Origin of the sequence: Sphingobium lactosutens DS20 (assembly GCF_000445105.1) — a bacterium.
Taxonomy (GTDB): domain Bacteria; phylum Pseudomonadota; class Alphaproteobacteria; order Sphingomonadales; family Sphingomonadaceae; genus Sphingobium; species Sphingobium lactosutens.
The window spans coordinates 1-56,598 of the sequence record NZ_ATDP01000107.1; the positions used below are offsets into that span (position 1 = coordinate 1).

55 protein-coding genes and 3 pseudogenes are annotated in these 56,598 nt (G+C 58.6%); 35 read left to right on the top strand and 23 right to left on the bottom strand.

The features are described from left to right. Positions 1–351: GcrA family cell cycle regulator (locus tag RLDS_RS50210; RefSeq protein WP_021228010.1), on the top strand; the 351-nt coding region annotated here is incomplete at its 5' end. An 84-nt stretch (positions 352–435) separates the two neighbouring features. Here the strand turns inward: RLDS_RS50210 and RLDS_RS50215 are convergent. Continuing rightward, a complete protein-coding gene (locus tag RLDS_RS50215; protein ID WP_021228011.1) occupies positions 436–1,275 on the bottom strand; it encodes an outer membrane protein in 840 nt (279 codons plus the stop codon). Positions 1,276–1,431: 156 nt separating this feature from the next. On the opposite strand from RLDS_RS50215, the gene parE reads away from it, so the two are divergent. Continuing rightward, positions 1,432–3,408 carry a DNA topoisomerase IV subunit B gene (gene parE, locus RLDS_RS50220; RefSeq protein ID WP_021228012.1) on the top strand — a complete coding sequence of 659 codons (1,977 nt, stop codon included), beginning with the start codon at positions 1,432–1,434 and terminating at the stop codon, positions 3,406–3,408. Next, positions 3,405–4,853 carry a serine hydrolase gene (locus RLDS_RS50225; RefSeq protein WP_021228013.1) on the top strand — a complete coding sequence of 483 codons (1,449 nt, stop codon included), beginning with the start codon at positions 3,405–3,407 and terminating at the stop codon, positions 4,851–4,853. Before parE ends, RLDS_RS50225 begins: the two co-directional genes overlap by 4 nt. Before the next feature lie 4 nt (positions 4,854–4,857). Here the strand turns inward: RLDS_RS50225 and RLDS_RS50230 are convergent, their stop codons facing one another. Next, positions 4,858–5,751, bottom strand: a complete 894-nt coding sequence (locus RLDS_RS50230) for a LysR family transcriptional regulator (RefSeq protein ID WP_021228014.1) — start codon at positions 5,749–5,751, stop codon at positions 4,858–4,860. 100 nt (positions 5,752–5,851) lie between these two features. Here RLDS_RS50230 and RLDS_RS50235 point away from each other — a divergent pair, with 100 nt between their 5' ends. Both RLDS_RS50235 and RLDS_RS50240 read left to right on the top strand, forming a co-directional pair. Then, complete coding sequence (locus RLDS_RS50235; protein WP_021228015.1) at positions 5,852–6,631, top strand: SDR family NAD(P)-dependent oxidoreductase; 780 nt, start codon at positions 5,852–5,854, stop codon at positions 6,629–6,631. 80 nt (positions 6,632–6,711) lie between these two features. Continuing rightward, the gene (locus RLDS_RS50240) at positions 6,712–7,425 is read left to right on the top strand and encodes a 2OG-Fe dioxygenase family protein (RefSeq protein WP_021228016.1); all 714 of its coding nucleotides are present in this window, start codon (positions 6,712–6,714) and stop codon (positions 7,423–7,425) included. Positions 7,426–7,432: 7 nt separating this feature from the next. Here the strand turns inward: RLDS_RS50240 and gor are convergent, their stop codons facing one another. Further along, positions 7,433–8,779 carry a glutathione-disulfide reductase gene (gor, locus tag RLDS_RS50245; protein ID WP_021228017.1) on the bottom strand — a complete coding sequence of 449 codons (1,347 nt, stop codon included), beginning with the start codon at positions 8,777–8,779 and terminating at the stop codon, positions 7,433–7,435. A 184-nt stretch (positions 8,780–8,963) separates the two neighbouring features. After that, entirely contained in the window at positions 8,964–10,481 is a 1,518-nt protein-coding gene (gene pgi, locus RLDS_RS50250; RefSeq protein ID WP_021228018.1) for a glucose-6-phosphate isomerase, read from the bottom strand. 180 nt (positions 10,482–10,661) lie between these two features. Between pgi and lepB the strand changes: the two genes are divergently transcribed. The 3 genes from lepB (at position 10,662) to era (ending at position 13,233) form a co-directional block, all read left to right on the top strand. Beyond that, positions 10,662–11,486, top strand: a complete 825-nt coding sequence (gene lepB / locus RLDS_RS50255; RefSeq protein ID WP_021228019.1) for a signal peptidase I — start codon at positions 10,662–10,664, stop codon at positions 11,484–11,486. Beyond that, a complete protein-coding gene (rnc, locus tag RLDS_RS50260) occupies positions 11,483–12,166 on the top strand; it encodes a ribonuclease III (protein WP_021228020.1) in 684 nt (227 codons plus the stop codon). Before lepB ends, rnc begins: the two co-directional genes overlap by 4 nt. A 158-nt stretch (positions 12,167–12,324) precedes the next feature. Next, complete coding sequence (era, locus tag RLDS_RS50265; RefSeq protein WP_021228021.1) at positions 12,325–13,233, top strand: GTPase Era; 909 nt, start codon at positions 12,325–12,327, stop codon at positions 13,231–13,233. A 139-nt stretch (positions 13,234–13,372) separates the two neighbouring features. On the opposite strand, the gene RLDS_RS50270 is transcribed toward era, so the two are convergent. The 3 genes and pseudogenes from RLDS_RS50270 to RLDS_RS50280 form a co-directional block, all read right to left on the bottom strand. After that, entirely contained in the window at positions 13,373–13,939 is a 567-nt protein-coding gene (locus RLDS_RS50270) for a hypothetical protein (RefSeq protein WP_236616918.1), read from the bottom strand. A 418-nt stretch (positions 13,940–14,357) separates the two neighbouring features. Beyond that, the gene (gene topA / locus RLDS_RS50275; protein WP_021228023.1) at positions 14,358–16,925 is read right to left on the bottom strand and encodes a type I DNA topoisomerase; all 2,568 of its coding nucleotides are present in this window, start codon (positions 16,923–16,925) and stop codon (positions 14,358–14,360) included. 111 nt (positions 16,926–17,036) lie between these two features. After that, positions 17,037–17,342 (bottom strand): annotated as a pseudogene (locus RLDS_RS50280) (DprA-like winged helix domain-containing protein); the annotation flags it as partial. A 47-nt stretch (positions 17,343–17,389) separates the two neighbouring features. Between RLDS_RS50280 and RLDS_RS50285 the strand changes: the two are divergent. Next, positions 17,390–19,090 (top strand): recombinase family protein, encoded by a 1,701-nt coding sequence (locus tag RLDS_RS50285; protein ID WP_021228025.1) that lies wholly within the window; start codon positions 17,390–17,392, stop codon positions 19,088–19,090. Positions 19,091–19,314: 224 nt separating this feature from the next. Here RLDS_RS50285 and RLDS_RS56385 read toward each other — a convergent pair whose 3' ends face one another. Next, on the bottom strand, positions 19,315–19,491 hold the full coding sequence (locus tag RLDS_RS56385) for a hypothetical protein (protein WP_021228026.1): 177 nt from the start codon (positions 19,489–19,491) through the stop codon (positions 19,315–19,317). Between the two features lie 203 nt (positions 19,492–19,694). Between RLDS_RS56385 and RLDS_RS56390 the strand changes: the two genes are divergently transcribed. The 3 genes from RLDS_RS56390 to RLDS_RS50295 all read left to right on the top strand — a co-directional run bounded on the left by RLDS_RS56390 (position 19,695) and on the right by RLDS_RS50295 (position 20,784). Next, complete coding sequence (locus RLDS_RS56390) at positions 19,695–19,868, top strand: hypothetical protein (RefSeq protein ID WP_021228027.1); 174 nt, start codon at positions 19,695–19,697, stop codon at positions 19,866–19,868. Positions 19,869–20,005: 137 nt separating this feature from the next. Then, positions 20,006–20,359 carry a hypothetical protein gene (locus RLDS_RS50290; protein ID WP_031298932.1) on the top strand — a complete coding sequence of 118 codons (354 nt, stop codon included), beginning with the start codon at positions 20,006–20,008 and terminating at the stop codon, positions 20,357–20,359. 65 nt (positions 20,360–20,424) lie between these two features. Beyond that, complete coding sequence (locus RLDS_RS50295) at positions 20,425–20,784, top strand: DUF2958 domain-containing protein (RefSeq protein ID WP_021228029.1); 360 nt, start codon at positions 20,425–20,427, stop codon at positions 20,782–20,784. 75 nt (positions 20,785–20,859) lie between these two features. Here the strand turns inward: RLDS_RS50295 and RLDS_RS50300 are convergent, their stop codons facing one another. From RLDS_RS50300 to RLDS_RS54770, 3 genes are all read right to left on the bottom strand, one after another. Next, the gene (locus RLDS_RS50300) at positions 20,860–22,125 is read right to left on the bottom strand and encodes a PD-(D/E)XK nuclease family protein (RefSeq protein ID WP_021228030.1); all 1,266 of its coding nucleotides are present in this window, start codon (positions 22,123–22,125) and stop codon (positions 20,860–20,862) included. 65 nt (positions 22,126–22,190) lie between these two features. Then, positions 22,191–22,589, bottom strand: a complete 399-nt coding sequence (locus RLDS_RS0128880; RefSeq protein WP_021228031.1) for a hypothetical protein — start codon at positions 22,587–22,589, stop codon at positions 22,191–22,193. 84 nt (positions 22,590–22,673) lie between these two features. Continuing rightward, positions 22,674–23,198 (bottom strand): tyrosine-type recombinase/integrase, encoded by a 525-nt coding sequence (locus RLDS_RS54770; protein WP_021228032.1) that lies wholly within the window; start codon positions 23,196–23,198, stop codon positions 22,674–22,676. Between the two features lie 139 nt (positions 23,199–23,337). Here RLDS_RS54770 and RLDS_RS50310 point away from each other — a divergent pair, with 139 nt between their 5' ends. The 3 genes from RLDS_RS50310 to RLDS_RS50320 all read left to right on the top strand — a co-directional run bounded on the left by RLDS_RS50310 (position 23,338) and on the right by RLDS_RS50320 (position 24,063). After that, positions 23,338–23,532, top strand: coding sequence for a hypothetical protein (locus tag RLDS_RS50310; RefSeq protein ID WP_021228033.1), 195 nt, complete (start codon positions 23,338–23,340; stop codon positions 23,530–23,532). Positions 23,533–23,535: 3 nt separating this feature from the next. Continuing rightward, positions 23,536–23,778, top strand: a complete 243-nt coding sequence (locus RLDS_RS50315; protein ID WP_021228034.1) for a hypothetical protein — start codon at positions 23,536–23,538, stop codon at positions 23,776–23,778. Positions 23,779–23,844: 66 nt separating this feature from the next. Next, on the top strand, positions 23,845–24,063 hold the full coding sequence (locus tag RLDS_RS50320) for a hypothetical protein (RefSeq protein WP_161626756.1): 219 nt from the start codon (positions 23,845–23,847) through the stop codon (positions 24,061–24,063). A gap of 3 nt (positions 24,064–24,066) precedes the next feature. Here the strand turns inward: RLDS_RS50320 and RLDS_RS50325 are convergent, their stop codons facing one another. Then, positions 24,067–25,290: a TIR domain-containing protein gene (locus tag RLDS_RS50325; protein ID WP_201767509.1), complete on the bottom strand. Its 1,224-nt coding sequence runs from the start codon at positions 25,288–25,290 to the stop codon at positions 24,067–24,069. A 307-nt stretch (positions 25,291–25,597) separates the two neighbouring features. On the opposite strand from RLDS_RS50325, the gene RLDS_RS50330 reads away from it, so the two are divergent. Further along, positions 25,598–26,002 carry a GAS domain-containing protein gene (locus RLDS_RS50330; protein ID WP_021228037.1) on the top strand — a complete coding sequence of 135 codons (405 nt, stop codon included), beginning with the start codon at positions 25,598–25,600 and terminating at the stop codon, positions 26,000–26,002. Here the strand turns inward: RLDS_RS50330 and RLDS_RS0128885 are convergent. The 4 genes from RLDS_RS0128885 to RLDS_RS50335 all read right to left on the bottom strand — a co-directional run bounded on the left by RLDS_RS0128885 (position 25,999) and on the right by RLDS_RS50335 (position 29,148). Continuing rightward, positions 25,999–27,009, bottom strand: a complete 1,011-nt coding sequence (locus RLDS_RS0128885; RefSeq protein WP_021228038.1) for a hypothetical protein — start codon at positions 27,007–27,009, stop codon at positions 25,999–26,001. The two genes, RLDS_RS50330 and RLDS_RS0128885, sit on opposite strands and share 4 nt — an antisense overlap. 685 nt (positions 27,010–27,694) lie before the next feature. After that, positions 27,695–28,189 (bottom strand): hypothetical protein, encoded by a 495-nt coding sequence (locus RLDS_RS56120; protein ID WP_021228039.1) that lies wholly within the window; start codon positions 28,187–28,189, stop codon positions 27,695–27,697. Between the two features lie 11 nt (positions 28,190–28,200). Continuing rightward, a complete protein-coding gene (locus RLDS_RS56125; RefSeq protein WP_152528128.1) occupies positions 28,201–28,521 on the bottom strand; it encodes a hypothetical protein in 321 nt (106 codons plus the stop codon). A gap of 45 nt (positions 28,522–28,566) precedes the next feature. Further along, entirely contained in the window at positions 28,567–29,148 is a 582-nt protein-coding gene (locus RLDS_RS50335) for a hypothetical protein (protein WP_021228040.1), read from the bottom strand. Between the two features lie 95 nt (positions 29,149–29,243). On the opposite strand from RLDS_RS50335, the gene RLDS_RS0128895 reads away from it, so the two are divergent. Beyond that, positions 29,244–29,780 (top strand): hypothetical protein, encoded by a 537-nt coding sequence (locus tag RLDS_RS0128895; protein WP_031298939.1) that lies wholly within the window; start codon positions 29,244–29,246, stop codon positions 29,778–29,780. After that, positions 29,770–30,207 carry a hypothetical protein gene (locus RLDS_RS50340; protein ID WP_021228042.1) on the top strand — a complete coding sequence of 146 codons (438 nt, stop codon included), beginning with the start codon at positions 29,770–29,772 and terminating at the stop codon, positions 30,205–30,207. The genes RLDS_RS0128895 and RLDS_RS50340 overlap by 11 nt, the downstream gene beginning before the upstream one ends. Here RLDS_RS50340 and RLDS_RS50345 read toward each other — a convergent pair. Further along, positions 30,204–31,380 (bottom strand): annotated as a pseudogene (locus RLDS_RS50345) (IS3 family transposase). The gene RLDS_RS50340 and the pseudogene RLDS_RS50345 sit on opposite strands and share 4 nt — an antisense overlap. A 36-nt stretch (positions 31,381–31,416) precedes the next feature. Between RLDS_RS50345 and RLDS_RS50355 the strand changes: the two are divergent. The 10 genes from RLDS_RS50355 (at position 31,417) to RLDS_RS55550 (ending at position 45,595) form a co-directional block, all read left to right on the top strand. Beyond that, positions 31,417–35,127 (top strand): tape measure protein, encoded by a 3,711-nt coding sequence (locus RLDS_RS50355; RefSeq protein WP_084514966.1) that lies wholly within the window; start codon positions 31,417–31,419, stop codon positions 35,125–35,127. A gap of 18 nt (positions 35,128–35,145) precedes the next feature. Continuing rightward, on the top strand, positions 35,146–35,520 hold the full coding sequence (locus RLDS_RS50360; RefSeq protein WP_021228044.1) for a hypothetical protein: 375 nt from the start codon (positions 35,146–35,148) through the stop codon (positions 35,518–35,520). After that, on the top strand, positions 35,517–36,296 hold the full coding sequence (locus RLDS_RS50365; protein ID WP_021228045.1) for a hypothetical protein: 780 nt from the start codon (positions 35,517–35,519) through the stop codon (positions 36,294–36,296). Before RLDS_RS50360 ends, RLDS_RS50365 begins: the two co-directional genes overlap by 4 nt. Before the next feature lie 43 nt (positions 36,297–36,339). Next, on the top strand, positions 36,340–36,846 hold the full coding sequence (locus RLDS_RS50370; RefSeq protein WP_031298940.1) for a hypothetical protein: 507 nt from the start codon (positions 36,340–36,342) through the stop codon (positions 36,844–36,846). A 158-nt stretch (positions 36,847–37,004) separates the two neighbouring features. Beyond that, positions 37,005–39,683: a hypothetical protein gene (locus RLDS_RS50375; RefSeq protein WP_021228047.1), complete on the top strand. Its 2,679-nt coding sequence runs from the start codon at positions 37,005–37,007 to the stop codon at positions 39,681–39,683. Next, positions 39,683–40,048, top strand: a complete 366-nt coding sequence (locus RLDS_RS50380) for a hypothetical protein (protein WP_021228048.1) — start codon at positions 39,683–39,685, stop codon at positions 40,046–40,048. The genes RLDS_RS50375 and RLDS_RS50380 overlap by 1 nt, the downstream gene beginning before the upstream one ends. Beyond that, positions 40,045–40,194, top strand: coding sequence for a hypothetical protein (locus tag RLDS_RS56395; protein WP_021228049.1), 150 nt, complete (start codon positions 40,045–40,047; stop codon positions 40,192–40,194). The genes RLDS_RS50380 and RLDS_RS56395 overlap by 4 nt, the downstream gene beginning before the upstream one ends. A 58-nt stretch (positions 40,195–40,252) precedes the next feature. After that, on the top strand, positions 40,253–44,095 hold the full coding sequence (locus RLDS_RS56580) for a hypothetical protein (protein ID WP_021228050.1): 3,843 nt from the start codon (positions 40,253–40,255) through the stop codon (positions 44,093–44,095). A 67-nt stretch (positions 44,096–44,162) separates the two neighbouring features. Beyond that, a complete protein-coding gene (locus RLDS_RS50385; RefSeq protein WP_021228051.1) occupies positions 44,163–44,522 on the top strand; it encodes a hypothetical protein in 360 nt (119 codons plus the stop codon). Then, positions 44,522–45,595, top strand: a complete 1,074-nt coding sequence (locus RLDS_RS55550; RefSeq protein ID WP_084514968.1) for a collagen-like domain-containing protein — start codon at positions 44,522–44,524, stop codon at positions 45,593–45,595. The genes RLDS_RS50385 and RLDS_RS55550 overlap by 1 nt, the downstream gene beginning before the upstream one ends. On the opposite strand, the pseudogene RLDS_RS50395 reads toward RLDS_RS55550, so the two are convergent. Further along, a pseudogene (locus RLDS_RS50395) lies at positions 45,592–46,768 on the bottom strand (IS3 family transposase). The gene RLDS_RS55550 and the pseudogene RLDS_RS50395 sit on opposite strands and share 4 nt — an antisense overlap. A gap of 150 nt (positions 46,769–46,918) precedes the next feature. Between RLDS_RS50395 and RLDS_RS50405 the strand changes: the two are divergent. From RLDS_RS50405 to RLDS_RS56400, 3 genes are read left to right on the top strand one after another with little or no spacing between them, the layout of a single operon-like run. Next, the gene (locus RLDS_RS50405; protein ID WP_021228054.1) at positions 46,919–47,485 is read left to right on the top strand and encodes a hypothetical protein; all 567 of its coding nucleotides are present in this window, start codon (positions 46,919–46,921) and stop codon (positions 47,483–47,485) included. Positions 47,486–47,519: 34 nt separating this feature from the next. Further along, the gene (locus RLDS_RS50410) at positions 47,520–47,705 is read left to right on the top strand and encodes a hypothetical protein (protein ID WP_031298945.1); all 186 of its coding nucleotides are present in this window, start codon (positions 47,520–47,522) and stop codon (positions 47,703–47,705) included. Beyond that, a complete protein-coding gene (locus tag RLDS_RS56400; protein WP_021228056.1) occupies positions 47,705–47,875 on the top strand; it encodes a hypothetical protein in 171 nt (56 codons plus the stop codon). The genes RLDS_RS50410 and RLDS_RS56400 overlap by 1 nt, the downstream gene beginning before the upstream one ends. 142 nt (positions 47,876–48,017) lie before the next feature. Here the strand turns inward: RLDS_RS56400 and RLDS_RS55555 are convergent. From RLDS_RS55555 to RLDS_RS50430, 3 genes are all read right to left on the bottom strand, one after another. Then, positions 48,018–48,775, bottom strand: a protein-coding gene (locus tag RLDS_RS55555) for an IS5 family transposase (protein ID WP_152528122.1) whose coding sequence is annotated in 2 segments (ribosomal slippage) — positions 48,018–48,436 and positions 48,436–48,775 — 759 coding nt in all. Because the reading frame shifts where the segments join, the coding sequence is not laid out codon by codon here. Between the two features lie 304 nt (positions 48,776–49,079). Continuing rightward, positions 49,080–49,646, bottom strand: coding sequence for an NUMOD3 domain-containing DNA-binding protein (locus RLDS_RS50425; RefSeq protein WP_021228057.1), 567 nt, complete (start codon positions 49,644–49,646; stop codon positions 49,080–49,082). Between the two features lie 760 nt (positions 49,647–50,406). Beyond that, positions 50,407–51,780 (bottom strand): hypothetical protein, encoded by a 1,374-nt coding sequence (locus RLDS_RS50430; RefSeq protein WP_021228058.1) that lies wholly within the window; start codon positions 51,778–51,780, stop codon positions 50,407–50,409. Positions 51,781–51,832: 52 nt separating this feature from the next. Here RLDS_RS50430 and RLDS_RS50435 point away from each other — a divergent pair, with 52 nt between their 5' ends. Both RLDS_RS50435 and RLDS_RS50440 read left to right on the top strand, forming a co-directional pair. Further along, positions 51,833–53,392: a hypothetical protein gene (locus RLDS_RS50435; protein WP_021228059.1), complete on the top strand. Its 1,560-nt coding sequence runs from the start codon at positions 51,833–51,835 to the stop codon at positions 53,390–53,392. Continuing rightward, on the top strand, positions 53,392–54,336 hold the full coding sequence (locus RLDS_RS50440; protein ID WP_021228060.1) for a hypothetical protein: 945 nt from the start codon (positions 53,392–53,394) through the stop codon (positions 54,334–54,336). The genes RLDS_RS50435 and RLDS_RS50440 overlap by 1 nt, the downstream gene beginning before the upstream one ends. A 108-nt stretch (positions 54,337–54,444) precedes the next feature. On the opposite strand, the gene RLDS_RS50445 is transcribed toward RLDS_RS50440, so the two are convergent. Then, positions 54,445–54,870 carry a D-Ala-D-Ala carboxypeptidase family metallohydrolase gene (locus tag RLDS_RS50445; RefSeq protein WP_021228061.1) on the bottom strand — a complete coding sequence of 142 codons (426 nt, stop codon included), beginning with the start codon at positions 54,868–54,870 and terminating at the stop codon, positions 54,445–54,447. A gap of 131 nt (positions 54,871–55,001) precedes the next feature. On the opposite strand from RLDS_RS50445, the gene RLDS_RS50450 reads away from it, so the two are divergent. Both RLDS_RS50450 and RLDS_RS50455 read left to right on the top strand, forming a co-directional pair. Beyond that, complete coding sequence (locus RLDS_RS50450; protein WP_152528130.1) at positions 55,002–55,769, top strand: hypothetical protein; 768 nt, start codon at positions 55,002–55,004, stop codon at positions 55,767–55,769. Positions 55,770–55,803: 34 nt separating this feature from the next. After that, positions 55,804–56,070, top strand: a complete 267-nt coding sequence (locus RLDS_RS50455) for a hypothetical protein (RefSeq protein WP_021228063.1) — start codon at positions 55,804–55,806, stop codon at positions 56,068–56,070. A gap of 89 nt (positions 56,071–56,159) precedes the next feature. Here the strand turns inward: RLDS_RS50455 and RLDS_RS56130 are convergent, their stop codons facing one another. Next, the gene (locus tag RLDS_RS56130) at positions 56,160–56,591 is read right to left on the bottom strand and encodes a hypothetical protein (RefSeq protein WP_152528131.1); all 432 of its coding nucleotides are present in this window, start codon (positions 56,589–56,591) and stop codon (positions 56,160–56,162) included. Positions 56,592–56,598 lie beyond the last annotated feature (7 nt).

Here is a 56,598-nt window from a genome sequence, read left to right on the forward strand (position 1 = left end):
ACGCCCGCGCCGCAGCCGCGCATCATTTCCGTTGGCCCCGGCGGCTTCCTGCGTCAGGGTCCGGGAGACCAGCAGGCGCCGATCCCGCCCGCGCCGCCGCGCCGCCTGGTGCCGGCCAAGCCCAGCCCCGAAATCGCGGACAAGACCAGCCTGCTCGACCTCACCGAAAGGATCTGCAAATGGCCGATGGGCCATCCGGGCGAGCCGGACTTCCATTTCTGCGGCGAAGCGGTCAATCCCGGCTTCCCCTATTGCGTCGAACATTGCGGCCGTGCCTATCAGGCCCAGTTGCCCCGCGGCACGCGCCGCCCCCCGCCGCCCATGCCCTTTGGCGGCCCGCGCGTGCGCTGACGCCCAACGGCCTGAAGCACTCATCAAAAAAGGGGCCGGTTCCGCCATGGAACCGGCCCCTTTTTGTGTCTTGTAAGCCTGCCGTCAGAAACGGAAGCTGGTCGTCACCATCACGCTTTGCGTGTCGAACTTGTCACCACGGTTGATGCTGGTGCCGCCCGATGGCGTGATCAGGAAGGGATTGGTCGCAGGCGCACTGCCGGCGCCTACATCGACGCGATAGTCATCGACATTGTAGCGGGTCCACAAATAGCGCGCGCCGATCGAGAAGTTTTTCGAAACCTTCGCTTCGACACCGCCACCCATGGTCCAGCCCCAGCCGTCCTCACTGCGATTATCCTCGGTGAAGCTGTTGGCGCCATTGCTGGTGGTGAAATTATTCTTCACCTTCGCATAGGCCAGACCACCGGTGATATAAGGCATGATGCCGCTCGGCGTCGTATAGCCCAGGCGCGCGCGCAGATTGCCGTTCCAGTCGATCTTGCGCCGCATCGTGTAGAAGGCCGGCGTGGTCGAGAACTCCGTCACCTTGTCGTCGACATAGGCCTTGCCCGCTTCGGCAACGACACCCGCGACGAAGTTGCCAAACTGCATGTCGTAGCCGACATGCCCCATCCAGCCAATCGCGTCCTTGTCATCGTTGCAACCCGATGCCGGCGTACGGCCCCGCGCCGCGCCGCCGCAGGTGCCGGGCGAAAAGGCGTTGGCGCCGGTCGTCGTCGTCACCACGTCATTATAGTCGCCGTCGCCATCCGTGTCGAACCGCAGATGCTCTTCGCCATCGCTCTTCTGCCAATTATAGCCGAACGACCCGCCCACATAGGGGCCGGTCCAATCCACCGCGCCGCCATCCTGCGCCATGGCCGGCATCGACAGGCCGAGCGCCATCACGGCGCCAACCGGCGCCAGCATCTTGATTTTCATGAAATTTATCTCCTCGCCTGGGACAAGTCCCCTGTTCGGGAGAGCAAACGGTTCATGATCTATATTGGTTTCACGGCTTATCGTAACATTATGTTGCTGCGCCGCACCATGTCGATCCGCTTGCGCCCGCGCCCCGCCTGCCTATAGCTTGGTGCCATGTCCGATGACCTGTTTGCCGCCGCCCCCGCCACGACCACCGATTATGATGCTTCGACAATAGAGGTATTGGAGGGGCTGGAGCCGGTCCGTCGCCGGCCGGGCATGTATATCGGCGGCACCGATGAGCGCGCGCTGCACCATCTTGCCAGCGAAGTGCTCGACAACAGCATGGACGAGGCGGTCGCCGGCCACGCCACCCGCATCGAAGTGACGCTGGAGCCGGGCAACCGGCTTACCATCACCGACAATGGTCGGGGCATCCCGGTCGATCCGCACCCCAAATTCCCGGACAAGTCCGCGCTGGAGGTCATCCTCACCACGCTTCATTCGGGCGGCAAGTTTGAGGGGAAGGCCTATGCCACCTCCGGCGGCCTTCATGGTGTCGGCATCTCGGTCGTCAACGCGCTTTCCACCTCGACCGTGGTCGAAGTCGCCCGCAACAAGGAGTTGTTCCGCCAAAGCTTTTCCCAGGGATTGCCGCAGGGGCCACTGGAAAAGGTCGGCGGCGCGCCCAACCGCCGCGGCACATCGGTCGCCTTCACGCCCGACACCGCGATCTTTGGCGAACAGAAGTTCAAGCCCGCCCGCCTTTACCGTCTCGCCCGGTCCAAAGCCTATCTCTTCGCCGGGGTCGAAATTCGCTGGAAATGCGCGCCCGAACTCATCAGCGACGACACGCCGCCAGAGGCCGTCTTCCAATTTCCCGGCGGCCTCGCCGATCATCTGAAGGAACAGGTTGGCGACCGCGAATGCGCCACCAGCGTCTTCTTTTCAGGCAATCAGGATTTTCCAAGCGACGCTGGCCGGGTCGAATGGGCGGTCGCCTGGCCGCTCTGGTCGGACGGCAGCTATAGCTGGTATTGCAACACCATTCCCACGCCCGATGGCGGCACCCATGAAGCAGGCCTGCGCGCCGCACTTGTCAAGGGCATCCGCGCCTTTGGCGACCTGATCGGGCTGAAAAAGGCGAAGGACATCACCGCCGACGACATCATGACGTCATCGGAAATCATGCTCTCGGTCTTCATCCGCGATCCCCAGTTTCAAAGCCAGACCAAGGATCGTCTCACCAGCCCGGACGCCGCGCGCCTTGTCGAAAATGCCGTGCGCGATCATTTCGACCATTATCTGACCGACCATATGGATCGGGGCAAGGCGCTGCTGTCCTATGTGCTCGACCGCATGGACGAGCGCTTGCGCCGCAAGCAGGAGAAGGAGGTCAAGCGCAAGACCGCGACCAACAGCCGCAAGCTGCGCCTGCCCGGCAAGCTCACGGATTGTTCGAACGACGACCCGGAAGGCGCTGAAATCTTTCTGGTCGAAGGCGACAGCGCCGGCGGTTCGGCCAAGCAGGCGCGCGACCGCAAGACGCAGGCGATCCTGCCCCTGCGCGGCAAGATATTGAACGTCGCGTCGGCCAACACCGCCAAGATCCTGGCCAATCAGGAGATTGCCGACATGATCCTGGCGTTAGGCTGCGGCACGCGCAAGGACTGCAATCCCGATCATCTGCGCTATGAACGCGTCGTCATCATGACCGACGCCGATGTCGATGGCGCGCATATCGCGACGCTGCTGATGACCTTCTTCTTCCAGGAAATGCCCGAACTGGTGCGGCGCGGCCATCTCTTCCTTGCCCAGCCGCCGCTCTATCGCCTCACCGCCGGCGGCAAGAGCCTCTATGCCAAGGATGACGCGCATCGCGAACAGCTTCTCGCCAAGGAATTCAAGGGCAAGAAGGTCGACGTCAGCCGCTTCAAGGGGCTGGGCGAAATGAACCCGATGCAGCTGCGCGAAACCACCATGGACCCCAAGACGCGCAGCCTCATCCGCATCACCCTGCCCGACGATGTCGAGGACAGGCAGCAGGTGCGCGATCTGGTCGACCGGCTGATGGGCACCAATCCGGCCCACCGCTTCGCCTTCATCCAGGAAAACGCCGCCGCACTGGACGAAGAAGCGATCGACGCGTGACGATGGTCGGCGCCGTTCGCTCCGGGCGCTGCCAGCAAAACATGAACGCGCGCGCCGTGCCCGGCTTTCGGGCGGGCACTCCCCACGCCCAACTCCGTGCTCCTGCGGAGGCAGGAGCCCAGCACCCAACCTCTCCCCAACCTCCCGGCTTCCTCACCCGCGCAACCGCGCAAATCCTCGCGCTCCTCATTCTCTGCTTCGCCACCCCGGCCTCTGCCGCTCCCTCCCCCACCTATCAGGCGCGCGCGCAACAGCTTCTCGACATCCTAGCGACGCCCGGCAATGAAACCGAATTTTTCGCCCCGCTCTTCCTAGACGCCGTGCCGGTGGATCGCTGGCGCGCCATCGCCGCTGAGCTGCGCGCCCGGCACGGCAAGCCGGTCGCGCTGGGCGCGGTCCGCACCGAAAGCGCCACCGCCGGCCAGGTCGAAATTCGTTACGAGCGCGCGACGGTCGGCTTCACCCTGGTGGTCGCGCCCCAGCCGCCCGGCCGCGTCATCGGGCTTCAGATCGTTGGCGCGCGCACCGCCGACGACAATTTCGACAAGGTGATGGCTGATCTTACCGCCCTGCCCGGCCAAACGGCGCTTTCCATCGCCCGGCTGACCAACGCCGGCCCCCAGGTAATCCGCTCCCGCAATGCGACGACGCAGATGGCGACCGGCTCCAGCTTCAAGCTCTATATCCTCGCCGAACTCGCCCGCACCATTGCCGCTGGAGAGCGCCGCTGGAGCGACGTCATCCCGCTCGGCCCCAAAAGCTTCTCCGGCCGCCTGATGCGCTGGCCCGACGCCGCGCCGATGACGCTGCACAGCCTCGCCACCGCGATGATCGCCGAAAGCGACAATAGCGCGGCCGACACATTGCTCCTGGCGCTTGGCCGCGACACAGTGGACGCCATGGTCACGGCCAGCGGCCATGCCGATCCGGCCAGCACTTTGCCGCTGCTCACCACCGCCGAGGCCTTCGCGCTCAAAATGCCGGCCGCCGCCGACCTGCGCGCCCGCTATGCCGCCGCGACGCCTGACGCCCGCCGCGCCCTGCTGCGCGACGCCGCCGCGCGCCTCACCGCCGCCAGCGTCGACATTGGTAGTGTCGCGGAAAGGCCGGTCGCGATCGACAGCATCGAATGGTTCGCTTCGCCCACCGACAGCATCGCCCTGCTGGACCGGCTGCGGAGCAGTGGCGGCGACGCGCTGCCGATCCTGGCGGTCAATCCGGGCATCGCGCCAGCCGACGCGAAACGCTGGCGCTATCTGGGCTATAAGGGCGGCAGCGAACCGGGCGTCATCGCCATGAACTTTCTTGGTGAGGCGCAGGATGGCGGCTGGTATGCGCTGAGCGCCAGCTGGAACAACCCGGCCGCGCGCGTGGACGAACCCGGCTTCGTGGCGCTCATGACCCGCGCGCTCAATCTTCTGGCGCAGGACGCGGCCGCTCGCTGACCCGTCAGCCGGGCAACTCTATTCCCTCCAGAAAATCCAGGAACGCCCGCACCCGCGCCGCCGTCCGGTCCTCCGCGGCATAAAGGGCGTGAATATCCTCGCCATCCCCGGCCGCATAGTCCGCCAATATCTCGACCAGTCGCCCGTCTTTCAGGTCACGGGCGACATGGAAATAGCCGTGCCGGGATATGCCGCACCCCGCCACCGCCATCTGCCGCACCACCTCGCCCGAATTGCCGAAACAGGCGCCTTCCACCGGCCGCTGCACGACGCGGCGACCGATGCGAAAGGGCCAGCTGTCGACCGAGCGGCGAAAGCTGAAACGCAGACAGTCATGCCCCGCCAGATCGTCCGGCGTCGCAGGCGTGCCCCGCCGCGCCAGATAGTCCGGGCTGGCGACCAGCACCATGCGGCTATGCCCCAGCTTCTTCGCTCGCAAACGAGTGTCGCGCAGCGGCCCGATACGAATGGCGACGTCGGCCCGTTCCTCGACCAGATCGACGATCGCGTCCGACAGCGTCAGGTCGATGCGCACGGCGGGATAGCGCGCGCGGAAATCGGGTAGTATCGGGATCAGCCATTCGACGCCGAAGGACGGGGAAGCATTGACCCGCAGCACCCCGCGCGGCGCGCCGCGTTCGTCGCCCAAGCCCGTCTCCAGCTCCATCATGTCGGTCAGCAGCACCATCATGCGGTCGCGATAGGCGATGCCCTCCCGCGTCAGCGCCAGCGCCCGGGTCGTGCGCCGCACCAGCGTCACGCCCAGCCTCTGTTCCAGCCGCGCGATCGACCGGCTGACCGCCGATGGGGTCAGCCGCAACGCCTTGGCCGCATTGGCGAAGCTGCCTTCGGTCGCGACCATCAGGAACGTCTCGATATCACCCGACCGATTATCCATGATTTCGATTCACTTCTGAAGTGATGACGTGCGCTCTAATCATCAATTGCGCGAGTGCTTACTTATGTCCACATCATTGTCAGGTTCAAAGGATTTCACCATGGATTTGAAGCTCTTGGGCAAAAGCGCCATCGTCACCGGATCGACCGCCGGCATCGGCCTTGCCATCGCCAAGAGACTGGCGGACGAAGGAGTGGCCGTCACCATCACCGGCCGCACCCAGGCCAAGCTGGACGCCGCCGCCGCGCAGATCGGCGGCGACGTCAACCCCGTCCTCGCCGACCCTGCGACGGCCGATGGCGCCGCCGCGCTGATCGCCGCCGTTCCGACCACCGACATCCTCGTCAACAATCTTGGCATCTACGAGGCGAAGGAGTTTGCCGACATCAGCGACGCGGACTGGCATCATCTCTTCGAAGTCAATGTGGTCAGCGGCGCACGCCTCGCCCGTCATTATTTCCCGCAGATGATCGCCGCCAATTGGGGCCGTATCCTCTTCATCGCCTCGGAAAGCGGTCTGCTGCCCCCGGCCGAGATGATCCATTACGGCATGACCAAGTCGGCCCAGCTTGCCATCTCGCGCGGCCTCGCTGAACATACGCGCGGCACCGGCGTCACCGTCAACAGCGTCCTGCCCGGCCCGACCCGGTCGGAGGGCATCGTCGACTTCATTCAGTCGGTCGTGGAAAACAAGGACGCGCCGCAGGCCGATCGCGAAGCGGAGTTCTTCACCCGCATGCGCCCGCTCTCGCTCATCAAGCGGCTGATCGAAGCGGACGAGGTCGCCGCCATGGTCGCCTATCTCGCCAGCCCGCTCGCCGCCGCCACCAATGGCGCCGCGCTCCGGGTCGAGGGCGGCATGATCCCGACCATCGCCTGACGCCCCCAAATCGCTGGCGATCCTGCTGGCGGCAAATGGCCCTGTCGCTCGTTCCCTCCCTTCGCCTATGAAGGATCAGAATGAGCGACACGGACAGCCTTTCCCGCATCGACGCAGCCCTGGCCACTAACGGCTATGCCCGTCTGCCCGGCGCCGCGATGATCGATCGGCTCGCCATCACGCCCGCTGATTGGGCGGCCTTTGCCGCCGGCTGGCAGGATCTGGGTCCGGATCGCTTCATGGCCGATGGCGGTCGCTATCGCCGCCGCCGCCATGCCACCTTCGCGCTGCGGGGCGGCAGCTTCACCCGCCAGCCACATCAGCCCCATTGGCAGAGCCGCGACTATAACCCGCTAAATGGCGACGTGCAGCGCTGGTTCGATCCGGTCGACCCCATGACCATCGCCAATCCCGTCGCCCAGGCGATCCTGCCCTTCTGCGCCGACAGCTTCGATCCAGCGGGATCGGGCAACTGGCATGTCGAACTGCACCAGTTCCGGATCGAAGCCAGCGTCGCGCAGCAGGGCCGCCCCACGCCCGAAGGCATGCATCGCGACGGCGTCGACCGGGTGATGGTGATGCTGATCGAACGACGCAACGTGCGCGAAGGCGTCACCCGCATCGGCGCGCCGGATGGCACGCCGCTCGGCGAATTCACCCTGACCGATCCGGGCGACACGATGCTGATCGACGATCACCGCATCCTGCACGGCGTCACCGAAATCCACCCGCTCGATCCCGACCAGCCCGCCTGGCGCGACGCGCTGGTCGTGACCTTCGCCGCAACCGGTTGATCGCCGCTTATTTCAGCAGCACCAGTTCTTCTGCCATGCTGGGGTGCAGTGCGACGGTATCGTCGAAATCCTGCTTGGTAAGGCCAGCCTTCACCGCGACCGCCGCCGCCTGCAAAATTTCCGGCGCATCCGGCCCGATCATGTGCAAGCCCACGACCCGGTCGGTCGTTGCGTCCACGATCATCTTGTAGAGCGCCCGCTCGTCGCGATTGGCCAGAACATTCTTCATCGGCCGGAAATCGGACGTATAGATTTTGACCGTGCCCAGCTTGTTGCGGGCCTCCGCCTCGGTCATGCCCACGCCCGCCAGCGGGGGATGGCTGAACACTGCCGATGGCACGCAGCCATAATCGACCTTGCGCCGGTTGCCGCCGAACACCGTATCGGCAAAGGCGTGGCCTTCACGGATCGCCACCGGGGTCAGCTGCAACCGGTCGGTCACGTCACCCACCGCATAGATGCTCTCGCAACTCGTCTGGCTATAGTCGTCGACCTTGATCGCGCCCTTTTCGTCCAGCTCGACGCCCGCCGTCTCCAGTCCCAGCCCTTCGGTGTGAGGCCGCCGCCCGGTCGCGAACAGCACCAGGTCGGCCGCAACCGGATCGCCGCTTTCGAACCGCACGCACAGCGTCCCGTCCTCATTCTTATCGATCTTCTCCATCGTCGCGTTGAAGCGAAAATTGATCCCCTTCATCGTCGAAATCTGGAGCAGCCTGTCGCGCACCGTCTCATCATAGCCGCGCAGCAGGGTATTGCCGCGATTGACCATCGTCACATGGCTGCCGAACTGGTGGAAGATGCCGGCAAATTCATTGGCGATATAGCCGCCACCCACGATGACGATGCGGCCGGGGCATTCGTCCAGGTGGAACACCTCGTTGCTGGTGATGCCATGCTCCGCGCCCTCGACCTCCGGAATGATCGGCCAGGCGCCGGTCGCGACCAATATGACCTTCGCCGTCACCTCCCGCCCGCTCGCCAGCTTGACGCTGTGCGGCCCGGTGATCGTCGCGCGCTCCCCGATCAACTCGACCTGATGATTGTCGAGCGTATTCTTGTAGAGCCCCTCCAGCCGGTCGACATCGGCCAGCACATTGTCGCGCAGCGTCGTCCATTCAAAACCGCAATCGGGCACATTCCAGCCGAAGCGCCGCGCATCCTTCAGGTCCTCGGCGAAATGGGCGCCATAGATCAGCAATTTCTTAGGCACGCAGCCGCGAATGACGCAGGTGCCCCCGACCCGGAACTCCTCGGCCACCGCGACCTTGGCGCCGTGCGCCGCCGCCACTCGCGACGCCCGCACCCCGCCCGATCCCGCGCCAATGACAAATAGGTCGAAATCATAGTCGCTCATGCCGGTCTCCGCTGATGGTGCGCGCGATATGGCGGCTGCGGCGGCGAGTTACAAACATTGATTCGTCTCTGCGCCGTTCGTCCTGAGTAGCTATTGAGCCTATCGAAATGGCGTATCGAAGCACAATGCTTCGATACGAGGCTTCGACAGGCTCAGCCTCTACTCAGCACGAACGGACCCCATATCACTCCGCTCCCAAAGCCAGGTCGATCAGCGCCATGGTCGACGGATCAAATCCGCTCGGGCCATCGGCCTCGATCGACTTGGCGATCTCCTTGCCCAGCTCGACGCCGAACTGGTCGAACGGATTGATCCCCATCAGCACAGCATTGGCGAAGGTGCGATGCTCGTAAAAGGCGATCAGCGCGCCCAGCGCCTCCGGCGTCACATCCTCCATCAGGATCGTCGTCGACGGCCGGCCGCCGGGATAGGCGCGCGCCGGATCGTCCGCATTCTCCTTGCCGCGCATCAGCGCCGCGCCCTGCGCAAAGCAGTTGACCAGCAGCGCGCGGTGATGCGCCGGGTCGAGCGTATGGCCCGGCTCGATCGAGGCGATGAATTCGACCGGCGCGATGATCGTCCCCTGATGCAACAGCTGGAACACGGCATGCTGCGCGTCGGTCCCCACCCCGCCCCAGGTGATCGGCGCGGTCGGCCCGTCGACGGGCTGGCCGTCGCGGGTCACGCTCTTGCCGTTGCTCTCCATCTCCAGCTGCTGAAGGTAGGAAGGCAGCAGCTTCAGCCGCTCGTCATAAGCGAACAGCGCGCGGGTCTGGCAACCCATCACCCGCGCATAATATTGGTCGGCGAAGGCAGCGATCAGCGGTGCATTTTCGCGCGGGTCGGACAGGCGGAAATGCCGGTCCATCGCCGCGGCGCCTTCCAGCAGGCTCTCGAACGCGTCCCAGCCCAGCGACAGGGCGGCGGGAAAGCCGATCGAGGACCAAAGCGAGTAACGCCCGCCCACACTTTCGGAAAAAGGCAGGATGCGCGTTTCATCGACGCCCCATTCGATCGCCTTGTCCGGCGAAGCGGTCAGCGCGATCACCCGACCATAGGGGTCCTCGACACCCGCCTCGACCATCCAATTGATCGCGCTCGCCGCGTTCAGCATCGTCTCGGTCGTCGTGAACGTCTTGGAGGCGATCGCGATCAGCGTATAGGCGGGGTCGAAACTGTCCATCGCCCGCTCCAGCGCGGTGCCGTCGACATTGGACACGATCGCCACGTCGTAGCGGATGCCATCGCCGTCCAGCGCGTCGATGATAAGGTCCGGCCCCAGCGCCGATCCGCCAATGCCGATATGCAGGATATGGCGGATCTCGCCCAGCGCGCCCGCCTCGATCGCGTCGATCAGCGCGCGCATGCGCGCGTGCAGCGCCTTGGCCCGCGCGACGCTGTCGGCCTTGCCCTCGCCGCGTTCGGCGGGATGCTCGGCGGCGCGGCCTTCGGTGTTGTTCACCGCCTCACCGGCGAACAGCGCGTCGCGCTGCGCGGCAAAACCCTGTTCCTGCGCCAGCGTCAGAAATGCGTCGATCAGGTCGCCGGTCAGGTGCGTCTTGGACCAGTCGAACCGCAACGGCCCCTGGTTGAGCACCAGCGACGACAGCCGATCCGGCTCTGTGGTAAAGATCGTCTTGAGGTCGGCTTGGGGCAGCGCGGCAATGGCCGCCATGGGACCGTGCAGGGCGGGGCTGGTCATGCTGGGATATCCTTTTTCGTGACGTTGGTCGACATCGACGCTGCACCGGTCGATTCTGTGCCGTTCTAGACCGGCGCGCCGTGCAATGCACCATCGGGTGTGCTTGACGCGGCCTTTACGACGCCGCAAAAGCCGCCACGGCCCTATTGCAGGCCAGAGCGAAGGAAAAGACCAGCATCCATGACCGCCAAATCCGAAACACGGGACTTCCTCTGGTTTCTCGTCAAGCTGGGCCTGTTCGTCTTCATCCTGCGCAGCTTCATCGTCTCACCCTTCAACATCCCGTCGGAATCGATGCAGCCCCGCCTGCTGATCGGCGATTATCTATTGGTCGCCAAATGGCCCTATGGCTATTCGCGCTATTCGCTGCCGTTCAGCGTGCCGCTGATCCCCGGCCGCATCTTCGCCTCGACGCCAGAACGCGGAGACGTCGCCGTGTTCAAGGCGCCACCGACGCAAAAGAATGACTATATCAAGCGGGTGATCGGCCTGCCCGGCGACATCGTCGCGGTGCGCGGCGGCACGGTGTATTTGAACGGTCAGGCCATTCCCAAGCAGAAGGTCGCCGACTTCGTCATTCCCGTGACCCCGAACATGATCGACGCCTCGGAAAAGGAAGGCAGCCCCTCGCCCTGCTATCGCCCGGATTTTGAGGAAGCCGCGCCGGGCGGCGGGCGGCAATGCCGCTATCCGCAATATCGCGAAACGCTGCCCGGCGGCAAAAGCTATAATGTGCTCGACCTGCTGCCCGATGGCGCGGCCGATGATCGCGACGCGGTGCTGGTGCCCGAAGGCCATCTGTTCATGATGGGCGACAATCGCGACCGCAGCGCCGACAGCCGCTTCCCCGCGGTCGAAGGCGGCGGCATCGGCTTGGTCCCGGAAAAGAATCTGGTGGGCAAGGCTCTGGTTTCGGTATTCTCGACCGATGGCAGCGCCAACTGGTTGCTCCCCTGGACTTGGGTGTCCGCCGCACGCTGGAGCCGCATCGGGGAAGGCTTTTGACCGCATCGCCGCCCAGACCTGATACGGACAGTTGGCTGAAGGACCTGATCGGCCGCGCGCCGCGCAACCGGGCGACGTTCGAACAGGCGCTCACCCATGGCAGCGCCAAGCCGGTCAATTATGAGCGGCTGGAATTTCTGGGCGACCGCATATTGGGCCTGTTGATCGGCGAATGGGTGTTCGACCGCTTCGCCGATGAACCCGAAGGCAAGCTGTCGCGCCGGTATAACGCGCTGGTGTCCGGCGAAACCTGCGCCGACATCGCCCGCGCCGCCGGCGTCCCCAAACATCTGATCCTGGGCAAGCAGGCGCGCGACGATGGCGCCGCCGACAGCGACAATGTGCTGGGCGACGTGATGGAGGCGCTGATCGGCGCGCTCTATCTGGAAGGCGGGCTGGAAGAAGCGCGTACGCTCGTCCGCCGCCTGTGGGGCGACCGCGTCGATACCCAGACCAGCGCGCCGCGCCACCCCAAGTCCGCGCTCCAGGAATGGGCCGCCGCCAATCGGCGCAAGCCCCCCGAATATCAGATGACCGATCGCTCCGGCCCCCAACATGCCCTGCGCTTCACCGTCACCGTCGCGATCAAGGGCGCAGGCGAAGCCAGCGCGACCGGCGCGTCCAAGCAGGAAGCGGAAACGGCGGCGGCCAAGGCGCTGCTGGAGAAATTGGCGGGATAGGTCCAGCTTCCTCTCAAGATAGAAAACACTTACAACATCCTCGTCATCCCGGGCTTGACCCGGGATCCCGCTTTTCTTCTGCAACGCGGGCAGGAAGAAGCGGGATCGCGGCTTTCGCGGGGATGACGGGAATGCGGTAAGCGAACGGAGGATATTTGTTGGAAGTTTCGGACAATAGCCAGCGCTGCGGCGTTGTCGCCATCGTCGGCGCGCCCAATGCGGGCAAATCCACGCTGGTGAATGCCCTGGTGGGGCAGAAGGTGGCGATCACCAGTCCCAAGGCGCAGACCACCCGCACCCGCGTCATGGGCGTCGCGATCGAAGGCGACGCGCAGGTCGTGCTGGTCGACACGCCCGGCATCTTCGCGCCGCGCCGGCGGCTCGACCGGGCGATGGTGCAGGCCGCCTGGGGCGGCGCGCAGGGCGCGGACCTCATCGCGCTTGTCGTCGATGGCAAGGCGGGCCTTGGCCCCAAGATGGAGCCGATCATAGAGGCGCTCGTCCATCGCCCCGAGCGCAAATGGCTGATCCTCAACAAGGTCGATATCGCCATCAAGGAAAAGCTGCTGGTCCATACCCAGAAGCTGTATGAACGGGTGGGGTTCGAGGAGACATTCTTCATCTCCGCCCAGACCGGCGACGGCCTGGCGCAGCTCAAGACCGCCTTTGCCGACGCCATGCCCCAGGGTCCATGGCATTTCCCCGAAGACCAGGTTTCCGACGCCACCGACCGGATGCTGGCGGCCGAAATCACCCGCGAGCAGCTGTATCACCAGCTGCACGCCGAACTCCCCTACGCCGCCGCCGTCGATACCGAACAATATAAGGAGCGTGAGGACGGATCGGTCGAAATCCACCAGCAGATCCTCGTCGCCCGCCCGACCCAGCGCGCCATCGTCCTTGGCAAGGGTGGCCAACGGCTCAAGGAAATCGGCTCAAAAGCCCGTGCCGAACTGGCCACGCTGCTGGGCGTGAAGGTCCATCTCTACCTTCACGTCAAGGTGAAGGAAGATTGGGAAGACGACCGCTTCATCTACCGCGACATCGGTCTGGACTGGGTGGAATAACGTTACGCCAGATTATTGTGCATCCACCTAAGCTACAATTTTGGTAGCTACTGCTTCAGGGGGTGGGTCGGTCTTGGACTTATACCCGACCAAGGTCGCCAACCTCGCGGTGCCTTGGCGGGATAAGACCAAAAGCCGGCTAATCGATGGTAACACCGGTTGCCAACCGGATGCGTTCATCACGCAATATTTGCATCCGCGCATCAGCGTCAGCCGGTGCAATACTGCGCCCTCGTTCATCCGCCAACGTACGGATCTGGTCGTCGATGCTCTGCACCCGCGCCATCTTGTCGAACGCCTCGCGCTTTTCGACCGACTCCATCACGATCTGGAGCCCGGTGCCAAAGGAACAGGCCTGATGATAGGCGTTCACCTCCCGGATCATCTCGTCGACAGGATAAGTCGCAGAGGTCTGCTTCAAATGCGGGGTGATGATCTCAAGCAACCGGACCCGTTCGGTGTCGATGGCCTTGGTGATCGTCTGGATAATCTGGTTGCGATAGACATGGGTGTTCACATGGTCGCGGCTACCGCTGATAATCGCAGCGCCACCGGAGAGAATTGATTTTGCGAGTTCCCCTGTTACGATCGTCGATGTGGTAGCCAAGCCTGTGGTAAAGATGCTCATCCAGCCATTCACTTCGGCCTGACGCTTGAGCAACAACGCCTTTTCCGACGTGCAAACGTCATCCGCCTGTTTCAGCAAGATCGCAGCCAGGCGATTTCGCGCAATCTCATCTCCTACGGCCGCATTATAGGCCGTAGGCCGTGGATCGGTGGCGTCAGGAAATGTGAAACAGGACAGGTCGATGGCACCGGGACGGGAATCAGCCGCTGTTGGTCTGGGCCTGCCCCTGTGCACGTCAGGCTCCCGTACCGTGTGGCAGCTATCGCTGTCGGGATAGACCGCCATCGTCACGGGCTCGACCCGGGCGCCGCCCGCTCCCGCGCACGCGGTCATTAGCAGCGACCCCAGACACAGGATCATCCCGCCAGAAAATTGCCGAAACTGCATGTGCTTCTTCCCCCCGAATCCGCACGACCCGCGTGCATCCTCCATGAAAGAACGATGGGTTGCAAGTCGTTATCGATCCGGAATGAAGCAACCTTAACAGCCTTGATAATCAGCCCGTTGCCGCAGTCTTCTTCGCCGATGCCTTCTTGGCGGCAGGTTTCTTGGGCGCGCTATCCTTCTTCGCTGCTGCCTTCTTGGGCGCGGCTTTCTTCTTGCCCTTCTTCGCCGGCGCGGATGCTGCCTTGGCGTCGATCAGTTGCGCGGCTTCCTCCAAAGTCAATGCTTCGGGCGTCACCGTCTTGGGCAAGGTCGCGTTGGTCGTGCCGTCGGTGACATAGGGACCATAGCGCCCTTCCATCACCTTGATCTCCGCTTCGGTGCGCGGATGCGCGCCCAGCACTTTCAACGGCTCGCGCGCAGCGCCCCGGCCGCCCCGCGTCGCCGCTTCGGCCAGCTTTACCACCGCGCTGTTCATGCCCACTTCGAAAATCTCAGCGGTGCTGGACAGGCGGCCATATTTGCCGTCGTGCAGCAAATAGGGACCAAAGCGGCCGATATTAGCAACGATGGGCTTGCCGGTTTCAGGATGCAGCCCCACCTCGCGCGGCAGGCTGAGCAGCTTGACCGCCCAGTCCAGCGTCAATTCGCCATCGGGCAGATCCTTGGGGATCGACCCGCGCTTGGCCTCCTTCCCCTCGCCCATTTCGATATAGGGGCCAAAGCGTCCGGACTTGCGCGTGATGTCCTGCCCGGTTTCGGGATGCTGGCCCAGCACTTCCGGCCCGGTATCCTGGCCATCCTTGCCGCCGGGCTGGCCGAATTTGCGGGTATATTTGCAGTCGGGATAGTTGGAACAGGCGATGAACGCCCCGAACCGCCCGCCGCGCAGCGCCAGTTGCCCGTCGCCGCACATGGGGCAGGCGCGCGGGTTGCTGCCGTCGGCCTTGGGCGGGAAGAGCATCGGCTCCAGAAACTTGTCGAGTTCCGCCGTGATGTCGGACGGTTTCTGCTCCATCACTTCGGCGGTCTTGGGCTTGAAATCGCGCCAGAAGGCTTCGAGCACCGCCTGCCACTGCGCCCGCCCGCCGGAAATATCATCCAGCTCGTCCTCCAGTCCCGCGGTGAAGTCGTAGGAGACGTAGCGCTCGAAAAACCGCTCCAGAAAGGCCGTGACCAGCCGCCCGCTTTCCTCGGCGAAAAACCGGTTCTTCTCGACCCGGACATAGTCGCGGTCCTTGAGCACCTGCAAGGTCGAGGCATAGGTGGACGGGCGCCCGATCCCCAGTTCCTCCAGCCGCTTAACCAGCGATGCTTCGGAATAGCGCGGCGGGGGCTGGGTGAAATGCTGTTCGGCGACCACCTGCTTCTTGGCGGGCGCATCGCCCTCGCTCAGGCGCGGCAACAGTTTTGAATCATCATCCTCGCTGTCGTCCCGCCCTTCTTCATAAAGCGCCAGGAAACCCGGGAAAATCACCACCTGCCCGGTCGCGCGCAGCGTATGGCTGCCGCTGCCATCGACCATGTCGATCGTCGTGCGCTCCAACCGCGCGCTTGCCATCTGGCTCGCCAGCGCACGCTTGAAGATCAGGTCGTAGAGCCGCGCATGATCGCCAGAGCCGGCCTTGTCGCGACCAAACTCGGTCGGGCGGATCGCCTCATGCGCTTCCTGCGCATTCTTGGCCTTGGTCTGATATTGGCGCGGCTTTTCGGGCAGGTAGCCGCCATCATAGCGGTCCGCGATCGCCTTGCGCGCAGCGGAAATGGCGCTGCCGTCCATCTGCACGCCGTCGGTCCGCATATAGGTGATCGCGCCATCCTCATAGAGTTGCTGCGCGATCCGCATCGTGTGGCTGGCCGAAAAGCCCAGCTTGCGCGCGGCTTCCTGTTGCAGGGTCGACGTGGTGAAGGGCGGCGGGGGATTGCGGGTGAGCGGCTTAGTCTCGACCTTCTCAACGGTGAAGCGCCCGGCCTCCACATCGGCCTTGGCGGCCATGGCGTCGCCTTCCTTGCCGATGGTCAGCCGGTCGATCTTCTCGCCCTTCCAGCGGACGAGCCGCGCGGTAAAGCCCTGCCCACCCTGCTCCATCTCGGCTGCGACCGACCAATATTCCTGCGGGGTGAAGCTCTCGATCTCGCGCTCGCGCTCCACCACCAGGCGCAACGCGACCGATTGCACGCGCCCGGCCGACTTGGCGCCCGGCAGCTTTCGCCACAGCACCGGCGACAAAGTGAAACCCACCAGATAGTCGAGCGCCCGGCGCGCGCGATAGGCGTCGATCAGATCCTCGTCCAGCGCGCGCGGCTGCGCCATCGCCTCCGTCACCGCCGCCTTGGTGATGGCGTTGAACGTCACCCGGTCCACCTTCTGCGGCAGCGCCTTCTTGGCGCGCAGCACTTCCTGCACATGCCAGCTGATCGCTTCTCCCTCGCGATCAGGGTCAGTCGCGAGGATCAATCGGTCGGCCTTCTTTGCCTCGTCCGCGATGGCTTTCAGCTGCTTGCCCTTGTCGCCGTAATTTTCCCACGACATCGCAAAGCCGTTGTCGGGATCCACCGACCCGTCCTTGGGCGGCAGATCGCGGATATGGCCATAGCTGGCGAGGACATGGAAATCGCCGCCCAGATATTTCTCGATGGTCTTCGCTTTGGCCGGCGATTCGACGATGACAAGCTGCATGGATGCCCCGGTTAGAAATCTCTCACGTATACGCGCGAGTGTGGAAAGGGATGACGCCCCCCGTCAAGCGCCGCTGATGTAGGCACGGGCGCGACACAAGGCCAGCCTCTTTCAGCGCAGGCTCACCCGGCCGCCCGCATGGCGCTCCAGAGAACCGGCAAGCTCCAGTTCCAGCAGCACCGTCTGCACCACGGCGGGCGACAGGCCCGAGAGACGGATCAGCTCGTCCACCGGCACCGCAGACGGGCCCAGCAAACCGATAACCACCGCGCGTTCCTGCTCCGCCACATCGCTCGACACCGGTTCGCCGACGAAGTCGAAACTCTCCTGCCGCACCATGCGCGGATCGAAACCGCCAATCGCCTCCATCACGTCCGCGCCATTCTGGATCAGCGTCGCACCATCGCGGATAACTCTATAAACAGTTGCACAACCCGTTAACGGATCGTCGTTACGGAGGAAATATGACGCAGCCTGCATGGATTTACGCCCGCTTTTCCACGATGGAACAAAGCAAGGGCCACTCACTCAAGCGCCAGATCAATGAGGGCCGAGCGTTCATCGAGCGCATGGGCTGGGAACACGCCGAGCATCGTGAGATTGTCGATGAAGGCAAATCTGCATTCCACGGTGCTAACCGCTCCGAAGGCTCGCTGCTATATGAATTCGAGCAGAAAGCCCGAAACGGCCACTTCGACAATGGTGCCGTCCTTGCTGTCGAGAACCTCGACCGGCTAACCCGGCAGGGCTACGAAGAAGCGATTGATCTGCTGCGCTTGCTGACGACCAACGGCGTCACGGTGGCCACATGGCACGACAATCAGATTTACGAAGCTGGCAAGCGAATCGACATGATGAAAGTCATGTCGGTGATCCTCAAAGCCGAACTTGCCCGCGAGGAAAGCGAGAAGAAAAGCATCCGTACCCGCGCCAGTTGGTCCAACAAGATCGAGGCTGCAATCAACGGCGACCGCCGTGCAATGACCAAAATCCTCCCCGCTTGGCTGCAACGCAACGATGACACCATGCAGATGGAGGTTATCGAATACCGCGCCGGTGTCGTGAATGAGATTTATGATTGGTATATCAGCGGTCGAGGCCTGCCTTGGATCGTCCAACGTTTGAACGAGCGAAGGGAGCAGTCTTGGGCCTACGGTGTGAAGGATCGCGGTGCAGGCTGGAACACTGCCTACTTGCACAAAATCCTGACCAATCGGAGCGTCATCGGCGAATTTGAACCGATGAGCCGTCCACGCTCAGCACTGCACGAAATGACCAAGGGCATCGTCGTGCAGAACTTCTATCCGCAGATCGTCACAGCCGACAAATTCCACCGCGTTCAACAAATCCGCGCCCAGCGTGTGAAGTGGGGCGGCCAAGCAACCAAGACCATGAACAACCTGCTGTCGGGCATCGCAAAGTGCGCCACGTGCGGGGGTGCAATGTATTTTGAAAGCCAGCAGAAGGCAGGCCGCCGCACTGGCCACAAAAGCAGGCTTGATGGTCGCGCACTCGAATATGTCGCAAAGACCGACCGCAGCTATTACCGCTGCAACAGCGCACGTCGCGGCCACACATGCACCAACAAAACCCGCATCCGCTACGAGACGCTTGAGAAGTCCATCCTCGATTGCTTGTTCGATCTTGCGATGAAGGACACCACATTCAAGCCAAGCGATGAAGAGGCCAAGCTGACCGTCGCAATTGCTGAACTGTCCCGGTCCATCGACACCAAGCGGGAACAGGTGCAGCGCGGCTCCGACAATCTGCTTGAGGTGTTCAGCAAGTCCCTCGCCCAGCGCGTTGCCCAGCTTGAGGAAGAGGTTGAGGCCGACACATTGCAGCTTGAGGCGCTGGACAGGCAGCTAGACCTTGCGCGTGGCGCGCTCCGTCCTGAGGAAGATACTGACCTTCTCCTAGCGGCCCGAACCGCGCTGCAAAGCGAGGACAAGGACGAACGCTACCTAGCCCGCGTCCAGACGCATCAGAGCCTCACCCGCCTGATCGACCAGATGTATTGCAACTCCAGCGCAGGGACCGACGTAACCCTCAAAAACAGCGATGTGATGATCCACATCGACTACGAGGGCCGCACAACTGTTGTGGTTCATGAAGGCCCAGACGGCGAGCGCGAATGGCACCCGGATCAGGAGGCTGCTGAATAAGCACCTGTAAGCGTCTCTGAGAGCGCCACAACGAAAAAGCCCCCAGCGTATAGCTAGGGGCTTCGTCGTATCAGGATGGGCTTCCTACGCGCCCTATGACTGTTGTTTGGCTGCTTGCCTGAGCAGACGGAGTTGAAGCGCAAGCGGGTTATGGCCGAACGCAATGCGCTTTGCTGGTATCCTGCCCTTGCGCTTTTGCATGGAGCCGGGATGAGCGTGGCGCATTAGCAGCGCGGCAGTTCAAAAATGGCCGAACCGATTTCGAGCCGGAAATGCGACTTGTGACGCTCACAATAGACACGCGCATCATCAAAGCTGAAAGCGAACTGATCGTCTTCATAATCGGGATTGCAGTCCAGCGTATCTACGAAGTTAGCAAGGGCGTTTAGGTCGATCTGCATAACGTTTCTCCTTCCCCATTGTCCTGTTTCCAGTCCGAGCGAAGGGCGAGCAAAGACTGCTCTCAAAATCATATCTTTTCACAAGTGTGATCGAACCACTCGGCACAACTCCAGAAAACGTGTCGATTGAGAAATCTCCGGTTGCCCAGAGTTTCATGCGGCTATTGATAGAGTGTTGGCAACAAACAAGGAGTGGCCAACAAATGAACATCAAGAAGCACCCCGAATTTGAAAACGAACACACCATCGGGGGAAAGAAAACTGCCGTGTTTGCAGGCGACACCAGCGTTTGGCTGCTGATCGAAAGCAACGAAGAAGACCCCGACGCTTTCGAGTTTAACGGGACGTGGTGGAAGAAGGCGCTGCCCGACAACTAACTTAAAGAAACGTTAAAATACGGCCCCGGCGAGCAATTGCCGGGGCTTTTCAGCCACTTCTTGACTTTCCACGGCAACGGCTAAACGAGTAGGTCGGAACGACCGGAGGACATATGGGCAGACGCATAGAGATACGCTTGCTGGACGGGTTGCCGGAGCATCTACAAGAGACGATCCTGACCAGCAGCACCCTGAGGACTGTCCGACCAGCGAAGGCGCTAGAGAACCGGGTTAGCGAGGCTGCGCTTGTGTGGCTCAGGGAGCGCGCAGTCGGGCAGGAATACATCAGCTTTGCATTTTACAAATGGCCGCCAAACGGCCCTGCGCATTACGGCCTGCTTTGGGCCTACAACCCGCGCACCGATCGGACATTCCGGCTCCCGTTCAGTGAGACGGCGGGCGAGAAGGAAAACATTGCAAGCTGGGATGAAGCAGAAATCGAACTGCACCTGTTCAGCCTCAAGCAGTTCGGCCAGCCCAGCGCGGTCTAGCCTTGCCCTGATTTGCCTATGGTGTTCGGTAGCCTTGTGCCGAAACATCATAGGAGATTGGCACAATGGAATGGTTGGCAGTTTTTACGCCGGATGCGGCCCAACGCCTTGCCGAAAATCACAAGGAGCAAGCGCCCCTCAAAGGCACCACCCGCGAGAGGGATTTTGAGCCGGTCTGTAAGCTGTTCCTGCCGTGGGCAGCAGCGACCTGGCTATTGACCGAACTTGACGATGACGGCCTTGCTTTCGGCCTGTCCGATCTAGGGTTCGGAACCCCGGAACTCGGCTACATCAGCATGGATGAAGTCTATAGCGTTCAGGGACCGGGCGGCTTGCGCGTCGAGCAGGACTTGCACTGGACGGCCAAGCATACGCTGTCCGAATATGCTGCCAAAGCGCGCAGCGCAGGACGCATCACGGCGTAAATACGGAGCAATCTGTTTTTCGTCGCGTAGCTGATTGCTAGGGGAAGCCGGGTAGAGCCATGCTATCCGGCTTCTTCATTTCTGGTCGCGGTCGAAGTCCCCGAAAATGTCCATTTCCTTCAACGACACCAAAGCCTTGTCGTAGGCGGTCAGCGTGTCGGCCGCATACCGCTTGATGGCTTCGATGGCCTGCGCCACTGTTGCTTCCACATCCTTGTTATCGTCGTCCAATCCCTGAGCGACTGTCTCGGTAGCAAGGCGCGTGTAATTCTGCGTGATAGCCCTGCGGTTGGAGAGACGAACGCCCTTCGAGGCCAATTCCTCGTAAAATGTCTGGCGCAGGCTGTGGTCAGCAGGACCAAGCACCACACGGATGCGAATGGTCTTTTTGTCGTTGCTGGGCTGAACCTCGACCAGCATGGCCCGATTGCTGGTGGTCCATTTCACTGCGGTCCTGAAATTCATCATCCGGTCCCAATCGGTGACGGCAAACCGAATGATGCTTGGCGAGCAGTCATCGAGAACAATGCGTAGGCCGGAAGCCTCAGACATCATTTCGGCCAGTTCCTGCCGCTGGCTATGCAGCGATCCAAAAACACCATCGTTCTGATCCGGCTTATGCTCCATAAGGAATTCCAGCGCCTCACGGTGCTGGCTCCACAGCTTTTCAGCCACTTCCTTCAAACGTTCGTTCGTCAAATGGTGCCTCCGAAGCATCGCCAGATATGATGCCAGCAGCGCCCGCGCTTCCGCTGAGCCTGTCTGCTTTTCCACTACGCCGTCCAGTTCGGCAGCGACCGCCTCTAAGTCGAGCGCAAGCCAGTCCTGCCCAGCTTCCTCACTTGCTTCATCACCAGCCTTGGTCAGAAACAGGAACAGGTGGCGCCAGCCATCCGCGACAGGCCATTCCTGAGAGACAGTCTCCCGATACCGCTTCAACTGGCCACTATGCTCTGATGCGTCGATTTTGAGCTCAATCGCGACGACCAGCTTTTCCTCTTTGACCACGACGAGCAGGTCAATGCTGCGCCACTCCCGACGCACCTGTGATTGCTCAAGGTCCATCACATGAACATCGAGCGGCGTAATCTGCCCCTCTACTCCCTCATCGACGCGGCGGTATGCAACGGCAGCGGAGCGCATAAGCGCACGTAGACACTCCGACCCGAAGCCATGTGGCCGCTGGGGGTCAAGACAATGCGCGAGGAAGTGAGCGTGTCGTATCTCCTGCCGCACCATGCCGATGGCCTCAAACGGGCAGAACACGTCCAACGATTTCTCGATTTCCTCGAAATCGGGATTGCCTACGAAAAGCGCCTCAAGTGCTTCGGAACTGGCCAATCGCGTCGCTCACTCAAAAAGAAACCCCGGCCATACAGACCGGGGCTTTTGCTGGGTAGTGCTGTTTACTTTCCGGCAGCTTTGGTCTTTGCCATCGAGGCCGAACGCTGGCGCACCTGCGCTTCCTTCTCGTCCAGCTGCGACTTGAAGCTGCCCTTCTCCACGTCCGCCTTGATCGCGGTCAGCACCTCAACGAACTGGCCCTTCGGAACGACGACCTTCGTTTCCTCACCCACCAGCTTGAGCGGGCTGTTGGCGTAGCGGATCGTGAAAGCAACGTTATCGCCCTTCACCTCGAACCAGCGACGGCCTTCCGAACGGGGAGCCTTGAACAATTCGATCTGCTTGTCGATTGCCGCTGCAACGACTTCCGATGCCGACTTGGGGACACGCGGGCCACCGCCCTTAGCGAAGTCCGCATACTCGTTGACCGACTTGACTGCCTTTTTCCAATCGAACGACATTCTACATACTCCTGCTTTGCAGCCCTGTGCTGCTGTTTTCCTATCAATAGCCAGTTACCAAACAGGGCAACTGCTAATTTGAAGTTAAGCGAACAACGCTTTGCGCATCATCGCATCGGTGACGCCGACATAGTGTTGTGTGGTCGCAATACTGCTATGCCCAAGCACCTTGCTAACAACTACAATGTTGACATTGTTATCGACCATTCTGGTAGCCATCGATCGGCGACCGCTATAGCAGCTACCTTGCACACCAGCCATCCGATAAATGCGGCGCATAGCTTCGGAAATACCGTTTGCGGTAAACACGTCACCAGCACCGTTGCGGAACACCCTGCCCCGCTCTCCCTGCATGTGGTCGTGCAGAGCAGTGAGGATTTCAGCATCGACGGGAATTGAACGACCCTGTTTGCGCTTGGAGTGACCTAGCGGAATGCGAAGTTCATCGTTGATGAACCAGTTGGTTTCCAGACCCGCAAGTTCCATCGGTCGCAAGCCCAACTTCTTCGTCAGCAGCAACATCAGCCGATACATTGCGGGACGGTTCATCTGTGCTGCAAAGTCGAACAGCTTATCAAACTGCTTATCGTTGAGGATAGTAGCGCGCATTTCCGATCTCCGTTGTTGCCTCACTTTCCTGTTTCCAGAGTGAATGCAGGGCAACCTAAACCGGACCTCCCCGACCAGAACGCGACGACCTGTGGGCGGTAAATACCTGCGACGAAAAACAACAATTGCAGGTGAAGCAATGAACTATATCGCTGGTATCGCCGCCATCATTCTCATGGCCCTTCTACTTCTCGCCATCTTTGCGGGCTTCGTGCTGTTCAACTACGCGCTGGTAAGCATGGCCCTCGCATTCTGGGGCTTCTCGATGAACAAGACGCTGCTGATGATCCTGTGCATCGTCGGCACTCCCCTCGCATTCATCAGGAGGGGATGAGCAATGAATAGCTATACGAACAAAGACTGGCACACCGTGAAGAGCGCGGCTGCGATCCGCTGGCAGCACTACGCGGCCAATCCTCTGCTACCGCCAGAATATAAAGCTGAGAAAGTCGCCTACTGGCTCGCCGTGGAAGAGGGGGCCGACAATGCGCTCCACCTGATCCAGACAGGCCACTCCCTTGAGGAAACGGCGCAGATGGTCGTGGACTTCCTAGAATGGAAGCTAGGAGGTGCAGCATGAGCAACACCAACTCTCCGTCCATTTTCACGGTCAATGCGGGTCCCCGCCTCGATCTATGACGAGGTTATGAATTGCCAATCCTTCACGCTTGAAGAACGCCTGATGCACGACACAACATTGTTCGTGTTCAAGGGCCGCCCACCGGAAGAAGATCAGGAAGCCATTATCGAGTTTGCCGATTTCCACGGCATGGCGGTTGTCCTCGACGGTCGCGCAGTGACGCTCATCACGGACCAGCCAAGGATCGCAACGCTGTTTAAGCTGACCTTCGGAGGTGAAGCATGACCGTCACCCCTGTTCAACCAGCCCTTCACGCTCCAGTACCTCGCGGACTTCTTCAAACGCCGCTTTGATGTTGCCTTTCGGAAAACGGATTTGGCCCAGCCCTTGGACGTTGCTGAACTCTTCGCACCCATCCTCAAGCATGATGATGGCTTTCGTGAAACCTAGGCGCCCCTGAAACAGTCCGACCTCATGGATGACGTTCATACGCGCCTGCATCTTGCCTTCGTTTGTCTCATCTTCGGCGGTCATCACAAGGAATGCGATTGCGGCAGCGTCCAGCATTTCGATCAGTCGCGCGGTATTCGTGACACCAGCTACCGGGACACGGTTGAACTCGTCAAAGGGCAGGCCGAGCCTATCCTTCACGAAATCCTTCAACTCGCGCCACAGCAAGGAACGACCGTGTCCGATAAACACGTTGGTTCCGACCCGCTCTTGCTTCTTCGCCGATTTCAGCTTTCGTTCCATGTGGGAAGCTGCCTGCTTTAGCTGTTGGATCATCTTCGGTGTTGCGTTGAAGATCGAAGATAGCGCGCTTAATTCGCAAGCTATCGTGACATGGATGGGCGTTGTGACACCCTCGTTAAGAGCTACGCGATCAGCCGATTGAACCTGCTTCGGCGCGTAATACTGCACAAATTCAGCAGCACTCACATAACCCAGATTTTCGACAGTTTCAGAGATCTTTTTCAGATATTCGTCGTCATGCGACGATAGGTAAGTGGCCATGATTGAAAGCGCGGCAGCTTTGCTCTCCTCATATTTGACCTTATATTCTTTTGCTTTCGCCTTAATCGACACAAACGCAGCATCGTTTGATGCCTGCAATATATGCCGCTTCAATCCGTCCGGGTCGTATTCCAACCATTCGCCGCGTGTCTCGCCAAGCATTCGATCACCGAAGCCCCAAGTTCTGTCGAAACTGGCTCCAAGCACCGGCTTGAAATCCTTCTGATAGACACGGGCATGATAACCAAGCCACGAACCGGAATGCGCTTTGCCAACGTCCTCAAGGACCGAAATGCGTTGCTTGACTGGCTTCTTGTATTCGTCGCTCTCACCATAAGAAGCGATTTTCTCGAATTCGGCAATTACCTCAAACAAATCATCGGCCAACGACATTCCAACCCCCTCTTCGGCGTCCACCGCTAAGATAGGTAGGCTAACCCGCATTGACCAGCGAACAGTCATGACAAGCTGCGTTACGATTGCTTCAATGAGCGCCATACACGCTCACTGTGATAGCCAGACGCCCCTTCCGCTAGTCGTGGCTTCCCCGACTGAACCCAGACGGAAAAAGCCCCGGAATTGCTTCCGGGGCTTTTCCATTAGCTGCCGCGAGGAGTGCAGTTAGACACCACCGGACGCGATACAACACGCCACCGCAAACGAGAATATAACTGCAACTTCTGCAAATGACCACGGACGGAAGTTCTCAAACATACCTGCATCTCCTTCCATCAGGATATGCAGCCATCGAGTGCAAAGGGCAGCCTAAGAGTTCACATAAGTAGCAGAAAACCTGAGGATACTTATGGCCCGCAAAACCGTAATCACAGATGAAAGCCGTGCAACGTTTGCTGAACTAGCTGCACAAGGCTCGAGCAACAGCAAGATCAGCGCAGCGATGGGCATTTCCCTGCATGTCGTGAGGAAATACCGCGCCGATCATGACACCAATGTAGCGATCGACCGCGTGAGGCTGACAGAGACAATCCCGCAGCAGCTAACCGCCCTAGCGAACGGCATGGTCATATTGGGCGATGCAGTGGCTGCACTCCGCAACGACATTGCCGACGTCCACACGACGAACAAGAAGCTGACCAAGGCCATGAAGCGCCTCCAGGTCGAGAACAAAGACCTACGCGCCACCCGAAAAGATGCCCGCGCAAAAGTGAGGGAACTCCGTCGCGAACTATGGAATGTCAGGGGCTATTAAAGCCCAGCAGGACTACCGGGCGGCAATTCCAGCAACTCGATCTTATGGACGTGCATCTTAGGATAATGCCGCTTCATCATGGGCATAAAATCCTCGCAAAGCTGCACAACCATATCGACGTTTAGTTTCGCCAGATAGCGAGCCTGACGCATCGCCATAGCCGTGGGAACCACATACGGGAATATCGCCAGTCGTTGCGCTTCCGTCAGTCCAATGGAACCTACCTGCCCGCTTGCCTGATCCGGCGAAGGTAGCCGTGCAAGAACATCGTCACGCCGTCTGCCATATTCCACGAACGAACTTCTAACGGACTCATTTCGGGCAACACATTCCCCGAAATTCATCAGAAAATCCTCTTCCCTAAGCAGCATCAGCAAGTTCTGTTCCGCGTCGGATAACTCGCGAACCATGGTCCTATCATAACCAATCACCCCCGCCTGAGTGCCACAAATCACGAACGGATCATCTTCCGCAAGCAACTCATCAATCGGCAAGCTCTTCTGGTTTAAGTCGCGCAAAGTCGTGCGGACTTCACTGGCCATAGTCGATAGTTTGAACCCTATCTGATATATCTGCCCCTGTAGCTTCTCGCGATCATCCTTGCGGTGCTTTTTCTCAACAAGGAAGTAGCCGAACAAAGCAGCAATGACCGCCAGCAGAGAGCCGATACCAGACACCCAATCGGCAGCAGAACCACCCGCTTCCCCATTACGGCGCACGGCATAGAACGGACATTCATCACGACCCGCCCTGTTAGTAGCGGAATATCGGATAACGTCCGTAGCGATCCCTCTGCCAGTGAAGTAGCGGCACACAAGCGAGGACTGAGCCTTACTGCCAACATTGCCATAGCCGGGGAGAACAAGGGTCTGCCGTGGATGCACAATAGTCGAGCCGATCAGCACCCGCTCACCCGATAGGACTAAGCCAGCTTCCGTTACAGCGAACACACCAGCCAGAGCAGCAACACCCCAGGCCCACTTGCGACGATACCACTTAACGGACATACCATTCCCCCTATTCGGAAGGCGTAAGCCACCGGATTATCGGACGCAATTGGAAATGCAGAGCCGCATAGAGCGAGCAAAGAAAGACAAAGCGAAAGCCGCTATCACAAGTGTGAAAGCCGTTTATGGCTGACAGTATGAGCAAGCCGTGGGATTAGATTGGGGCCACACCTTAATCCAGAAATCTACCAGAAAATCTGCTGCTACTCTGGTGATCTACCCTATCCACACTCTGGATGGCACCGTGTCCGCACCATGCCTATCGAGGATGCGAACTCTGGATTGCGGTGCATCGTGCTGTCGGGTCCATCCTTGGGCATCGTCCACCCATCCGCACTCCGACTATTTGTTTGTATGTCCACCCTGTCTAGATACAAAGAAATATCTTCACACTTGTGGAAATATATTTTCAGGTATCTTCCATGAGGTATGGATAATACACCAAAACCATACCAGTCCTGTTCAGGTGTTGCCCTTTGGTGTTGTGGTGCTACCGTGCGATAGTGGAGGTATCAGTCACATGATACAGCCCACTGAACATGAAAAGATGCAGTCAAGAGCAAAGGTAGGTTGACAGGATCGTGATGCGACACCCTGAGGGAGTAGCTTACAGACGGTAGCAGATGAGAGTAGTTCGCAGGGGTAAGCCCACTCAACACACGACCGTCAAAAACGAGTCCAGACCTTACATTGCGGGTCTATCGGATGCTTTGCACTTTTGGCTCCACATCCACATAATCGGAAATGGCTTACCGTGCTTCGCCTGCCATTCCTTCTGCTGCGCGGCTTGCAAAGTGTGCGTCACAACCACCGTGCCGCTGATCCGATTAAGCCCCCACAACGAGACATTGCGGCTTTCGCTGACAAACGATCCGGTAATTTCTGCTGCCGCCTTGCCTGTGATTTTGTAAGTCGGAGAATTGTCGGGCGACGTGATGGTGTTAGCCTCTAAATCGACCACCCATGTCGTTGGTGGATCGACCACGAACCCTGAAAACCCTGCTTCCCATATGTCTCTAATCACCTGATCCTGAGTAGCAGGAGGTTTGGCATACAGGTCAACTGGACCATGCTTTGGCTTGGAAATCTGCTGACAGTCCAGATACAGAGTTTCTGCTTGGGCTGCGCCCGACGATGCAGAAAGCACGGAAATGCAAGCCATGACGAAGCTGAGTTTCAAGGCTTTATCCTTTAATCCGCAAACTGCCGCTTCCAGCGATAAACCGGACACGGATCAAATAGCACGGTGAATTCAACGTCGCGATAACCTGTCCCTGACCAGTATCGACATACTTGCCTCGCCGGTGTGCCGGGAGAGTAGTATGAAAGCAGCATTACGCCTTCGGTTTCTGGGTAGAATGTCGTGCTGGTCAGAAATTCTAATCCCAGCACCGTGACCAGCAGCCACAATCCTGCAAGCGTTCCACCGATCCGCAACGCCCAACGGCGCACGAATGGATTGTAGGACAGGTCCACGAGGCGGGAGACGACTGGCTGAATTCGATCTTTCATGCCACTCAGATACCTATCCTACATTAAGCTATCGCTAAAACTGCGTTAGCCGCCGATCATGCTCGCGAGAGGTGCAAGGAAAGGCGTTACGACGCCAATGTGGTCCGCTGCCAGTCCCATGAACTTCGCATAGGATGCAGCAAAGCCGCCAGTTCCCTTTGCCTTCTCCATGTCCTTGACGGCTTCAACCAGCACGGCCTTCTGCTCGACATTCTCCACCCCACCCTCAATCGCATTGATGAGGTCAGCGAACACGCCAGAGTTGTTCACAACGTTGGTGGAATTATCGGTGGAGCCGATGTTCACGCGGGCATTCTCGCCGCTAACGGTGATATTGAAGTGGCCACCCGTATGATGCGGGAACGTGCCTTTGCGGCGGACTTTGATCTGGAAGTGCGCTTCCAGACCCATCATCTTCTGATAGAAAACTGGGTCTACAACGGTGAAAGCCTCGTCACTACCGTTGGGAAGGCGACGGCGAATTTCGTCGTTTGCGAAGACCTGTAGCTTCTCGTTGAACACCACAACGGTGTCGCCAGTGAAAATGCCGCTGCCAGATTCGCGGACCTCCCCTTCCGGCGTCACAACTTCAAAATCAGAATGCGGGAAATCCTTGAACGGGTTCATGCAGCAACTCCCTCTGTTGTTTTCGGAATATGGGATGCCGCGTTCGTTACGCCAGTCCAACGACGCAGTTTTTTAGCCGCTAAAGTAAATAGCGGATGGCACAGAACAAAACACCGCCACCGCCAACTCAGAAGCAGGTTGATAAGCATTGGGGTCAGCAGGAACGAAGCGTCTCCCTGCCCCCGTACACGCGCGATCCCGGCGTCAGCATAGTTGGCACACAAGACGAAGCATCACGCATCATTGACGCTGCCCGCGAAGGTGAGACTGTCCCCGCGTTCCGACTACGCAATGCGGATGCGATTGTAGCCGATCCCATCGCGAGGACGGCCACGCTGCTGAAAAAGGCGCACGGCGGAATGTCGCGTGAGGATTTCGCCGGCCTCGTCGGCTCTACCCTCGATCAGCAATGTTACCTGGCCCTCTACGGGCATATGTCGGATTACCAGCGCGCCCAGATTTGGCAGCGCATCCACAAACAGGCGTTTGACGAGCAGCAGGCCGCATTAGCGGAAGCCCATCGCCGTCATGAGCGCGACCGCAAGATGACGACGGCGCTAATGAGCGCCCGCAAGATGCAGCAGGACATTTTGGCCGCCGAAGCCAAGCGCAAGGTGTCCGATGGCGAATGAGCTGCACGACTACCTAAACCTTATCACCTTTGTGCGCGAGCAGACCCTTCACCTCGGATACGATGGCTTCTGGGAGTGGATGGCCACCATTGATGATGATTTCCGCGAGGCAATCATATCGGTGATGCAGGATCCGGCGTTCACGCTGGAAGAGCATCAAACGATGCCCATGGATCGCTGGCGTATCCTGTTTTTCCGAATGGGACGCGGCGCGGGCAAAACCCATGCTGCCGCCGCCAATACGAACCTACTGGCCAAATACCTCTATCCGGGCGGCTACGGCATCCTTGTCGGCCCTACCGTGCAGCATGTTCGTGAAACGATGATCGAGGGAAAAAGCGGCCTAATTGCCACCGCGCCCGCCGACTGCATCCCTGAATACCGCCCCCTGATCTGCCCCCACCGAGTGGACCGATTGGTTTGTTAGTGCATTAAGCTCATCGCCGCCATATCCGGACGGAGGTGGAGCGAAGCGGAACCGGAGGCCGATATGGCGGTGTCGCCGTTTCTGGTGCCGGTGGCCGATAGCCAAGACTGCTGTGCGGGCGGACGGTGTTGTAATGCCGCCGCCAGGCTTCGATCAGCACCCTGGCCTCGGCGAGGCTGTAGAAGATTTCACCATTGAGCAGTTCGTCGCGCAGCGACCCATTGAAGCTTTCATTATAGCCATTCTCCCATGGCGATCCCGGCGCGATGTAGAGCGTCTTCACGCCGATCTGCCGCAGCCATTGCTGGACGGCATTGGCGATAAATTCGGCGCCATTATCTGACCGTATATGTGCAGGCGGGCCGCGCGAGATGAACAGGTCCGCCAAGGCCGCCAGCACATCCTCATGTTTGAGCTGTCGCGCAACGATAAGCGCCAGACATTCCCTGCTGGCCTCGTCGATGATCGTCAGGATGCGGAACTTGCGGCCGTCATGCGTGCGCCCCTCGACGAAGTCATAGGCCCACACATGCCCAGGATACTCAGGCCGCAGGCGGATGCATGATCCGTCGTTGAGCCATAGACGCCCGCGTTTGGGCTGGCGCTGCGGCACCTTGAGCCCTTCGCGCCGCCATATCCGCTCGACCCGTTTATGGTTCACCGTCCACCCCGCATGGCACAGCAACGCCGTGACCCGGCGGTAGCCGTAACGACCATATTGCTTTGCCAAGGCGATGATGTCCTCCGTCAGCGCCTGTTCGTCATCCGCCCCACGCGGCACTTTACGCTGTGTCGATCGATGCTGCCCTAGAACCCGGCATATCCGTCGCTCGGATAGCCGGACTGGCAGATCCCGTCGTATATGATCGATGCAGCGCCGTCGCCGCGCGGGGCTCAGAAGTTTCCCCGTGCAGCTTCCTGCAATATCAGCTTGTCCAGCGTCAGGTCCGAGATCGCCCGGCGCAGCCGTTGGTTTTCCTTCTCCAGATCCTTCATCCGCCGTGCCTGGTCGGTCTTCAGCCCGCCATATTCCTTGCGCCAGCGATAATAGGTCTGCTCACTGACCCCGATCCGACGGCAGGCTTCGGCGGTCGAAGCCCCCTGCGCCAGCACGATCTCAATTTCACGCAGCTTGCCGATGATCTCTTCCGGCTTGTGCTTCTTGCTCGGCATTCAATGTCCCTTTCGCGGTCCAGACTATCATAGTCTCTGGGCCACTCAGCGGGGGGCAGATCAAAGTCCCTCAAGATCAGCGGTGCTACAACCGGCGAAACATCATCCACCGTTCTACAGCTTGGTCAGGCTCTCGCATCCGGCAGGCTCAATGGTGACGAATTCCGCTCTCTGTCGGAAAATGCTCCGCGCCTCATGCAGCTTATTGCTGATGCGGTGGGCAAGCCACGCGGCGAACTGAAAAAGCTGGCAAGCGAAGGCAAGCTGACCAGTGAACTGCTGTTCAAGGCTTTGTCCGATCCCGCTTACACCGCGAAGCTGGACGAGGAATTCAAACGCATCCCGCCAACGTTTAGTGATGCGATGACCGCCGTGAAAAACGCGGCCATTGATGCCTTCGGTGCGTTCGATAAGGGGGGACAGTTCAGCCAATCCCTCTATAATTTCGCAACCGATGCCACCGGCAATATGTCGCGCATCACTTCTGCGATGCAGACGGCTGGCACCGCCCTCGCCTCTGCCCTGCGCTTCGCATCCGATAATGCGTCCACGCTGGGTCTGATCCTTGGTGGTGTCGTTGCGGCTAAGATCGGCCTGTTCGCGCAGACCCTCGCTGTTCAGGCAGTTGGCGCGCTGGTCGCATTCCGTAATGCCAATCTGGGTGCGATTGCTGGTGCGATGGCGCTGGCGCGCATTGCGCCGATTGCTGGGACTGCCACAATTGCGCTGACCGGCCTTCGCGCTGCTGGTGCTGGCCTGCTGGCGATCTTCGGCGGCCCGATCGGTGCGGCCATTACCGCCCTGACCGTCGCGTTCGGTTTCTTTGCTTCCAATGCCGCGAACACGGCCACGATCCTGTCGAACACGAACAGCGTCGTAGCCGATACCGACAAGCTGATTAAGGACATGAGTTTCACAGCGGACGATGCTTCTGGCACCGTGAAGGGCGTCGGAACGCAAGCCGACAGTGCGACCCCGAAAATCGACAACTTCGCTGGCGCTGTGGGGAACGCCGCCCAGAAGCTATATGAGCTTGCCGCTGCCCAGCGCACGGCCAACATCGCTGCGCTCGAATCCAAGCGCGTAGAACTGTCCACGCAATGGAGCGACCTCTACGCATCCAGCCGCGAGGGCCGCCGCAAGGAATTCTTCAAACCGCAGGGCAGCATTTGGGGCAATCTCAAGCAGGCCGGTAAGACCATCGGCGGCGAACTCGGCGAACTGGTCGGCGTCGGCACTCCTGATGCTGAAATCGACGCCCGCATGAAAGACCTGAAAACGTCGATGGGCAACATCGACAGCAGCTTGAAGCGCATTGCCGAAACGCCGCTTGAAAAGGTCGCGCAGGATCAGCGCCTTCGCGCCCAAGCTGGTATCGGTGGCGGCACCCTTGAACTTGGCGAAGGTAGCGGCGGCAAGAAGAAGGGTCGCGGTGGTAAGTCGGAAGCCGAACGAGAGGCAGAGCGCGCAGCAAAGGAAGCTGAGCGCCAGAAGGAAGCCTACGACAAGCTGTTCCTCACGATGGAGCAAAACCTAACCATCGCGAAGGCCATGCCAATCGAGGCAGAAGCCTTGTCGAAGGAATATGAACTACAGGAAATTCTCGGCAAAAAGATCAGCGACGGTGATCGCGACCGCATCAAGAGCCTGACAGAACAGACCCGCGCTGCTCGCCTGCTCACCGACATGAAGGCGGCCAACGACAACAGCAAGGCCGAACTCGACTACCAGAAGCGCCGCTTGTCCATGACGGACAAGGAGGCATCCATTGCCGAAGCTGCGTGGGAATGGGAACGCCGCGCACTTGAGGAAAAGGTCGATCTGACCGGCGATGAATACCAGACCCAGCTAAAGCTGGTGAAAGCCCGCGCTGGTGAAACGTTTGAAATCGAAAAGCAGAACAGGCTCATCAAGAGCCGCGAAGCCCTGCTGCGCGATTACAGCCCTGCCAATGCCCGTGATTTGGAACTGGAGCAGATTGCCGCCGACCGGAAGCAGCTTGATCTTCTCCGCTCCAAGTCCATCGCGGACGGCGGCATTTCCGAAGAGCAGTATCGTCGTTCGCTAGACGGCCTGAACCGTGCGACAGCAGAGGTTGCCACCCGCTTTGAATACGAGCTGGGCCAGTCCATCGACACTTTGGGGTCGCAGCTTACCGGCACATTCGGGAAAGCTATTTCCAAATTCGGGCAACTTCTTTCCGGTCTGGCCGATGCTGCGCGTGGCAATTTCGCGGGCCTTGGTCCTATCGGCAGCATCATCGACATGCTGGGCAAGAACAGCGACGGCACCCTGACCGGCATTGGCCAGGCCGCCGCGAAGGCATCGCAAAACACCCTAGACAGCATTCTCGGCCGCAACGGTCAGAAGTCCGCCCTGCTCAACCCGCTGCAAAGCCTCAGCACCGGCTTCGACGGCTTCAAGGGCGACATGAAGAAGATATTCACCGGCAAGGGTCCGGGCAGTGTCGCCGGCGCAATCGGCAATACGCTGGGCGCGGCTGCGTCCGGTATGCAAATGGGGCAGATGGCCGACGGCGTGATGAAGGCGCTCGGCATCGGCAGCAGTAAGACTGGTGCATCCATCGGCGGCGCACTCGGCTCCGTCGTCGGCGGTCCTATCGGCTCGATCATCGGCTCCATCGGTGGCGGTCTGATGGGCGGCCTGTTCAAGAAGAAGCGTTATGGCACTTCCAACATCACCCTTGGCGATGACGGATACCTGACCAGCGACACGACCGGCAATAAGTCGGCCTATAAGGCAGCGGCATCCGGCGCGGCTGGCAATGTCATCAGCGGCCTGAACAGCATTGCCGAACAACTTGGCGGCTCGCTGTCGGGCAATCCGAATATCTCCATCGGCCAGTATAAGGGCAAATGGCGCGTCAGCGACATTGGCCGAACCGGCAAGCTGAAGGGCGGCAGCGGTCGCACCGACATTAAGGACTTCGGCAAGGACGGTGAAGAGGAAGCTATTTCCTACGCCATCCAGACGGCCTTGAAGCAGGGCGTCCTTACGGGCGTGTCCGAGTTCTCCAAGCGCGTCCTGAGCGCCGCGGAAGACCTAGACCGCGCTGTCACACTTGCGACGAAATATGAGAACATCGTCAAGGAACTGGCTCGCATTGATGATCCTATCGGGGCGCCCCTCAAGGAACTGAACGCGGAATTCCAGAAGCTGCGCGACGAAATGGTGGCCAATAAGGCGACCGCCGCCGAACTGGCGAACGTTGATCGCTATTACATGGTCCAGCGCGAAAACATGCTCAAGGATCAGCTATCCGACCTCAAGAGCTTCCGCGACACTCTCATGGGCGAAGGCAGCGGCCTGACCACAAAGAGCCGTCTCGATAGCAAGCTGGCCGAATTCCAGAAGTATGAAGAGGCACTGGCATCGGGCAAGTCCGTCGATACAGCTGCAATGACAGACCTTGGCAAAACCATCTGGGATATGTCGAAGGACATTTACGGCACCGCTACCGCGCAGTCGCAGAACATCAGGAACCGCCTGCTTGATGCGACCGATGCCGCGAGCAAGTATGTGGAAGGTGTCTATGCGCAGAACTCCACCAACGTTGTGGAGGCCGTCGATACTCAGACGCAGATGATTGCTGAACAGGTCAAGCAGCAGGCAAAGGGCAATGCTCTGACGGAGCAGCTTATCGAGTTGATCCGCAACAGTCAGGACATTGCGACCGTCTGGAATGGCGGTGCAGCAGTCAACGGCAAGCAAGCCGGAACCGTGTAAATAGCGGGGAGGACTTCTATGGCCATTGATGCAAATCGCGGTGCGTTCGTAAAAGAGGAATATCGTTGGGAGGAAGAGCAGGACGCAGAAGTCTTGGCGATCCAGCCCAATGCCCGAACGATCAAGCTAGAAACCAATCTGAACCTTGCCGCCGCGAGTGTAATCGCTGTCGAATTGCTATCTGACCTCAAGCATGTCGGGCAGGCGTACAGCATCACATTGCAGGGCGTGGGCATTATCAAGGGTTCGGATTTCATCGGTTCGCCGCCGACATTCTCATGCAACTTCCCTGACTGGCCAGTGAAGCAGACCGATAAGCTGATCCTGATTGGCTACGCGGAAGACCATGACCGCAACATCACAATGATAACGATAAAGGGGCCAATGAAGTGATCGAGAACCCATTTTTGCTGATGAGCGCCCCGGTCGCTTTCGAGACTACCAACTTCCAGATTGCTGCGACACCGCCAACCAACCTGACAAACGACAACATGGATATGGAATGGCGTTCGGTCGGGCTGGCTGATGTGTATGTCGTGATGCGTTGCGCCGCTCCCGTCGATACGATTGCCATCCTCCATAGTAACCAGCGCGCCACAGATACCTATCGCGTTCGTGCTGCTGCCACTGTTGCGGCGCTACTCACCAACCCTGTCTATGATAGCGGGCTGGTCCCGGCCTATGAGGGATTGAAGCTGGAACCCTATACGACGAAGAGCATCTTGGACCTCGGCCAGCCGGTGCAATCGCTCTACTGGCGTTTCGATTTTGACTCTCCCGGCCATCCTGACGGTCAGGTGAAAGCTGCGCGCATTGTGATGGGCCAGCGTTTTGAAATCCCTACCGGCATTAACTACGGCTGGGAAAAGCTGGTCCTCAATGACAGCGCCATCACCACCGGCCCGAACTATGAGGACGTGGACGAATATCCCAGCCGTCCCGGTGTAAAGTCCACGCTCGGCGGCATGGACGAAGCTACATTCAATCGGCTGGACGCTCTGCTCATGCAGGCGGGATCGGCAAAGCCTGTCCTATATGCGCCCGAACCCGACAACCTAGATACCGCGCAGCACTGGACCGTTTATGGGCGCATGAAATCGTGGAAGTTCCCGAACCCCTATCATAACTGGTGGGACGTTGAAGTCGAGGTTCACGGCCTGCGCTCGTAACACGAAGTGGCAATTCTGAAAAAGTCTTGCGGCGCGAAGGTGAATGGCATTTATGTCATTCATGTCGTTCCAATCACTCGTGACTTTTGCATCGAGCAATCCTTACCTTGTCGCCATTGCTAACGTAGCGGCGGTCATCACCGTGATTTGGGTTGTGATGAAATGGGGATGGATAGGCTGTCGGTTCGTTTGGCTGTGGTCAACGCAGAATTTGAAGGCTGCTCAACGCCGTCTGACGTTCACCACAATGACTGTCGCCCTGATATCGTATCACCACCCTAGCGTGATGATCGCGGCGATTTTGCGAATGGCCATATTCACAACTGGAGCATCAATTCTGATGTATGCTCAGGCTCTCAGTAGTCTGATTTCCCCCTCGCTATTTGGGCAGCAGCCTGAGAAGTGGCAGGCTGCTTTGTTCATTACCGCCGGTCATCTCATACTCCTGCGCGGATTCAGTTACATTTTTACTCTCTCGAAATATGTCCTAGCATTTCATCGGCGCGAACGAATTCGGCGCTACAGGCTCGTTCGCGCAGCCAAGAGGTGAACTCCGCAACAAATTCAGCTGCTCCTTCTCACTAAATATCCGACAGGATATGGGGTGATGAAGTGCGCAGAGTATATGTCGCAGAAGTAGCAGCTTTTGACCCACGCGAGAACCGTCTTACAACTCTGTATATGTGTTCGCGTGGGCAAGGCCCGGTCGTGTTCGACAACGACCACGAATACATTCCCTGCATCGTCGCTGGCCCCCAGCAAAGCGCATCATTCAATGAAGATGGTATCCCCGGTGAATTGCAGCGATCCTATGGAAACCTCGCCATTGCGATCAGCGCAGACCACCGCAATGCGGAATGGCGCGGCTACGATTTCGACGGCTATGCCTGCAAGCTGTTGCGCGGCGAGTATGGCGCCCCCCTATCCACTTACGAGCAAATCCCGGCCGGTCGCACCGGCTCACTGTCCAGCGACGGCACGAATGTAGCCCTCCTTCCACTGCTCGGCCCTGATGCTGAGTTGAAGAAGGAAATCATGACCCTCTCCTATGCTGGCACAGGCGCAGCAGAGGGACAGGAGGAATACAAGGGCCAGCTAAAGCCCTTCACCATCGGCTCCGTCGAGAACATCGAACCGCCGCTGATCGACCCCGTTTATATGGTCTATCAGTATCACGGCTATGGGCCGACCGAAGATGTTGAAGCGGTCTATGAGAATGCCCTGACGCTTGGAGCGGCCAAATACACTGTCACCAGCTACGAACAGTTGATCGGCCTCACCGCCGAGCAGCTACCACCCGGCACATGGGCGAAGGCTCCTATCGTTGGCATGTATCGCCTTGGTGGTGAACCTATCGGGAAAATGACCGCTGACGTGATCGGCGCGATGGACGGCCTGCGCTCGCTGACCAGCTTCGGCGCGATTGCCGTTTACCTGCTCAACAAGGTGGCAGGCGTTCCGCTTGCTATGATCGACGTGGACAGCGCCGACGACCTCGACCGCGATTTTCCACACACATGGGGCAATTATCTCGACAGCAGGGACAAGCCCGAAGATGGCAGCGATCCCGCGCAGAGCGTAGGCGATTTCCTGCGCGAAGCCGCGTCCCATCTGCTTGCCTATGTATATGCCGATGAGTTCGGCATCTGGCATTTAGGACGCAACGTTCCGACCAAGGCACCTATCATGCTGCAACAGCATGGGACGACCTGGCCGATTGTCACCAGCATTTCCATGCCTGCCACATCGACCCGCGTTCATAAGGTCCGCGTTGGTGGCCGCCGCTGCTTCTCAGTCCATAGCGATGATGAGATTTCCTCCGCATTGAAGGACGCCCTTGAGGAAGCTGTCGTTGGCGTGGGTGAGAAGGTCGATGATGTTCAGGACGATCTAAACGGCATCCGCAAGGATTTCCGCAGTCTCGTTATCGGCGCTGTCCGATCCGAACTGGAAGACCTATCCGCGCTTCATCTGGACTACGGCGCAGCGCAGTTGAAAGCGTCTGCCGCGCTTCACAAGGACAACCATGTCGCCATTCAGGCAATCGGCACCCGCATTGACGAGAACGGCAATCTGGTCGCGGAGAGCATTACCCAGCTTACCAGCCGCATTGACGGTCAGGACGGGGTTATCGAAGCCGGGTTCCTTGAGGTGGATCGCACCATCGCGGGATTGGACTTCGCCGCCGTGGAGGACATTACCCTTGCGATTGCCAACTATGGCGAGGAAGTCAGTGCGGCTTTCACCGCAGAACGCAAACTGTGGGTCGATGCCGATACCGCGATCAGCGAGAGCCTAGAGGAATTTGAAGCCCGCGTAGAAGATGCGGAAGGTAAGATCAGCGAACTGGAACGCATCGTCATTGATGAGGGTGGCGACACCGCGTTGGCCGAGCGCATCGAGGAATTGGGCGTCAAAATCGAGGACGAGACAGAGGCCCGCGAAGCTGCAATCCAGTCTATCGAGCGCGCATATATCGACGCTGACGAGGTTGTCGCTGAAAGCGTCGAAACGTTGAGCGCCAGCATCTTTGATGAGGCGACCGGCAACAGCGTCATGTCGATCATCAAGGCCAATGCGAAAACGCAGGTCGATGATAACGGCGCGAGGGCAGAGCAAATCAACGCCATTAATACGAAGCTGAACCCGCTGAACGGCGCGAGCTACGAACAGAACGTCCAGCTTATCAGCGACATCAACGGCCTGATGAGCAGCCAAGTGACGTTCAAGGTCCAGACCGAAGTGAATGGCGTGAAGGTGGTCGGCGGCTTGGGGATCATCAATCAGAATGGCTATGTCGATACCGCCTTCGTGACCGATGCCTTGAGCGTCTGGACGCCGGGTGGAAAGTTGCCGTTGCTGACATTGGACGGCAATGCCCTGCGCGTGAACAATGCAATTATGGGCAATGCGGTGATTAACGGCGCTCAGATTAACGATGCGTCGATCAACACCCTCAAGGTGGCCGGTGGCGCAATCTCCGCCAATCAGGGGGCTGATGGCGTTGACACGTTCGTCGCCGCGAACGGCTCCGCCGACTTCCTAACAACGGGCTTTATGACCATCGGTGATGCTGTCTGGGGTTCAGGCCGCGTGGACGTTGATTTCACCATCGATGCAACATCAGCATATGACGCAAGCTGTAAAATCCAGCTTTGGCTGGACTACGGTTCTGGCTTTGTGATGGCGAAGGAAAAGACCTTCGGAATCACCACTGACAACGGAGATACCTACAGCCGAACAGGTGGCGACATTAGTGCAATTGTAACAGGCTCTCAAGTGCGCGTCCTGTGTCGTGTTATCTCCGGCACATTCACACCACGCTCAGTTGCTCGTTCGCAATACATTCGAGACATCAGCATGGAACTAATCGGGATGAAGCGATAATGAAATACGCATACTTCACACAGGGCGGCAAGTTGCTAACCCTCGCCTCACAGCAACAGGAATTTCCCGATCCGACTATCATCGCGGTAGAAGTTCCAGACGATGTGAGGGCCAACGCTATATTCCTTGACCTTGAGACGCGCACAATCAGGGAACGAGTGCCGTTCGCGCTGAATGTCGGATACAACCGCGTGAGCAATATCCCGGCTGGAACCAACGTCGCTCATGATGGCGAGTTGTATCATGTCGAAGATGGCGAAATCGAGTTCGATGCCAATGTTATTGATGCGGTCTGGCTACATTTCGATCACCCATGTTTCATCGCGCAGTATGTCGCAGTTCCAACAGGACCGGAGGTTTTATGAGAATTGATATTAGGAAGGGCTACATCGACCAGCGCAAAGCTGCCTACGGCACTACCGAAGAGCAGCTAGACTTCATGTATCACAATGGTTTCGAGGCTTGGCTAGAGCGTCAGCGCGCTATCAAGGATGACATTCCGAAGGAATAAGTCTCTGCGACCGCCCGCATAAATATCAGCGAAACTGATATGCGGGAGCGATCCAGACATGGAATATGAATTTGATACGACCGGCACCGTTGCTGTCACCAACGGCTCTACGCAGGTAACGGGCAACGGCACGAACTGGCTGACCAATTACCCCGGCCTTACGCTCAACATCAGCGGTCTGGATTATCCCGTAAAGAGCGTGGACAGCCGCAGCACTCTCACGCTGTTGCACCCTTACCCCGGCGCTTCCGCTTCCGGTCTGACCTACACGTTCGTCCCGGTCTATCCCAACAACATGACCGCGACCAAGGCAGTCACCTCCGCGCTGGAATCGTTCAACGCGATCCTTGAACTTGGCGCGCTTGAAAGCGGCGACAATGCCTATGAGATTGCGGTCAAGAATGGCTATGTCGGCACCGAACAGGAATGGCTTGCGAGCCTCCACGGCGCCGACGGCACAGTCAGCATTCCTGCAATTCTGGATTATTCCAAGATCACCGGCCTGCCGGTTGGCGGGTCAGGTATTTTCCTGCTGACCCAACTTATGAATAGCGCAGCGCCGTTGAACCTCACCCAGAAAGGTGAAGTCATTATCCCGGCCAACAGCACGACAGCAGGCATGGGCATCTATGCTTATCCACGATCTGACGGCTCAACGGTCGTCACATTCGGCCTGTCAAATGCACCGACGCCACCACCACCGGGCAGCGACGAGGAATTGGATCTTTCTGGCGCAGGTGTAGTTTACGGCGATCCCGGCACGATCTTTCCTCTGGGCATCTATCTCGCGGGTTCGACTGCGAACTTCACCCTTACTGCGCCTAGCAGCTTCCCACTGCGCATTGAGCGCCGCACCGACATTACGGTGCCGGTCAGCAGCAACTGGGCGATCACTTCTGCCGGTTCGCCTTTCCCCAACACTGGCAACGCAGTCTCGCCAACGGCGGTGCTGAACAAGCGCGTTTACATTTCTGAGAACGGTGGTGCGACCGGCGACAACAGCGAAATGGTCAACGGTCGCTTGAAGTTGATGAGGCACATTTTCCTTACAACCGACGCACTTGGCCTGACGTTCAAATCCACCACCGACGACACGACGACACAGGCACCGCCGAGCATCAAGATCGGCTTCCGAGGCAGCGTTGGCGATGGCTATCCGATCCTCGCATCCATGTATGAATGGAACGAGGGCCGCTTTGAACTTCGTCCACATTGGGACGGCAACACGATGATCGTTACATGCGGTCGCGGTTCCTCGCCACCGTCGATCAAGAGCGACCAAGACCCGGCGTTCGCAATCGGCCCTAACATCGTAAAGACCTACGAGGTCGAATATGTCGATAACGTCGGCGGCGCTGGTGGCGTGGTGAAGTTCTACGTCGATGGCGTCCAGATTGGTGCTGAAAAGCCTCTCGAGGCGAAGCTACGCATATCGCCAAAGATGATGCTGGAATGCAACGCCTCCATCGGTAACACCTCAGATTCCGTGGACAGTTTGGAAGTGGAAGCGCTCAGCGTTTCGTTCGGCAAGCCCGATGTGCAGCGCAGCTATGACCCGGTTCCGGCTGGTTCGATTAGTGCTGCCGATCTGCAAAACCTCGTCGTTGATGCTACCAGTTTCTCGACTGCTCAGGCTCCCGTAACTGTCAGCTACCAGACCGCTGGCCAGTCAGCTTTCAATATGGAAGTCGTAGTTGGCGACATGGTTCTGCCTGCCGGTCGAGCATACAAAGCCGTTCTTGAGGATTGGTCATCCGGCGAAGGTGTCGCTCACCCGAACGAATTGGTCATGACAAGGCCGATTAATCAGAACGTTCGATTTGAAGATAGCTGGCTCTATGGCAAGCAGGCTCCATGGACCGAAGTCGGTCCTAAGGGTCCAGTGCCAAGCATCGGCGGTATCAACTACCACTGCGTTGGTAATCGCATCGGCACCTTTGTTGAATTCCAGTTCGGCTATGAATGGGATGCAGCGACAATGCCCTACGCGCCGTTCGGTGATCCATCGGGCAAGAACAGCTACATGGTTCCGCACAAATGGCTGATCTACGACAATGCAGGCACCTTGCTCGGTCGCATCGAGCAGCCAAACGGTCAGCCACTCAACACCACAAACACACCTGTTTCGTGGGGCGGGTCACTTGACGGTCGAGCTAATCCAATCGTCACTTCGGCTAATCGCTGGTATCCGAAAGGCACCGTGCGTTCGTCCATCATCTGGCGTTCCCACGCAGAGCCACCAGCATACAGTCAGGCCGATATTTGGGCCAATGTCCCGACTTACGACATGCCCGTTCCGTTCGGTTCTGAGGGCGGCGCATCGGTCAACGGCGGCGACATGAGGACTGGCACCGGCGAGCAGCTGAACGGCTTCGCAAACTGCCGCAAAATGTCGTGGGAACAGACCACCTATAATGAGATCATCACCGCTGGTCAGAACACGCAAAGCCCTTGGAAGTTCGGCTATGACGAAAACGGCATGGCACCGAATGCAAATGTCTGGCTGAAGGATGATCCTTGGAACCAGATGGGGCGTTCGCCTATCACTGGTCCTGGCGGTGTGCGTTGTGATCGTCAGATTATCCCTGAGCCAGTTGCCCGATATGCGCGTGAGGTAACTTCAACCCGACCACATGACGGCAGGGGATGGAAGCAAATCGCCTATGCCTACCTCAATGGCTATGCGGCTGATCCATATCACTGCTGGGAAAACGGTAGCATCGCGCCGCTGTTCAAAGGTGACGCCCGCCGCAATATCACTTTGCGTAACCACTATTATGGCGGCGGTGAACAAAGCACTCCACCTGAACAAGCATATTACATTCAGGGCGGTCGCTCGTATGAGGTTGCGTCTTCATACAACCCACTTCGCGTAAACGTTCCTGCGAAGGGCGCAGCAGCCGACAAGCCATATTTCGGCACCAACCAAATCGACGCGGCCCACGCGCACCAGTTCCCACACTGGGGTTCGATGATGTGGCAGTCGCCGTTGTTTGCGATGCTTGGACACAAGTTCTTCGACCAGACAAGGCTCTACGGCAACGAGATCATCAACAACCGTTTGGGCGATGCAAGTCAGTTTGGATCGCGTGACGCTGCTTGGAGGTTCATGCACGCTGCATTGGCTTGGAAGACTGCTTCGGCAAACTCACACAGGCTCTATAGCCGCGCTGAGATTATGGACTTCGTAGTCTTCGATTTTGAAACGTTCTACGACACCTATTACGATAGCGAACCCGGTTTCCTAAAGCCGCCATCGAACATCAGCGGTGGTGGCAACAATGCTGTCTTTGCTGCCGCAAAGGACTTTGGCCCTTGCATGTGGAACGACGAGCTAGGCATCTACCAGCACGACTTCTTCATCGGATACTGGTTGTCTGCTCTTCAAGCTGGTCACTTCTTGGGCTTCAACGCTGCAATTCGTGCAGCTTCGCCAAAGGCAGCAGCTATCCTGAATTGGCTAATTGCGATGCACGTCAAGCGCATCACCGGCAGGATCAACGGCGGTATGTTGGTGAATGCGATTGGCATCGAATACCAGCTTTCAATCTGGACCCCGCAAATGGTCGCTGCCGCAGGTAATAATCCTGCGAACTTGCCGAAGACCCATGCAGCGGTAGCTGCTGCTCAGGGCGCAAATGCTTCGCGTAGCTGGGATACTTGGAACAACAATGGCAGTGATAATGGTCGCGACGGTCAGGCGATGGATCAGCTTCTAGTCGGCGCTTCCCTGCTGCTTAACATAGGTGAGGATACTCCTGAAATCCGCCAAGCAGAGGCAACTTCCGCCACTTATCGTCAGACCAAAATCGACGGCGCGACAGCTAAAGTGAATGCAGGACAAGACCCGGACTGGTATTACTATCTGCAAGCCACAAACGGCACACCACACAAGCCCTAACACAAGTCTGCTGGAACGGTCCTCCAACTAAATATCCGAACAAAATGGTTCGGATAGGAGGTCCGCTTTGGCAGACATTGTCGATATTGAGATCAGCTATATTCCTACGCTTAGTAGGTCGAATATCGCCTACAAAGACGTGATCGGCGTTGTCGTGAAGGAAAGTGGCGATCCGGTTGATTTCACCGTTCAAGAGGCGGTCCTAAGCATCAGCACAAATGAGCGATCCAAGCTGCTACTGACCTTGGGCAACGGCTTAACTTGGAACGACGAAATCAAAGCCCTGACAGTTGTCATCTTAAACGAACAAATGAGTTTCGTTAGGGAAGACACGCAGTTCGACTACCACATCTCAGTTTCGTGGTCGTCCAACCAGCTTATGACAACTCTCAGAAAAGGAACCGTAACAGCGGTCAGGGAGTCCTAATGACAACAGAAATCGGAACAACCGATCTATCAGATGAAGTTATCACCAGCACGGTCGCCATTGATCTTGGCGTAATTCCCATTCCCGGTCCCAAAGGCGATCAGGGCGATACTGGTCCTGCTGGTCCGTCCGGTGACGCTGGCCCCGCCGGTCCAACTGGCACAGCCGGTCCTAAGGGTGACAAAGGTGACAAGGGCGACACCGGCAATGTTGGTGCTACTGGCCCCGCTGGTGCGACCGGCGCTGTTGGTCCGAAAGGCGACAAGGGAGACATTGGCGAGCGAGGACTACAGGGCTTGCCCGGTGCAACCGGCGCAACTGGTCCGCGTGGTGAGCGTGGCGAAACTGGTGCGACCGGCGCAGCATCTACAGTCCCCGGCCCTACTGGTCCTGCTGGGGCAACCGGCGCGACCGGAGCGAAGGGCGACAAAGGTGATCGCGGCGATACCGGCCTGAACGGCCCGCAAGGTCAGAAGGGTGACACTGGCGCGACCGGCCCTGCCGGTGCTGCTTCCACTGTTGCGGGTCCACAGGGACCAAAGGGCGATACCGGCGATACTGGCCCGGTCGGTCCTGTTGGCCCTGCTGGTGCCGCTTCTACGGTGCCGGGTCCGAAAGGCGACAAGGGGGATACGGGTGCTGCTGGCACTCCCGGCGTTCCCGGCCCTGCTGGCACCGATGTTGCGGACTTCTATGTCGAAGACCTGACCATCAAACTGGAAATGAGCAACGGCTCTGTCTGGGAGGCATTTCTTCCAGCGGGTAGCGGCGGCGAAGGCACTCCCGGTCAAGATGGCATCGGGATCACAAGTGTGAGCATCGACGGCAACGGCCATCTGCTCGTCAATTTGACCGATGGCAGCGTGATTGACGCGGGTGTCGTGAGGGGCGCCGACGGCGCTGCTGGCGCGACCGGCGCACAAGGTCCGAAAGGCGACACCGGCAATGTTGGCGCTGCTGGTGCTGATGGCGCAGCCGGTGCAACTGGTCCGAAGGGTGACAAAGGCGATAAGGGCGATACCGGCGACACTGGACTGATCTGCCCCCACCGAGTGGACCGATTGGTTTGTTAGTGCATTAAGCTCATCGCCGCCATATCCGGACGGAGGTGGAGCGAAGCGGAACCGGAGGCCGATATGGCGGTGTCGCCGTTTCTGGTGCCGGTGGCCGATAGCCAAGACTGCTGTGCGGGCGGACGGTGTTGTAATGCCGCCGCCAGGCTTCGATCAGCACCCTGGCCTCGGCGAGGCTGTAGAAGATTTCACCATTGAGCAGTTCGTCGCGCAGCGACCCATTGAAGCTTTCATTATAGCCATTCTCCCATGGCGATCCCGGCGCGATGTAGAGCGTCTTCACGCCGATCTGCCGCAGCCATTGCTGGACGGCATTGGCGATAAATTCGGCGCCATTATCTGACCGTATATGTGCAGGCGGGCCGCGCGAGATGAACAGGTCCGCCAAGGCCGCCAGCACATCCTCATGTTTGAGCTGTCGCGCAACGATAAGCGCCAGACATTCCCTGCTGGCCTCGTCGATGATCGTCAGGATGCGGAACTTGCGGCCGTCATGCGTGCGCCCCTCGACGAAGTCATAGGCCCACACATGCCCAGGATACTCAGGCCGCAGGCGGATGCATGATCCGTCGTTGAGCCATAGACGCCCGCGTTTGGGCTGGCGCTGCGGCACCTTGAGCCCTTCGCGCCGCCATATCCGCTCGACCCGTTTATGGTTCACCGTCCACCCCGCATGGCACAGCAACGCCGTGACCCGGCGGTAGCCGTAACGACCATATTGCTTTGCCAAGGCGATGATGTCCTCCGTCAGCGCCTGTTCGTCATCCGCCCCACGCGGCACTTTACGCTGTGTCGATCGATGCTGCCCTAGAACCCGGCATATCCGTCGCTCGGATAGCCGGACTGGCAGATCCCGTCGTATATGATCGATGCAGCGCCGTCGCCGCGCGGGGCTCAGAAGTTTCCCCGTGCAGCTTCCTGCAATATCAGCTTGTCCAGCGTCAGGTCCGAGATCGCCCGGCGCAGCCGTTGGTTTTCCTTCTCCAGATCCTTCATCCGCCGTGCCTGGTCGGTCTTCAGCCCGCCATATTCCTTGCGCCAGCGATAATAGGTCTGCTCACTGACCCCGATCCGACGGCAGGCTTCGGCGGTCGAAGCCCCCTGCGCCAGCACGATCTCAATTTCACGCAGCTTGCCGATGATCTCTTCCGGCTTGTGCTTCTTGCTCGGCATTCAATGTCCCTTTCGCGGTCCAGACTATCATAGTCTCTGGGCCACTCAGCGGGGGGCAGATCAGGACCACAGGGGCCGGTCGGTCCTGCTGGCCCTGCCGGAACTGGCGGCGGTGGATCGGGCAAGCCATGGTATTTCGATCCGCCCCTAGTGAGCCAATTCACTTTCTCCAGCGGTGACGCGAACCAGCTTACCGTCGCAGACGATGCCGACGTTGGCTTGATGGTGAAAAGCGGTCCTGCCCCGGCTGGCGGTGACGTTAGCCGCATCGGCTACAGGACGCTGACCAACAAGGCGCTGGATTGGGACGTAATGATCCACGCGCCTATCACGATGAACGACAGCAGCTATCAGAAGGCTGGCCTGTTCCTCATGGATAGCGTCGGCGGTCGCCTAACGGTGTGTGGCCAGAACAACGAATATGCGCCGTTCGGCGTCATCCATTTCAACAGTATGACCAGCTACGGCGGTGGTCTGGATATGCACAACTTCTCGTTGCAGCCGACATTCTACCGCGCCTCCTGCGTGGGTTCGACGCTGACCTACTATTGCAGTCATGATGGCAAAAACTGGCTCCAAGTGGGCCAGACCGGCATCACCGACTTTCTGAACAATCGCCCCGATAGGATTGGCTTCGGCTTCAATATCGCAAGCAATCCGTCTCTGCCGTCGATCATGACGATTGACTGCTTCAAGCTAACTGGCCCGGCTGTTTAAGGGCCAGCAAAAACATAAGAATGGGGGTGTCGCCGTGAAGGCCAAAACAAAGAAAATGGTGGCCGGGGTATTCGGCTTTTTGGGTAGGTCGGTCGTTTGGTTGGCGAAGAACCCAGCCACACAGGCCATCGTTGCAACCGTCGTGAAGCACAGGGTCAAGAGCGGCGTTGCCGCTACCCTGATCGTCGCTACCTACGAAGCGTTCGCGGGGAACCTGTGATGATCGACAATCCAATCAAATTCGCTGGCGACGTTGTGAATGGCGCGATGGCGTTCGGTGCGATGTTCACCCTCAACGAGTGGGCCGCCATCTTGTCGATCTGCTGGTGGGTGTATCGCTTCGGCGACGAGTTCTACCAAAAGCGAAAGCGCAGCAAGGCCGCCGAATAAGGAAAAGCCCGGTCAAATCGACCGGGCTTTATATATCACTTAGAATTGCATCGTTGTTTTCATCGTCATGGACATGCCCGCAGCGTGAAGGCGCGGCGCTCGCTTGATTGCCGCCATCACATTTTTTAGGGTTGAGACTCAATCAGAGCCAGAAGGCCAGCGCGGTGACAAGGGCTACGCCTGACAGGAAGTTGTCGGCGAGTTTGTCGTAGCGTGTGGCGACGCGGCGGAAATCCTTGATGCGGCAGAAGGCGTTCTCGATGAGATGTCGGCCTCGATAGCGTTGCTGATCGTAGCGAATGGCACGCTTGCGGTTACGCCTGCCGGGGATGACCGGGCTGGTGCCGTTGTCTCGCAGGGCCTTGCGCAAGCTGTTGGCATCGTAGCCCTTATCACCAAGCAGGTAGCGCATGCGGCCCGCGCGTTCGAGCAGCGCCGGGGCGGCCTTCACGTCGCTGACATTGCCGGCGGTAAGCATCAGCGCGTAGGGGCGACCGAGCACATCGGTCAGGGCATGGACCTTGGTTGTCCAGCCACCGCGAGAACGCCCGATCGCCTGCGTCTGGCGCCCCCTTTTCCCCCGAACGCCGAGCGCTGGGCCTTGATGTAGGTGCTGTCGATCGCGGTACTCTTCGTGACCGCGCCCGCTTCAGTCAGCGTGTCGAGCAACTTCGTCCAGAAGCCCCGCCGCGACCAGCGGTTGAAGCGGTTGTAGATCGTTGTCGAAGGCCCGTAGTCCGCCGGGCAATCGCACCAGCGGCAACCAGACTTCAGCACGTGGAAGATGCCCGAAATTACCCGCCGATCATCGACGCGCCGTGCTCCAGGCTGGTTCTTTGGCAAGTGCGGTTCGATCGCCAGCCAGGCTTCGTCCGACAACCAGAACAGCGAGCGCGACATCGACAGGGCCTCCCTCCATTGTGGAAGCCCATTGAATCAACCTATGCACATACTTTCAAGAGGCTGATTGGGTTTTAACCCTAGTCCCCTACCACGCGATGGTTCTCGCCCATTCTTCAGTATCGCAATCAGTTGTCCTTCGATGCGAACAAGGTGATGGCGCTTACCGGCTTCAATTGACCAGTTCAGGCCAGTTCGCTCCAAAGCCCCTTTGATTACCGTCATCGTTGTGTTTTTCACTTTTTGTCCCTTAACCGGCAGAATTGCCGATCTCAGACCGGCAGGGACAATCTCATTTTTTATGTTAGGCAGGCAGATTATCTGAGCCAGCTTTCTCTGCCCTTTTCCGCGCCCAATATGCCTTTGCGCCTTCTGAGCGGGCCAGCTTACCAGCCTCGTCCATTGGTCCTTTCGACACGCCTTTGCAGCTTGCCGCGATCTTAGCGCGGTGTTCATCTGACTTCGGCTTGCCCTTGGTGCTGTCGCTGATCCGCGCCTTGCTCATGTCGGAATGCTTATCGCCCTTCTTCATACGGCAATCGAACAGCGATTTTCCGCGAGTGCAGATTTGCATGTTCTGGGCGGTGCGAATGTCCTCCTGTGTGGCAGCAAAGCTAATCGGGCTTAGGACATATCCGTTCAGGTTCGGGTCGTCCTTGGTGGACTTGCGATTGCGATAGTAAAGGATTTCGTTGTCTGCCCACTCTTCCAGTGTGCGGAGGCGACGACGGCCCCATAGGTTCAGGAATTCACCGAATGACAGTAGGAAGGTCTTTCCATAGCCTTCCTGACGCTTTTTGGCCTTGTTGTACCAGCCTTCAAGGTAGGCGAGAACATCGGGGCGAACGTCTGATGGTGTGATGACTTTCATTTGTGATGCTCCATTCAAAAAAGAACCCTGAGGGAGCATCACCAACCCCAGGGTTCTCACCGATCGCCTTGCTCTGTGCAGACGTAACCGGAAAACTCTAAAAACGCTTTGTGTGATGCTCTGCGTTCGATCTATTTATCGGATGGGCTTCAAAACCGGCATCAAACGGGATTGGCGTATGCCCTGCCTTCCTCGCTACAATCTCACTATGCTGCCAATGGACTTCTGCTGTCACTATTGATTTTGACTGCTGAGCAATCTCTTGAAGTGATGTAAGTCCTAGTGGATTGGATGCTCTGGATGGCAGAGAAGTGAAGTAACCCCTCTATATAATAAGGGCATATCGGACATGACTTAACTGAGAAGTGAAGTAACACTATCTACTCCGTAGGAGTATATAGCGTCCTTTCCACCTCCCAACTAAATCACATCCGACACTACCGCATCGCGCGGTTTCTCCGCACTTCTTCGCGTTCGCTCAGAAGTCCGTCGAACCCGGCTTTGCAGTTCCTGAATAGCTCGTTGAGCGGGTGCTTCGCTCACCCATTGTCTGCGACGCCCATTGTCCTGCGGACGGCCAACGCTCCGCTTTTGTCTGGCTCGGCTTCGCCTCGGAACTCGCCGTTCGGGCAGAGAGAAATGGGCGACTTAGGGAAACGGGCTGACGCGGTCATATAGCGCAAATCCGCTCCATCCTGATATGTCCATGCGCTTGGGGCTACATGAACACGCCGCTATCGCGTTGGGCTTCTATGACTGCTCATGCAGCGCGAGAACGCACCGGCGCTTGCCACTTATCCATCCAATTGCGTCCCCATACCTTCGCCGTTGCTGCGCCATTCGGCATCGCGAACAACTGCCTGACACCCTCGACCTTTGAACTGACCGACACCGGGCTTAACGTTGGATCGTAGATCAGCGGGGTCTCTTCATAGAAGTTGTCCTGCACCTCAGTATGGGCGAGAACCAGCGCCTGCGTATTGTGCAAAATCCCAAGGGCATGGACGGTCATGTGGCCCTTGCCGTTCGGGTCGAGATCCACCAGCGATAGATTGCGAGCAATATAGGTGTCCGCCAATCCGCGCCGCCGCTGATCCCCTTCGACGCGCTCCTGCAATACCTCATCCATCACGTCCGCAAGTGGGCGCGTGCCTCGTCCAAAGCGCGACAGGAGTTCCGATACTGCAACCGTCTGCGTTGCCCATCCGTGCGCAGAAATCGTGTGGCCAAGAATAAGCTGACCATTGACCGCTGCCGTCGTGGCGCTCGCTGCGTCATAGCTGATTTGGAATTGCGGATAGCCCAGCTTGCGCACTTCCTGCTGGATCGCCGTCAACACGCAGCCCATTTCCAACTTGGCCGTGCCGAGAACATGGAGCCATCCGACATTTTCAAGGATGCCGTCATTGTGCATGTCGAGCAGGCGAGCAACGATCATGCTTGGGCAGCTTTGATGCGCAGATGCGAATGCCCAGCCCTGAAACGGATAGTGTTTTACAGCCTCATACCAATGTTTGCTCTCAGTATGGTTCCGGCCTTGCAGAACATTAAGGAGCCGGGTTTTGCCGGGGACGCGCAACTGCACGAAGCGATCATTATTCTGACACGTCATCGTCAGGCAGGCGTGGAAGCCTTCGCTCAGACCAGTAGCGCGGGCGGCGGAGGCCAAATCAATGCCCTCGCCTTTTAATTCGTCCACCCAACTGTCGATGCGGCCAGAATTGTCGGTGCCGGTTGGGAAGTCCAAGCCCATCGACCAGTCGGCCATATTTTCAAGCCAATTCAGCATGAGTGCGGGCGTGTCGTCGGTATATTCAAAGCCTGCTGCGCCACTGGCAATCTGGTAGCCGCCGCTATCACCAAGGACAATTGTGGCGTGGCGATCCCGCGCCATCACCATGTCGGGCTTCGGCACGGCAAGCGTCTTGGGATTGACCTGTCCTGCGCTGAACAGCGTGAACGGATAGTGCCATGGCGCTGTCGGATTGAGATAGTCGAGGTCATCAGGGGACAGAACAGCAGGGTCAATATGCGCGAACGCACCGCGCTTTGCTTCACTGATTAGCGCAGTGCTGATGGCCGGAAAAAACAAGGCCCGATCTCTCGCAAGCCATTCAGATCGGGTCATTTGCATTTCGGAAACTCTTTAGCGGCTAAAAAATCTGCATGAACCATCGGGGGAATCTGTGAACGCACAAACCGACCCTTCGGCAATTGCCGAAGCTAATCCGACCGCAAGCCTTAACGCCCAGTTTAAAAAGGTGCGGAATGCTGCAATTGCTTCCGAAAGTGCGGAAGATGTTGCCGGATACAAACTGAACGACGCGCTTTCTGCCCTCTATGAGTTCGGTGAAAACGTGCTGGGTTCGACCACGGCGCCCGATGAAGATACCTATCTGCTCTTCCTCAAATCGAACGACGTGAAGATCAACGCAGTAAAGCGGCGCAATCCGTATGTGGCGCTGACCCAGCTCGCGTTCGTGACGTCCAGCCCGTCGCTTCGCAGCCAGCGCGCAAAGGTGCTGGCCTTCGCTCGCCAAACCTGCGTTCCCGTATCCGACTTCGGACAGTGGATTGATGAGGAAGGCGGATTGAAGGGCCGCCTCAAGGAAGCGGTCAAGTTCTTCAGCGGAACGGCCCACACAAACAATGAACGGGAACGCGCCAGCCGTCTGGATCGTGCAAAGGACTACCTCAACCACCTTCCATCGCTTGCTGATTTCAACATCGCCGGCTTGCCGGATGGCTTCGCTATCGTCCTCGCCCGCGTTGTCGATGGTCAGGCGCAAGCGGTAAACGTTCTCGCGCATGAAACGCATGAGATTGCCAAGCTGGAGGCAGCAATCACGCCGTTTGACCCTGCTGGCCCTGCTCGCCGCCGCCTGCTGTCCACCCTGCCGCTTGGGCAGCTTTGGCGAGCAATCGACGCGATCTTCCTTGCCACCGCCCCCAAGCAGCAGGCTCATGTCCGTAGCATCGCGATAAGGAACACACTGCGCGGCATCGAGCCGATTTGCGAAGTGCTATCTGTGTCCGCCGCTCGCGACGAAGCCACCGCCGTCGTGGAAATCGCTGGCCACATCGGCGCATTGCCGCTCGATGAGTATTTCATACTTTATTCGGCGGTGAAGGAAAAAGAGGCGGGCTACGGGTTCGACTGTGCCGCTGAGCTATTCCATTCTGCATTTGCTGAGCATCATAACTGGAATCTGCAAGGCACGGCGCTGAGTGCCGATGACCTCTCGTTCCCAATCACCCTTACGCAGCTACCGCCGTCACACTCATTCCGTGTGGCAGACCGCCTCGCCGCAACTGCAAAAACGTTCAGCGTCACGCAGGATGGAGCTAAGGCGCTGATGGCGTATATAGATGCGGAGACAACGAAGACCGCCCCAACACGCGGGGCAAAGCAGGCTGTATCGCTCCCTGAGTTGATGGAAATGGAAGACGCTAACGGCGAGTTTCATTTGCGCTGCATCGGTTCGGCCGATGACGTGGTGATCGGCACGACAACACATGCTCTTGAACCGGAAATCCGCGATCTTGCCTATGCTGACATGCTCCGACTGGCGAAGGCGATGGTCGCCTATGAGGTCGATGCAGACGGCTGTTTCATGGACGGACAGACCGACGATGCCTGCGCAGAGTTCGTAATAACACTGGATACTGACAAGCTGACCGTAACGATCCCGACTCGCTCTGGCGAAGCCCGCAGCCGCTTCCGCGTTCCGTTGGAGGCTGCATAATGCTGATTGCTCGCTCGGACTGGAAGCCATTGCTGGAGGAAATCCGCAATGGCCTCCGCGACGTTTCCACGGTTCCCACCAATCAGCCTCATGACGCCGCTCGCCATTCTGCGAACCGGGCAGAGTTCGACAAGCTATTGCAGTGGGCGCGCGATTTACGGTTTAACGAAGAGGCGACCGATGATGAGGTCTGGCAATCCATCAACGTGCATCCATACTTTGCGTTCGTATCGCCGCCGAACAGCGACAGCTTGGACAAAGCAAGGCAATACCTATCCGACTATCGGGAACTGGCACAGCCGGGTTGGATCAAAAGCGCACAGGCGCAAAAATACCTCAACGATCCGACAGCTTATTCGAACACCAAAAAGTCGAAACTGCCAGCTATCATTGCAGCGGCTACAAACCTGTTCAATCGGCAACGTCTGAACAATCAGCGGCCCCTAGTCGATATTCTGGTGCCGAAGTTGCATCGGAGTTTTTCGCCAGACGATCTTCGCGCCATTCATCGCAAGCTGAAAGCTGAACTTGGCTACGGTCCGGTGACACGGTTTCACCTGATGATGGATTTGGGCCTGCCGGTTGTGAAGCCGGATAAGATGCTGATCCGCACTATCGTGCGCCTTGGCCTAATGACGCACAGCGGCGACAAGCTAAACCGTAAGCCTATTCCGCTTAGGATAGATTCTGAGATCGCCTCGGCGCTTGGTCAGGACGACGCGTTCACATGGGAGTTGCAAGACTTGCTGAACGATATGTCGCGGGAAACGGAAATCCCGATGCGCGAAATTGACCTTTTGTTCTGCAAGATGGGAATGGACCCAAGCGAGGAAGAGGGCCGCCCATTCACGATCTGCGACGCAAAGCCAAACTGCAAAGTCTGCACAGCCCATAGGTTTTGCACATATGGCCAGAAACACCAGCCGATGAAGAAGGCTGCATGAGCAAAAAGCCCCAGCCGATTTAGGCGGCTGGGGCTTCTCTTTTAGGAGTCAACTTACAAGACTGAGCAGCCCCGATGGAGCGTCCTGTTCGTTAATTGTATTTATGCCTCACTTGCCCACTAGGCCCGACTTATACGCCCCGCCCCACCAGCTTAGGACTTGCTGGCGCATACGCGGGTCGAAGCTGATATGAACCCAGCGGTTTTTCTCCATGATAAGCTGATCGAACTTGATGCCCGACGCGACGATTGCGCGGCAGATCGCCATGGGATCACCGAACGCAGGACAGACGAAATCAACAGCGTATCCCAGCGCATGGGCAGACGTTGGAGAACCACCAACTTTGCGATTAACCGCTGCGCTGCGGAACCCGCTATTCACGCGGATTGAGCTTCCTAGCAGCTTCCTGACTGCATCCATGGCCTGAGCCGTGTTGGTCAGAATGGCAAGCTGTTGATTGTTTGGAGTGTTGTTCAGGCCCGTTGACGTCGTGGTCATTTCGGCCAGCGAGAAGTAACTAGATAGCTTTGTCATGCTGATAGTTATCGACTTCTATCAACGGACCATCCTTTGACACTGCTTTCCTTATGAAGCCGGTTTTGACGCTTTCTGCGTAAATATATTGACGGCAGAAAACTGCTGCGAACCGCTTTTAGGAGAGCAACATGATCCAGCAATACCTTACCCGCTTTGACAGAACTCGTGTGGGATACAGCCTAGTCGATACCTATCACGCAGACTGGAACCCGACTTCACATCACGATAACGGAGGTCAGACCTACGACATTGCGGGATACCTATTTGGCGCAGTAACGTTGATGAAGGATCGCCCAACCGAACCCAAGGCATGGGGCTTCGGCAGCTATGTCGGAAAGAAGGGCAGCGAGAACACCAGCGACAATTGGCGCGAAACACGCACCATCAAGCTAGAATATCACACCAAAGATCGACCACAGAAACGCAGGGAGTTGCATGAGGCCGCCGAAAGGCTCGGCTACGCGCATTGCGTCTTCGATAGCAGCGACCGCTATGGCGCCCCTACAGTCGCAATCATCCTGCCCCTCACCGAAGCGATCAATGAAGGCCGTTATGCCCGCTTGGCGACCGTCTTTGCATTTGAGTTGGACCACTGGCGCGCAGTCGATGGCTATTCCTCAATGACCCATCTGGCTCATGTGGACCAAGACTGCGTGATCGAAACGTTTGAGGGCGCGGTGATCTCGCCCAGCGCGAAGATCAAGGAGACGAAGAACCTCTATCAGAACATCAATCCAAAGCACTTTTGCGCCGCTGGCCCGAAAGCGGCGGTCCACTTGGTCGAACCGATCTTCACCAGCCACGACGGCCTATTTGAGTGGACGGCCACTGCTACGGAAACCGCGCAGATGACCGCTGACAGTCTGCTGGCGTCCATCGGCGTGAGACTGGACTGATAAGTAGAACAAACGGGATCAAGGAGAGGCAAATATGTCCACAGATGCAAACGGCGATGTTTATCGCATTCCAGAGGGCGAGAACCAGAAGGGCAAGCCCAACTACTTTTTTGAAGCCGACAAGGCGATTGGCGAAGCCGCGATCATGCTCGACAAGGTGTATAGCCTGACAACCAAGCGCGAGGAGTTCGTGACCGTCAACATCGACCCGGCGCTGGATAAGGTCATTGCGCTGCTCAACACGGCAGTCGAACTGGTCGAGAAGGCCCGCGCAGCCGACAAGGAAGCGACCGACGCATAAATATCACGTCCTCGCGAAAGGGTTCGGATAACGTTGGAAACCCGGTGGCCCAGATGGTCGCCGGGTTTTCGTATGAGCAACCGACGCTTTCAAGTTAATGGAGCGTACCCAAGATGGCGGAGTTGAGCAACGTAATCAACATCGCGCATTCTAACTCTCGATGCTTCTATGGCTCCGCACAGCTGAAAGCTAAACCTGATCAGGCCAAAAACAGGTAGTACAGCCAACAGAGCATAAAGACCTACACCGTCAATCACATCTGCCCCAAGCAGCACCGCACCTATCAAAAAAGCACCGCCACCATAATAAAATAATACAGACATGAAATGTGAAAATACAAACCATGCCTTTCCAAATCCAGATTTTAAATCCCATTCAGTAACACGATCAGAGTTGTTATTTAAAATGCCACAACGATGGCATTTTACAAATGGCTGACCGATACCAGAATACTCTCTAACATAACCGGATGTCAGACTTTTTTTACAACCACCACACTTTTGATTGACATAAACCCCCACCACTTCA

Excerpts from the sequence above, each read along its gene's own strand:
- RLDS_RS50215 (WP_021228011.1), bottom strand. The coding sequence starts at position 1,275 with ATGAAAATCAAGATGCTGGCGCCGGTTGGCGCCGTGATGGCGCTCGGC.
- parE (WP_021228012.1), top strand. The coding sequence starts at position 1,432 with ATGTCCGATGACCTGTTTGCCGCCGCCCCCGCCACGACCACCGATTAT.
- RLDS_RS50230 (WP_021228014.1), bottom strand. The coding sequence starts at position 5,751 with ATGGATAATCGGTCGGGTGATATCGAGACGTTCCTGATGGTCGCGACC.
- RLDS_RS50235 (WP_021228015.1), top strand. The coding sequence starts at position 5,852 with ATGGATTTGAAGCTCTTGGGCAAAAGCGCCATCGTCACCGGATCGACC.
- RLDS_RS50240 (WP_021228016.1), top strand. The coding sequence starts at position 6,712 with ATGAGCGACACGGACAGCCTTTCCCGCATCGACGCAGCCCTGGCCACT.
- gor (WP_021228017.1), bottom strand. The coding sequence starts at position 8,779 with ATGAGCGACTATGATTTCGACCTATTTGTCATTGGCGCGGGATCGGGC.
- pgi (WP_021228018.1), bottom strand. The coding sequence starts at position 10,481 with ATGACCAGCCCCGCCCTGCACGGTCCCATGGCGGCCATTGCCGCGCTG.
- lepB (WP_021228019.1), top strand. The coding sequence starts at position 10,662 with ATGACCGCCAAATCCGAAACACGGGACTTCCTCTGGTTTCTCGTCAAG.
- topA (WP_021228023.1), bottom strand. The coding sequence starts at position 16,925 with ATGCAGCTTGTCATCGTCGAATCGCCGGCCAAAGCGAAGACCATCGAG.
- RLDS_RS50285 (WP_021228025.1), top strand. The coding sequence starts at position 17,390 with ATGACGCAGCCTGCATGGATTTACGCCCGCTTTTCCACGATGGAACAA.
- RLDS_RS56385 (WP_021228026.1), bottom strand. The coding sequence starts at position 19,491 with ATGCAGATCGACCTAAACGCCCTTGCTAACTTCGTAGATACGCTGGAC.
- RLDS_RS56390 (WP_021228027.1), top strand. The coding sequence starts at position 19,695 with ATGAACATCAAGAAGCACCCCGAATTTGAAAACGAACACACCATCGGG.
- RLDS_RS50295 (WP_021228029.1), top strand. The coding sequence starts at position 20,425 with ATGGAATGGTTGGCAGTTTTTACGCCGGATGCGGCCCAACGCCTTGCC.
- RLDS_RS0128880 (WP_021228031.1), bottom strand. The coding sequence starts at position 22,589 with ATGTCGTTCGATTGGAAAAAGGCAGTCAAGTCGGTCAACGAGTATGCG.
- RLDS_RS54770 (WP_021228032.1), bottom strand. The coding sequence starts at position 23,198 with ATGCGCGCTACTATCCTCAACGATAAGCAGTTTGATAAGCTGTTCGAC.
- RLDS_RS50310 (WP_021228033.1), top strand. The coding sequence starts at position 23,338 with ATGAACTATATCGCTGGTATCGCCGCCATCATTCTCATGGCCCTTCTA.
- RLDS_RS50315 (WP_021228034.1), top strand. The coding sequence starts at position 23,536 with ATGAATAGCTATACGAACAAAGACTGGCACACCGTGAAGAGCGCGGCT.
- RLDS_RS50320 (WP_161626756.1), top strand. The coding sequence starts at position 23,845 with ATGAATTGCCAATCCTTCACGCTTGAAGAACGCCTGATGCACGACACA.
- RLDS_RS50325 (WP_201767509.1), bottom strand. The coding sequence starts at position 25,290 with ATGGCGCTCATTGAAGCAATCGTAACGCAGCTTGTCATGACTGTTCGC.
- RLDS_RS50330 (WP_021228037.1), top strand. The coding sequence starts at position 25,598 with ATGGCCCGCAAAACCGTAATCACAGATGAAAGCCGTGCAACGTTTGCT.
- RLDS_RS0128885 (WP_021228038.1), bottom strand. The coding sequence starts at position 27,009 with ATGTCCGTTAAGTGGTATCGTCGCAAGTGGGCCTGGGGTGTTGCTGCT.
- RLDS_RS56125 (WP_152528128.1), bottom strand. The coding sequence starts at position 28,521 with ATGAAAGATCGAATTCAGCCAGTCGTCTCCCGCCTCGTGGACCTGTCC.
- RLDS_RS50335 (WP_021228040.1), bottom strand. The coding sequence starts at position 29,148 with ATGAACCCGTTCAAGGATTTCCCGCATTCTGATTTTGAAGTTGTGACG.
- RLDS_RS0128895 (WP_031298939.1), top strand. The coding sequence starts at position 29,244 with ATGGCACAGAACAAAACACCGCCACCGCCAACTCAGAAGCAGGTTGAT.
- RLDS_RS50340 (WP_021228042.1), top strand. The coding sequence starts at position 29,770 with ATGGCGAATGAGCTGCACGACTACCTAAACCTTATCACCTTTGTGCGC.
- RLDS_RS50360 (WP_021228044.1), top strand. The coding sequence starts at position 35,146 with ATGGCCATTGATGCAAATCGCGGTGCGTTCGTAAAAGAGGAATATCGT.
- RLDS_RS50370 (WP_031298940.1), top strand. The coding sequence starts at position 36,340 with ATGGCATTTATGTCATTCATGTCGTTCCAATCACTCGTGACTTTTGCA.
- RLDS_RS50380 (WP_021228048.1), top strand. The coding sequence starts at position 39,683 with ATGAAATACGCATACTTCACACAGGGCGGCAAGTTGCTAACCCTCGCC.
- RLDS_RS56395 (WP_021228049.1), top strand. The coding sequence starts at position 40,045 with ATGAGAATTGATATTAGGAAGGGCTACATCGACCAGCGCAAAGCTGCC.
- RLDS_RS56580 (WP_021228050.1), top strand. The coding sequence starts at position 40,253 with ATGGAATATGAATTTGATACGACCGGCACCGTTGCTGTCACCAACGGC.
- RLDS_RS55550 (WP_084514968.1), top strand. The coding sequence starts at position 44,522 with ATGACAACAGAAATCGGAACAACCGATCTATCAGATGAAGTTATCACC.
- RLDS_RS56400 (WP_021228056.1), top strand. The coding sequence starts at position 47,705 with ATGATCGACAATCCAATCAAATTCGCTGGCGACGTTGTGAATGGCGCG.
- RLDS_RS50425 (WP_021228057.1), bottom strand. The coding sequence starts at position 49,646 with ATGAAAGTCATCACACCATCAGACGTTCGCCCCGATGTTCTCGCCTAC.
- RLDS_RS50430 (WP_021228058.1), bottom strand. The coding sequence starts at position 51,780 with ATGCAAATGACCCGATCTGAATGGCTTGCGAGAGATCGGGCCTTGTTT.
- RLDS_RS50440 (WP_021228060.1), top strand. The coding sequence starts at position 53,392 with ATGCTGATTGCTCGCTCGGACTGGAAGCCATTGCTGGAGGAAATCCGC.
- RLDS_RS50445 (WP_021228061.1), bottom strand. The coding sequence starts at position 54,870 with ATGACAAAGCTATCTAGTTACTTCTCGCTGGCCGAAATGACCACGACG.
- RLDS_RS50450 (WP_152528130.1), top strand. The coding sequence starts at position 55,002 with ATGATCCAGCAATACCTTACCCGCTTTGACAGAACTCGTGTGGGATAC.
- RLDS_RS50455 (WP_021228063.1), top strand. The coding sequence starts at position 55,804 with ATGTCCACAGATGCAAACGGCGATGTTTATCGCATTCCAGAGGGCGAG.